This is a genomic window from Streptomyces sp. NPDC002324 (assembly GCF_053593335.1).
Genome location: NZ_JBSFCF010000022.1, coordinates 57,672 through 115,342, shown reverse-complemented (window position 1 = coordinate 115,342; position 57,671 = coordinate 57,672). Strand labels below are relative to the sequence as shown.

The 57,671-nt window shown below is 70.2% G+C and carries 45 protein-coding genes and 3 pseudogenes (2 of these 48 cut by a window edge); 19 read left to right on the top strand and 29 right to left on the bottom strand.

Annotation, left to right across the window (positions count from 1 at the left end; genetic code table 11):
* Window positions 1–5 carry the 3' end of a carbohydrate ABC transporter permease gene (locus tag ACWCRJ_RS26595; RefSeq protein ID WP_450941660.1) on the top strand. Its footprint begins 829 nt before the window's first position, so 5 of the gene's 834 nt are visible here — the last part of the coding sequence; the start codon falls outside the window, past its left edge; the stop codon is at window positions 3–5.
* Between the two features lie 27 nt (window positions 6–32).
* Entirely contained in the window at window positions 33–1,220 is a 1,188-nt protein-coding gene (locus tag ACWCRJ_RS26590) for an ABC transporter ATP-binding protein (protein ID WP_450941659.1), read from the top strand.
* On the opposite strand, the pseudogene ACWCRJ_RS26585 reads toward ACWCRJ_RS26590, so the two are convergent.
* The 3 genes and pseudogenes from ACWCRJ_RS26585 to ACWCRJ_RS26575 form a co-directional block, all read right to left on the bottom strand.
* Window positions 1,195–1,611: pseudogene (locus ACWCRJ_RS26585) on the bottom strand (FAD-dependent monooxygenase); the annotation flags it as partial. The gene ACWCRJ_RS26590 and the pseudogene ACWCRJ_RS26585 sit on opposite strands and share 26 nt — an antisense overlap.
* A 140-nt stretch (window positions 1,612–1,751) precedes the next feature.
* Complete coding sequence (locus tag ACWCRJ_RS26580) at window positions 1,752–3,188, bottom strand: FG-GAP and VCBS repeat-containing protein (protein WP_450941658.1); 1,437 nt, start codon at window positions 3,186–3,188, stop codon at window positions 1,752–1,754.
* A gap of 235 nt (window positions 3,189–3,423) precedes the next feature.
* The gene (locus ACWCRJ_RS26575; RefSeq protein WP_450941657.1) at window positions 3,424–6,318 is read right to left on the bottom strand and encodes a glycosyl hydrolase family 95 catalytic domain-containing protein; all 2,895 of its coding nucleotides are present in this window, start codon (window positions 6,316–6,318) and stop codon (window positions 3,424–3,426) included.
* A gap of 750 nt (window positions 6,319–7,068) precedes the next feature.
* On the opposite strand from ACWCRJ_RS26575, the gene ACWCRJ_RS26570 reads away from it, so the two are divergent.
* Complete coding sequence (locus tag ACWCRJ_RS26570) at window positions 7,069–7,659, top strand: hypothetical protein (RefSeq protein ID WP_450941656.1); 591 nt, start codon at window positions 7,069–7,071, stop codon at window positions 7,657–7,659.
* 108 nt (window positions 7,660–7,767) lie between these two features.
* Here ACWCRJ_RS26570 and ACWCRJ_RS26565 read toward each other — a convergent pair.
* The 3 genes and pseudogenes from ACWCRJ_RS26565 to ACWCRJ_RS26555 form a co-directional block, all read right to left on the bottom strand.
* Window positions 7,768–9,413: pseudogene (locus ACWCRJ_RS26565) on the bottom strand (glycoside hydrolase family 27 protein).
* Window positions 9,414–9,529: 116 nt separating this feature from the next.
* Window positions 9,530–10,948, bottom strand: coding sequence for a non-reducing end alpha-L-arabinofuranosidase family hydrolase (locus ACWCRJ_RS26560; RefSeq protein WP_450941655.1), 1,419 nt, complete (start codon window positions 10,946–10,948; stop codon window positions 9,530–9,532).
* Window positions 10,949–11,195: 247 nt separating this feature from the next.
* Complete coding sequence (locus ACWCRJ_RS26555; protein ID WP_450941654.1) at window positions 11,196–11,363, bottom strand: hypothetical protein; 168 nt, start codon at window positions 11,361–11,363, stop codon at window positions 11,196–11,198.
* Between the two features lie 389 nt (window positions 11,364–11,752).
* Between ACWCRJ_RS26555 and ACWCRJ_RS26550 the strand changes: the two genes are divergently transcribed.
* The 5 genes and pseudogenes from ACWCRJ_RS26550 to ACWCRJ_RS26530 all read left to right on the top strand — a co-directional run.
* Window positions 11,753–12,502 (top strand): AbfB domain-containing protein, encoded by a 750-nt coding sequence (locus ACWCRJ_RS26550; protein ID WP_450941653.1) that lies wholly within the window; start codon window positions 11,753–11,755, stop codon window positions 12,500–12,502.
* A 457-nt stretch (window positions 12,503–12,959) separates the two neighbouring features.
* Entirely contained in the window at window positions 12,960–14,393 is a 1,434-nt protein-coding gene (locus ACWCRJ_RS26545) for a glycoside hydrolase family 43 protein (protein WP_450941652.1), read from the top strand.
* 814 nt (window positions 14,394–15,207) lie between these two features.
* A complete protein-coding gene (locus ACWCRJ_RS26540) occupies window positions 15,208–15,714 on the top strand; it encodes a hypothetical protein (protein WP_450941651.1) in 507 nt (168 codons plus the stop codon).
* Window positions 15,711–16,712, top strand: coding sequence for an endonuclease/exonuclease/phosphatase family protein (locus ACWCRJ_RS26535; RefSeq protein WP_450941650.1), 1,002 nt, complete (start codon window positions 15,711–15,713; stop codon window positions 16,710–16,712). The genes ACWCRJ_RS26540 and ACWCRJ_RS26535 overlap by 4 nt, the downstream gene beginning before the upstream one ends.
* A gap of 83 nt (window positions 16,713–16,795) precedes the next feature.
* Window positions 16,796–16,987: pseudogene (locus ACWCRJ_RS26530) on the top strand (zinc-dependent alcohol dehydrogenase); the annotation flags it as partial.
* 242 nt (window positions 16,988–17,229) lie between these two features.
* Here ACWCRJ_RS26530 and ppk2 read toward each other — a convergent pair.
* From ppk2 to ACWCRJ_RS26470, 12 genes are all read right to left on the bottom strand, one after another.
* The gene (gene ppk2, locus ACWCRJ_RS26525) at window positions 17,230–18,033 is read right to left on the bottom strand and encodes a polyphosphate kinase 2 (protein WP_450941649.1); all 804 of its coding nucleotides are present in this window, start codon (window positions 18,031–18,033) and stop codon (window positions 17,230–17,232) included.
* Window positions 18,034–18,318: 285 nt separating this feature from the next.
* Window positions 18,319–18,942, bottom strand: a complete 624-nt coding sequence (locus ACWCRJ_RS26520; RefSeq protein WP_450941648.1) for an MmyB family transcriptional regulator — start codon at window positions 18,940–18,942, stop codon at window positions 18,319–18,321.
* A 132-nt stretch (window positions 18,943–19,074) separates the two neighbouring features.
* Window positions 19,075–20,094: a zinc-dependent alcohol dehydrogenase gene (locus ACWCRJ_RS26515; protein WP_450941647.1), complete on the bottom strand. Its 1,020-nt coding sequence runs from the start codon at window positions 20,092–20,094 to the stop codon at window positions 19,075–19,077.
* A 110-nt stretch (window positions 20,095–20,204) separates the two neighbouring features.
* Window positions 20,205–20,528, bottom strand: a complete 324-nt coding sequence (locus ACWCRJ_RS26510) for a putative quinol monooxygenase (RefSeq protein WP_450941646.1) — start codon at window positions 20,526–20,528, stop codon at window positions 20,205–20,207.
* A gap of 160 nt (window positions 20,529–20,688) precedes the next feature.
* A complete protein-coding gene (locus ACWCRJ_RS26505; protein ID WP_450941645.1) occupies window positions 20,689–21,369 on the bottom strand; it encodes a hypothetical protein in 681 nt (226 codons plus the stop codon).
* Window positions 21,338–21,724 carry an NAD(P)-binding protein gene (locus tag ACWCRJ_RS26500; protein WP_450941644.1) on the bottom strand — a complete coding sequence of 129 codons (387 nt, stop codon included), beginning with the start codon at window positions 21,722–21,724 and terminating at the stop codon, window positions 21,338–21,340. The genes ACWCRJ_RS26505 and ACWCRJ_RS26500 overlap by 32 nt, the downstream gene beginning before the upstream one ends.
* 300 nt (window positions 21,725–22,024) lie before the next feature.
* Complete coding sequence (locus ACWCRJ_RS26495; RefSeq protein WP_450941643.1) at window positions 22,025–22,501, bottom strand: tautomerase family protein; 477 nt, start codon at window positions 22,499–22,501, stop codon at window positions 22,025–22,027.
* A 200-nt stretch (window positions 22,502–22,701) separates the two neighbouring features.
* Window positions 22,702–23,586 carry a universal stress protein gene (locus ACWCRJ_RS26490; protein WP_450941642.1) on the bottom strand — a complete coding sequence of 295 codons (885 nt, stop codon included), beginning with the start codon at window positions 23,584–23,586 and terminating at the stop codon, window positions 22,702–22,704.
* Between the two features lie 376 nt (window positions 23,587–23,962).
* Window positions 23,963–24,637, bottom strand: a complete 675-nt coding sequence (locus ACWCRJ_RS26485; protein WP_450941641.1) for a DUF4389 domain-containing protein — start codon at window positions 24,635–24,637, stop codon at window positions 23,963–23,965.
* A gap of 160 nt (window positions 24,638–24,797) precedes the next feature.
* The gene (gene fahA / locus ACWCRJ_RS26480) at window positions 24,798–25,994 is read right to left on the bottom strand and encodes a fumarylacetoacetase (RefSeq protein WP_450941640.1); all 1,197 of its coding nucleotides are present in this window, start codon (window positions 25,992–25,994) and stop codon (window positions 24,798–24,800) included.
* Window positions 25,991–26,875 (bottom strand): hypothetical protein, encoded by an 885-nt coding sequence (locus ACWCRJ_RS26475; RefSeq protein ID WP_450941639.1) that lies wholly within the window; start codon window positions 26,873–26,875, stop codon window positions 25,991–25,993. Before ACWCRJ_RS26475 ends, fahA begins: the two co-directional genes overlap by 4 nt.
* Window positions 26,872–28,053, bottom strand: coding sequence for a homogentisate 1,2-dioxygenase (locus ACWCRJ_RS26470; RefSeq protein WP_450941638.1), 1,182 nt, complete (start codon window positions 28,051–28,053; stop codon window positions 26,872–26,874). The genes ACWCRJ_RS26475 and ACWCRJ_RS26470 overlap by 4 nt, the downstream gene beginning before the upstream one ends.
* A gap of 229 nt (window positions 28,054–28,282) precedes the next feature.
* Here ACWCRJ_RS26470 and ACWCRJ_RS26465 point away from each other — a divergent pair, with 229 nt between their 5' ends.
* The 4 genes from ACWCRJ_RS26465 (at window position 28,283) to ACWCRJ_RS26450 (ending at window position 32,087) form a co-directional block, all read left to right on the top strand.
* On the top strand, window positions 28,283–28,954 hold the full coding sequence (locus ACWCRJ_RS26465; protein WP_450941637.1) for an IclR family transcriptional regulator: 672 nt from the start codon (window positions 28,283–28,285) through the stop codon (window positions 28,952–28,954).
* A gap of 231 nt (window positions 28,955–29,185) precedes the next feature.
* Window positions 29,186–30,391: a 4-hydroxyphenylpyruvate dioxygenase gene (hppD, locus tag ACWCRJ_RS26460; RefSeq protein ID WP_450941636.1), complete on the top strand. Its 1,206-nt coding sequence runs from the start codon at window positions 29,186–29,188 to the stop codon at window positions 30,389–30,391.
* Window positions 30,392–30,932: 541 nt separating this feature from the next.
* Window positions 30,933–31,658 carry an AAA family ATPase gene (locus ACWCRJ_RS26455; protein ID WP_450941635.1) on the top strand — a complete coding sequence of 242 codons (726 nt, stop codon included), beginning with the start codon at window positions 30,933–30,935 and terminating at the stop codon, window positions 31,656–31,658.
* 18 nt (window positions 31,659–31,676) lie between these two features.
* Window positions 31,677–32,087 (top strand): hypothetical protein, encoded by a 411-nt coding sequence (locus tag ACWCRJ_RS26450; RefSeq protein ID WP_450941634.1) that lies wholly within the window; start codon window positions 31,677–31,679, stop codon window positions 32,085–32,087.
* A 29-nt stretch (window positions 32,088–32,116) separates the two neighbouring features.
* On the opposite strand, the gene ACWCRJ_RS26445 is transcribed toward ACWCRJ_RS26450, so the two are convergent.
* From ACWCRJ_RS26445 to ACWCRJ_RS26430, 4 genes are all read right to left on the bottom strand, one after another.
* Window positions 32,117–32,659, bottom strand: coding sequence for an MOSC domain-containing protein (locus ACWCRJ_RS26445; protein ID WP_450941633.1), 543 nt, complete (start codon window positions 32,657–32,659; stop codon window positions 32,117–32,119).
* 27 nt (window positions 32,660–32,686) lie between these two features.
* On the bottom strand, window positions 32,687–33,244 hold the full coding sequence (locus tag ACWCRJ_RS26440) for a GH25 family lysozyme (RefSeq protein WP_450941632.1): 558 nt from the start codon (window positions 33,242–33,244) through the stop codon (window positions 32,687–32,689).
* A 313-nt stretch (window positions 33,245–33,557) separates the two neighbouring features.
* Complete coding sequence (locus ACWCRJ_RS26435) at window positions 33,558–34,070, bottom strand: hypothetical protein (RefSeq protein ID WP_450941631.1); 513 nt, start codon at window positions 34,068–34,070, stop codon at window positions 33,558–33,560.
* A complete protein-coding gene (locus ACWCRJ_RS26430) occupies window positions 34,067–34,726 on the bottom strand; it encodes a hypothetical protein (protein WP_450941630.1) in 660 nt (219 codons plus the stop codon). The genes ACWCRJ_RS26435 and ACWCRJ_RS26430 overlap by 4 nt, the downstream gene beginning before the upstream one ends.
* A 473-nt stretch (window positions 34,727–35,199) precedes the next feature.
* Here ACWCRJ_RS26430 and ACWCRJ_RS26425 point away from each other — a divergent pair, with 473 nt between their 5' ends.
* Both ACWCRJ_RS26425 and ACWCRJ_RS26420 read left to right on the top strand, forming a co-directional pair.
* Window positions 35,200–36,540 (top strand): radical SAM protein, encoded by a 1,341-nt coding sequence (locus ACWCRJ_RS26425; RefSeq protein WP_450941629.1) that lies wholly within the window; start codon window positions 35,200–35,202, stop codon window positions 36,538–36,540.
* Entirely contained in the window at window positions 36,537–37,553 is a 1,017-nt protein-coding gene (locus ACWCRJ_RS26420; RefSeq protein WP_450941628.1) for an aminotransferase class I/II-fold pyridoxal phosphate-dependent enzyme, read from the top strand. The genes ACWCRJ_RS26425 and ACWCRJ_RS26420 overlap by 4 nt, the downstream gene beginning before the upstream one ends.
* Window positions 37,554–37,623: 70 nt before the next feature.
* On the opposite strand, the gene ACWCRJ_RS26415 is transcribed toward ACWCRJ_RS26420, so the two are convergent.
* The 7 genes from ACWCRJ_RS26415 to ACWCRJ_RS26385 all read right to left on the bottom strand — a co-directional run bounded on the left by ACWCRJ_RS26415 (window position 37,624) and on the right by ACWCRJ_RS26385 (window position 44,620).
* A complete protein-coding gene (locus ACWCRJ_RS26415; protein WP_450941627.1) occupies window positions 37,624–38,376 on the bottom strand; it encodes an SDR family NAD(P)-dependent oxidoreductase in 753 nt (250 codons plus the stop codon).
* Window positions 38,373–39,338 carry a fumarylacetoacetate hydrolase family protein gene (locus tag ACWCRJ_RS26410; protein WP_450941626.1) on the bottom strand — a complete coding sequence of 322 codons (966 nt, stop codon included), beginning with the start codon at window positions 39,336–39,338 and terminating at the stop codon, window positions 38,373–38,375. Before ACWCRJ_RS26410 ends, ACWCRJ_RS26415 begins: the two co-directional genes overlap by 4 nt.
* Before the next feature lie 84 nt (window positions 39,339–39,422).
* On the bottom strand, window positions 39,423–40,385 hold the full coding sequence (locus tag ACWCRJ_RS26405; protein ID WP_450941625.1) for a VOC family protein: 963 nt from the start codon (window positions 40,383–40,385) through the stop codon (window positions 39,423–39,425).
* Window positions 40,386–40,396: 11 nt separating this feature from the next.
* Window positions 40,397–41,419: an amidohydrolase family protein gene (locus ACWCRJ_RS26400; RefSeq protein WP_450941624.1), complete on the bottom strand. Its 1,023-nt coding sequence runs from the start codon at window positions 41,417–41,419 to the stop codon at window positions 40,397–40,399.
* The gene (locus ACWCRJ_RS26395; protein WP_450941623.1) at window positions 41,416–42,564 is read right to left on the bottom strand and encodes an FAD-dependent oxidoreductase; all 1,149 of its coding nucleotides are present in this window, start codon (window positions 42,562–42,564) and stop codon (window positions 41,416–41,418) included. Before ACWCRJ_RS26395 ends, ACWCRJ_RS26400 begins: the two co-directional genes overlap by 4 nt.
* A 104-nt stretch (window positions 42,565–42,668) precedes the next feature.
* The gene (locus ACWCRJ_RS26390; RefSeq protein WP_450941622.1) at window positions 42,669–43,646 is read right to left on the bottom strand and encodes a cyclase family protein; all 978 of its coding nucleotides are present in this window, start codon (window positions 43,644–43,646) and stop codon (window positions 42,669–42,671) included.
* Window positions 43,643–44,620, bottom strand: coding sequence for a fumarylacetoacetate hydrolase family protein (locus ACWCRJ_RS26385; protein WP_450941621.1), 978 nt, complete (start codon window positions 44,618–44,620; stop codon window positions 43,643–43,645). The genes ACWCRJ_RS26390 and ACWCRJ_RS26385 overlap by 4 nt, the downstream gene beginning before the upstream one ends.
* 133 nt (window positions 44,621–44,753) lie before the next feature.
* On the opposite strand from ACWCRJ_RS26385, the gene ACWCRJ_RS26380 reads away from it, so the two are divergent.
* The 5 genes from ACWCRJ_RS26380 to ACWCRJ_RS26360 all read left to right on the top strand — a co-directional run.
* Window positions 44,754–45,698, top strand: coding sequence for a LysR family transcriptional regulator (locus tag ACWCRJ_RS26380; RefSeq protein WP_450941620.1), 945 nt, complete (start codon window positions 44,754–44,756; stop codon window positions 45,696–45,698).
* 116 nt (window positions 45,699–45,814) lie between these two features.
* Window positions 45,815–47,119, top strand: a complete 1,305-nt coding sequence (locus tag ACWCRJ_RS26375; RefSeq protein WP_450941619.1) for an MFS transporter — start codon at window positions 45,815–45,817, stop codon at window positions 47,117–47,119.
* 399 nt (window positions 47,120–47,518) lie between these two features.
* Complete coding sequence (locus tag ACWCRJ_RS26370; protein ID WP_450941618.1) at window positions 47,519–48,640, top strand: lipid II:glycine glycyltransferase FemX; 1,122 nt, start codon at window positions 47,519–47,521, stop codon at window positions 48,638–48,640.
* Window positions 48,641–48,911: 271 nt separating this feature from the next.
* Window positions 48,912–49,490 carry a hypothetical protein gene (locus ACWCRJ_RS26365; protein WP_450941617.1) on the top strand — a complete coding sequence of 193 codons (579 nt, stop codon included), beginning with the start codon at window positions 48,912–48,914 and terminating at the stop codon, window positions 49,488–49,490.
* A gap of 295 nt (window positions 49,491–49,785) precedes the next feature.
* Window positions 49,786–57,671: the 5' portion of a type I polyketide synthase gene (locus ACWCRJ_RS26360; protein ID WP_450941616.1), read on the top strand. It continues 592 nt past the right edge of the window; 7,886 of the gene's 8,478 nt are visible here — the first part of the coding sequence; the start codon lies at window positions 49,786–49,788; its stop codon lies off the right edge, out of view.

Sequence of the window (57,671 nt, the reverse complement as noted above, 5' to 3'; positions counted from 1 at the left end):
GCTGAACGGGCAAGGCAAGGAGGCACCATCCCATGGCCGAGATCATCCTTGAGGGAGTCACCAAGCGTTTTCCCGACGGGGCCCTCGCCGTCAAGGACGTGAACCTCGAGATCGCCGACGGCGAGTTCGTGATCCTCGTCGGTCCGTCGGGATGCGGCAAGTCCACCACCCTGAACATGATCGCCGGACTGGAGGACATCACCGAGGGCACACTGCGCATCGGAGACCGGGTCGTCAACGACCTCGCCCCCAAGGAACGCGACGTCGCCATGGTGTTCCAGAGCTACGCCCTGTACCCGCACATGAACGTCCGCGAGAACATGGGCTTCCCGTTGCGCCTGGCCAAGGTGGACAAGGGCACGATCGAGGCCAAGGTGACGGAGGCCGCGCGGATCCTCGACCTGACCGACCACCTGGACCGCAAGCCCGCCAACCTCTCGGGCGGGCAGCGCCAGCGGGTGGCCATGGGACGGGCGATCGTCCGTGATCCCAAGGCGTTCCTGATGGACGAGCCACTGTCCAACCTGGACGCCAAGCTCCGGGTCCAGATGCGCACCCAGATCTCCCGACTGCAGCGGCGCCTCGGCACGACCACCGTGTACGTCACCCACGACCAGACCGAGGCGATGACGCTCGGCGACCGTGTCGTGGTCATGAGGCAGGGCCTGGTCCAGCAGATCGGCACCCCCGCCGAGTTGTACGACCTGCCGCGCAACATCTTCGTCGCCGGCTTCATCGGCTCCCCGGCCATGAACTTCGTGAACGCCACGATGGAGGACGGCGTCCTGCACTCGCCCCTGGGCGACTTGGCCCTCGACGACCGTACGAGGCAGGCGCTGGAACGCCAGAACGCGCCCCGCGAGGTCATCGTGGGGCTGCGACCGGAGGCTTTCCAGGATGCCGCCCTGGCTCACGACCGGGCCCGGACGGGCCCGGTCCTCACCGCCACCGTGGAGGTGTTGGAGTCCCTGGGCTCCGATGTGTACGTCTACTTCAGCGCGGAGGGCGGACCCGCGACGACCACCGAACTGGAGGAACTGGCCAAGGACTCCGGCCTGCGCGACACGGGCGCCGACACCGGTCACATGGTGGCCCGCCTGGACGCCGCCACGCGCGCCCGCGAGGGCGAGCCGGTCGAACTGCGGGTCGACATGGCCAAGGCGCACGTGTTCGACCCGGCGACCGGCGCGAACCTCACCCATCCTTTGGTCGCGAACTGACGACGCGCCACACGGGGTGCGCAACTGTGAGCCGCGCGCCTTCCGCGTGACCGCCGTCGCCGCGCGCTCCGTGCACTACCTCGTGGGCATGAAGTCGGGCTGGTGAGGACTGACTGGGCTGGTCGTCCGCGGTGGTGGGGAAGACCGTGCCGCCGCATTTCCGATCTGGTCCTGGTTCATGGACACGAAGGCGCCGGTGTCGTGTTCGAGGCTGCGAAGCCCGCGGCGGCGTCCCGGCCGGCCAGGGATCCTGCGAGCATGTACGCGCCGACGAGCGCGAGGCTGGTGCCCTGTCCGGTGAGGACGAGGGTGCGTATGCGGCGTCGCCGACCAGCACGACCCTGCCGCTGGACCAGCGAGACAGGCGGATCTGGCTGACCGCGTCGATGAACGGCACCGCGCTCGGTGTGCTCGCCGCCGTCGGCTACGCGGACGACCGGGAGCCAGGCTCCCGGCTGCGGCCCCGGAACCGTCGCCGGGACCGCCGGTGGGGGAGTGGCCGTCACCGGCGGCCGAGCCGTTCGAGACCGGCTAAAGCCCCAGCACCTCGCCGTACTTGATGGCCCCGTAGGGCAGAGCGAAGCCGAACGGGGTCAGCGACTTGCCGGGCGGGTACGTCTCCTCGGTGCTGCTCGGTACGAACCAGACGCCACCCGACCTGGGCTCACCGTCGTTCTCCCCGGGCGCGCCGACCGCACTGTCCCACAGGCCGTCGCGGTTGTAGTCGCCGACGGCCACCTGGGCGCCGAAGCGGTCGCCGGCCTCGGCCGCGCCGGGCATGTTCGGGGTGCTCTGGCTGCGGGCCAGACCGCCATGGAGGCCTTGGCCCATGTTGTTCATGACGACGTATCCGCCCGCGTCCTTCAAGGTGCCCACGTCCTCACCGGGCACGCCGACCACGAGTTCGGGGCGGCTGTCGGCGTTCAGGTCACCGGCCGCCAGCGCGGCGCCGAAGTCGTCGCCCTCCTCGGCGTTTCCGCCGACCTCCGGGCTCGACTGGGTGATGCACTCGTTCTCGGTGCCGAACGGTGTGGTCTTCGAGCCCTTGAGCAGGAGCACCGCACCGCCGAGCCGGTCCTCGCAATGCGTCGTCTCCGTCTCGGGATTGGGCTGGACGAGGCCGACCGCGAGGTCGTCGGTGCCGTCCTGGTCGAAGTCGGCGGCGGCCAGCGTGCTGCCGCGGTCGGCGTCGGCCCACCATTGGGCGGGCTTGCCCTGGTCGTCCCAGCGGGTGACGAAGGTGCTGGAGTCCTCCAAGCCCTTCCAGGTGGCGGCGAGGTCGTCCCGGCCGTCGCCGTCGAAGTCGCCGGTGGCCAGAGCGCGGGTGGTCCCGCCCATGCTGTACCTGCGCACCGTGGTGGTGGTCACCGGATCGGCGGTGAGCGGGCCCGGGCGGAACCGGAGCGCGCCGTGCTCCTCGCCGTTCTCGCCGTACGCGAGGTCGGTGTCGCCGTCGCCGTCGTAGTCACCCGTGGCGATGGTGCGGCCGATGCCGCTGTACTCGGATGTACCCCGGGCCACGGTGGTGCCCTTGATGTTCCACTCCGAGCCGTCCAGGACGGTGATGGTGCCCTCGTCCTCGAGCTGGTCGGAGGTGAGCGACTCGCCGCTCGCGCCGACGACGAGTTCGAAGACGCCGTCGCCGTTCACGTCGACGGGCGCCACGGAGGAGCCGAAACGGTCACCCGCCTCGGGCGTGCCGGGTATGCCGGTCTCGGCCTGGCTGATGACGCCGGTGGACTGGTACGGGCTCTGCGCGCCACCGTAGATCACGCTGACATAGCCGGCCTTGGCCTTGCCGTTCACCGTGGCGTCAGGCATGCCGACCGCGATGTCCGCGTATCCGTCACCGTTGAAGTCGAACCGCGCGGTCGTCGCGGCCGCGGCACTCCCGGCGAGCGGCAGGGTCAGGCCGGTAGCGGTGAGGGCCGCAACGGCGGCGGTGGCGGCCAGGGTGCGTGCGCGCACGGTGAACTCCCATGGTCGAAGCAGGAAATGACGGTGATGGCTTACGGGGGTGTGACGCACGAGGTGTACGAACGGTTGTGTGAAAGTGGCCGCCCGGTGGACACGACCTTCCCGTACTCTCCTCTCCCTCACCTGCACACCGAGCAGCCGGCGGTACCTGCACACCGAGCAGCCGGCGGTGTCACCTCGCGGGACGGCGAGGCGCGCCACTGCTCGGTGAGCGGCTCACGTGCCGTCACACGCCTTCGATCTGCCATTCCTGGTTCGTGCCGGTGCCGACGGGCCACTGGACGACTCGGGCGCCGTCGGCGGTCGGCCCACTGTCGGCGTCCACGCACCAGGTGGTGTTGCGGACGTTGACGAGGCGGTAGTGGCCGTCGCCCGCGTCGACGAGCTTCCACCACTGGTTGTCGCTAGCCGTGTCCTGCCACTGGTCGAGTTGGGTGCCCGGGGTGGAGTCGCCGGGGCTGTCCAGGAGCCGTCCGCTGTGGCGGGCGGCGATGCGGAAGGAGCCGTCGGGGTTGGGGAGGAAGCGCCACTGCTGGTTGACGGCGCCGGACCAGCCCCACTGGATGACCTTCGCCCCGTTGGCGGTGCCGGCGCCGCTGATGTCGAGGACCTTGCCGCTGCGCCGGTTGACCAGCTTGAACCAGCCGGTCAGCAGGGAGACGGTGATGTCGGTGCGGCGTCCGGCGACGAGGGTCACCTTGCGGGCGTGGGTGCCGAGCGGGGAGGAGGCCACGGTCGCGGAGGTGGTCACCGATGTCATGCCTCGGCGGCTGATGAGGCTGATGGTCTGGTCGACGGCGGACGTGACGGAGAGGGTGGCGGTGCGGGCGGACAGGTCCCAGCTGAAGGTGTGGACACGGATCCGGCCGCGGGCCCGTACGCCGGTGAGGGAGCCCTTGGCGAGTTGGTCGGGCAGGGCGGGAAGGATTTCCAGAACGCCGGGGCGGGTGTAGAGCAGGGCCTCGGCGAGTACGCCCGGGAAGGCGTTGGCCGCGTCGGCGTTGTAGATGTCGAGGTCGGGATTGTGGGAGGTCATCAGCGACTTGAAGAGCATGTTGTAGCCGATGATCTTCTTGAGGTTGTCGTAGACCTTCGCGCCGTCCTTCAGACGCGCGCCGGCCAGGGCGCGGTGCAGGCTGCCGTGGGCGGAGATGTTCTGGTCGCCGCGCTTCTCCAGGGCCTTGAGCGCCGGGGCAACGAGCTTCGGTTCATCCTCGGGATTGATCTCGTGCAGCGGCCAGGCGCCGTACAGGTGCTGGATGTGCCGGTGGTCGTAGCGGTCGCTCAGCGTGGGCCAGGACCATTCGGCGAGCGCGCCGTCGCTGTTGACGCGGTAGTCGGGGATCTTCCGCAGCAGCGCCGTCCAGCGTGCCACTCCCTGACCGCTGCCCTGCTCCACGCCCAGGGTGTCGGCCGCGTCGACGGCGGCCCGCAGAGCGTGTCTGCCGGCCATGATGTCGCCGGTGGCGTTGACCGACAGACACACACCGGTGTTGCCGGGGGAGTTCTCCATGGAGAAGGACGGCACGAACACGGCCTTGCCGTCGGAGTCCGTACGGGTGAGGAAGTCCTCGTAGAACAGGGCCAGTTCCATCAGGGCGGGGGCCAGCCTGGTGCGGTAGAAGTCGCTGTCCCCGGTGACCTCGTAGTACTCCAGCAACGGGTACAGCAGCCAGTCCGCGCCGCCGGTCCAGCACTGACCCGGGAAGCTGTTGTTGTCGAAGTGGAGCATGTGGCCGTACTCGCCGTCGGTCCGGGAGGGGGCGAGGAAGCCGCGCGCGCCGTAGAGGTTGGTGGCGTTGGTCCGCCAGTCGTCCAGCTGGTCGAGGATCAGGTCGAAGTAGCCCTCCATGACGTCGGTGAGGTCGAGGATGTTGCTGCCGGCGACCTGAAGGTTGACGTTGGCGTCGGTGGTGAAGTCGTCGGCCCAGGCACCGTTCCAGGACCCCGTCCAGATGCCCGTGAGCCGGGGCGGGAGTACGCCGCTCGAGCTGATGAAGAGATAGCGGCCCGAGTCGTAGAGCCGCTCCATTAGAGCGGTGTCGATGACACTCCGGTTGGCGTTCTGGCGGGCTATCAGCTCGCTGACGGAGAGCTTGCGGTCGGCGTCGGAGACGTGCAGGTCGAGGCGGGAGCGGTCGTACAACTCGGTGTGGACGGCGGAGTGCGCGGACCGCAGCGCCGTGTAGTCGGTGCCCAGCCGGGCCAGCTCGGCGTGCAACGGCTCGGAGTTCCACGTGGTGGCAGACTCGTAGCGGTCCAGCTTGGTCAGCAGGATCACCTTGGTCGCCTTGGCCACCACGACGGTGGAACCACTGGCGCTGACGGAGGAGCCCGATCCCGTGGCGACGACGCGGGTGACGCCCTCGTAGCCGAAGGCGCCCTGTCCGGCGGGGTAGGTGCCGCGCAGGTTCAGATAGCCGGAGCCGTTGCTCGTGGTGGCGCGGGTGGTGAAGCTCAGACTGCCGGGCAGCCCGTCGAGCGCGGTGTTGACGCTGAGCGTGGTGTCGACGGTGCGGCCGGGCGCGGGCGTCAGCTCGTGAACGATCACGTTGTCGGCGCGGGAGACGAAGGCCCGACGGGTCCAGGTGCCGTACTGGTCGGTCCAGCTGGAACTGACCTCGCCGGTACGGAAGTCGTTGACCCGGCCGTAGTCGTTGACGGTGGTCATGCCCGGCGTGGCGATACGCAGCTCGTACGCGGGATGGTAGGTCTGCGTCCAGCGCAGCGACCATCCGGAGGCGAAATCTCTGTTGGCACCGGCGTAGTTGCCGGCGAGCGCCTTGTCCCGTACGTCCTCCAGGCGGCCGGAGAGAACGGGAGGCTTCACGGTGCGGGTGCCGTTCGGGAGCACCAGGCGGTGGTAGTTGAACACCACCTTCTCCAGCGCGGCGGCCCCGTGGAGGATGGCGCCGTACTCCCCGTTGCCGGTGAGGAAGCCGTCGGTCCAGGAGGAGGCGGGGGAGGTGTCGTAGATACCGCGGTCGGGGACGGTGATCTGCGGCGGTACGGCCGCCGCGGCCGTGCCGGAGAGGAGCCCGCCGGGGAGCGCGGCTGCTCCGGCGGTCAGCGCGGCGGCGGTGAGGAAGTGTCTGCGGTCCAGGGGGTGGGGGTGTTCCATGACGCGAATTCCTTAGTCTGTCGGGCGGTGCGGGGTGCGGGGTGCGGGTGTTTGGGGTGGGGGCCCGGAACGTACGTACGTGGTTACGGCCCCGTCGCCGCGCGGTTCGGCGCGTGACCGGGGACGGGCGGCAGGGGAGGCGACGGGGAGCCTCGACCTTGCCTCCTCCCGTGACGTGGGAGAGCGCTGGGGGAGTCGGCGACGGCCTCCTCGGACGGTCGCGCCAGCTTCTCGCCGCCGCCGCTCGTTCGGGCGGTGCTGTTCGGGGTCGCGGCAGGGCGAGGAGCAGACATGGGATGGATTTAAGGGTGAGTTCGGTGACCCTGTCCAGAGTCGTATCGAGTAATCTTGCCGTGACGGCTGATCTAAAGGGTAGGTTCCGTGTCATGAGGTGTGAAAAGGGAAGAGGCGGGGCGCCCCAGTCAACTCAGTGGTCATGGGATGTATCGTGAAGGTTCTGCTGCGCAGAAGGTCGGCGGGGACTCCGCGTGCTCGGAATCTGACCTCGGCGGCGGACGGCGATCGACCAGGGAGTGAATGGTGGCGGAACCACCGTTGAAGAGGCGGCGGTTGACTGGCGACCGAGCTCTGAGGGAACCGTGGGTGCAGTAGCTTCAGGCCGTGTCCACACCCCCGCCGCCGCAGCAACCCTTGTCGTCCCAGCCGTACCTCCTGCCTCCGCCTCCGCCTCCGCCTCCGCCGTCGCCGAAGAGTCGGATCGGAGTCGTCCTGGGGGTGGTCGGCGGGGCCATGGCCTTGTTGATCGCCGCCGGAGCCGCTGTCGTGGCCGTCAAGACCGACGCCGAAGGGGACTATCCCGAGGCCCGGTATCGGTTGGCCCTTCCCCAGGCCCTGCTCGACGGTGAGTACGCACTGGAGCAGGACTTCTCCGACGCCCCGCAAGACAGTTACCTGCAGCACGCCGAAAGCGCCCTGGGTGGCCGTGACGTCAGGGCGGCCGTCGCGATCTACATTCCCGCGGACCGTGGCGGCCGGCTGAATCTCAGCGGTATGTACGGCCGGTTCAAGGACGCCGACGACGCACGGGACGCCATGCTGAAGGACGCGGCCGGCCCGGACGGCGTGTCGGTCGCGCGGGCGCCCCAGGACTTCCGTCCCTCCGGCGCGGACGTCACCGTCACCTGTCAGGTGGTCGCCAAGGAGGACCTGAACATGCGGGTCATCACGCCGATGTGCGCCTGGAACGACGGCAACACCGGCGCGCTCATCGGCGAGATCGATCCCGCTGTCTCCTCCAAGGACGCCGGTGAGGTGGACCTGGCGGGCCTCGCCGAGCGAACCGTCCGGATCCGGGCCGAGCTGCGGCAGCCGATCGGCTGAACAACGCCGGCCGTGGCGGGGGAGGAGGGCGGTCCCCGTAGCGTGGCACGCTGTCGTGGGACCGCCCTCCTCCGGTCGGGCGCTTGCCTGCGCGGCAGGAGGGGTGGGCTACCGGAGAGTGGTCCATTTCTGGTTGTTCTGGCCGTTACAGGTCCACAGGACGGCAGGGGTTCCGTTGGCGGTGCCCCCCTGCTGGGCGTCCAGGCACAGTCCGGCGTGGAGGTTGCGGATCGACCCGTCGGCCTGCGTGGTCCACTTCTGGTTGTTCTGGCCGTTGCAGGACCAGATGATGACCCGTGTGCCGTTGGTGGTGCCCTGGTTGTAGGCGTCCAGGCATTTGTCGCCGTAGACGCGTATCTCGCCTCCGGCCCAGGTGGTCCAGAGCTGGTTGGCGGCGGTGTGGCAGTCCCAGATCAGCGCCGTCGACCCGGCCGTGGTGGAGGCGCGGTCCACGTCCAGGCAGCGACCGGAGCCGGTACCGCGCAGGCGTGCGGTGGTGGAGGCCACGGGGCTGCCGCCGGTCATCCTGAACACGGCCACACCATGCGCCGGAACGCTCGCGGAGATCTGGCCCGAGGTGTTCGACGTACCACCGGTCCACAGGTCGGTGAGGGTGAACGCCTCGCCGGTGAGGCCGAGTTGCGCGGCCGTGGAGGTGAGGGTCGCGGTGCTGTTCCCCCGGTTGAACAGGCCCACGGCGACCGAGCCGTCGGACAGGGGCTTGGCGAACACCTCGGTGTCTCCGTCGTCGCGCACCCTGCGTCCGCCCGCGCCCAACGGATCCTGGTTCACCGCGAGCAGACGGGGGTTGCGCAGGATCGCGCTCACGTCACTGGACATGGTGCGGATGTCGTTGCCGGCGATGAGGGGGCCGAGAGAAGCGCCCACAGGGCGAAGTGGGAGCGGGACTCGGTCAGCGGCAGACCGGGACGGCCGACGACCAGCATGTCGGGGTCGTTCCAGTGGTCCGGACCCGACTGCGCGGCCAGCGGCGCGGTGATGTCCAGGACGTTGCCGACGCCCATGGGGTAGCTGTTGGTGTTGCCGTTCTGCCAGATGTCGAGCAGGTCCTCGGTCGTCCGCCACAGGTCGGCCACCTGGCCCCAGTCGTAGGTGGCGCCGGTGGGGGCGTGGAAGCTGTTGGGGTTGATGCTGTAGATGATCGGGCGGCCGGTGGCTCGCAGGGCGTCGCGCATGATGCTGAACTGGGTGATCTGCTCGCTGAGGGTGCCACTGCCGGAGCACCAGTCGTACTTGAGGTAGTCCACGCCCCACGCGGCGAAGACGGCGGCGTCCTGGGCCTCGTGGCCCTTGCTGCCGGTGGAGCCGGGATAGGTGCCCACGCCCTGGGCGCACGTGCGCTCGTTGGGTGCCTGGTAGATGCCGAACTTCAGGCCCTTGCCGTGGATGTAGTCGCCGAGCGCCTTCATGCCGCTGGGGAAGGTGGTCGGGTTGGCCCGGAGGTTGCCCGCGCTGTCACGCTGCGGGTTGAACCAGCAGTCGTCGACGACGACGTACTGGTAGCCCGCGTCCTTCATCCCTGAGGACACCATCGCGTCGGCGGCCTGGCGGACCTGAGCCTCGGTGATCCCGCATCCGAAGCTGTTCCAGCTGTTCCAGCCCAGCGGCGGGGTGAGCGCGGGGCTGCCCGGCGCGGCCTCGGCGGGTGTACCGACGGAGGCGGTGACGCAGGCGGTGAGCGTCAGTGCGGTGGCCGCGAGGAGACGCAGTATTCGTTTGTGCAGGGGAACCATGGAGGGGGGTCCTTCCCGGCTCGCGAGGCGGAAGCCGCTCTGCGAGCCTGAGAGCACGGTCATGAGAGCACGGTCATGAGAGCACGGTCATGAGCTGGTGATCGTGTGCGGGAGGATCAGCGCTGCAGGGTGAGCACGCCGGGCCGGTAGGGCCACTTCTCGTAGGGGGTGTTCGGCGGTGTGGTGCCTCTGCCCTGGTAGAGGAACTGCAGGTTGCAGGGGTCGATGGTCATGGTCTGGTCGGGGTTGTTGCGGACCAGGTCACCGTGGCTGATGTCGTTGGTCCAGGTGGCGCCGCTGTTGGCCTTGCCAGCGAAGGGGTTGCTCTCAGTGGCGGCCTGGGGGGTCCAGGTGCCGTTCAGGCTGGAGGCGGTGAAGGAGCGGAAGTAGCGGCCATTGGCACCCTTCGCCTCGACGATCATGAGGTACTGGTTCTGGCCCTGGACCTTGTACACCTGCGGGGCTTCGAACAGGTTGTCCGCCGTGTCGCTCATGATCGTGGTGTAGGAGGAGCCGAAGTTGCCCGGGAAGTTCCCGATCGGCATGCTCGCGCGGTAGATCTTGCCGTTGTCGCCGGCGAAGAACAGGTACATGTTCTGGTCGTCGGCGATCAGGGTTTGGTCGATCACACCCGTGGGGGAGTTGTCGGTGGCGGGAAGACTTCCGGTGAACAGCGACTGCGGCGCGGACCAGCCGTTGGGGTTGGTGGGGTCGCTGGACGTGCGGTAGATGAAGGGAGACGCACCCCACTGGTACGCCATGACCCAGATGTTCTTGGGCGCGAAGTAGAACAGCGTCGGCGCCACCACGGTCTGGGTCATGTTGTTCTGGCCGGCCGACGCCATGTCCGACCAGTTCGTGAAGGGACTGAACATCATCGAGCCCCACGACGAACCGGTGTAGGTGGTCCCGTAGACGAGGTGCTTGCCGTTGTAGGTCACGGTGGTGAAGTCCTTCAGCGCGGCCCATCCGTTCGCCGGCTGCGCCAACGCACCCGTCGACGTCCACCGGTACGTCGACGGAAGGGAACATGTGCCGCCCGGCGGTGCGGACAGGCCGGTCCACTTCTGGTGGCTGCCGCCGCTGCACGTCGCGATCTCCACCGCCGTGCCGTTGGCCGTACCGGAACCAGTGGCGGACAGGCACAGCCCGGACTCCACGGCGACGACCGTGCCGTCGGCGTTGACCCGCCACTGCTGGTTCGTACCGCCGTTGCAGGACCAGATCACCGGCCGGGTGCCGGACGCGGTGGCGTGGCCCGGGACGTCCAGGCACTTGTTGCCGTACACGGTGAGCTGGTTGTTGTCCGTCAGCGTCCACTGCTGGTTGGACCCGCCCCAGCAGTCCCAGATCTGCAGGTTCGCGCCGTCGGTCTGGCTGGCGCCCGGTACGTCGAGACACCGGCCGGAACCGGTGCCGCGCAAGGCGCCGCTGGTGGCCGCGTGAGCCGGGTCGGCGACGAGTGTCGCCGCCGACGCGACCAGAGCCGCGACCATGGCAGACAGATGTCTGCGGCTGAAACTACGTCTGCGCATGTGAGCCTCGTTCTTCTTGGTTGCGTGATCCGGGTGGGCCCGTCAGGAACGGCTGTCCGGACTGTCGGTGCGCGGTGACGGTTCCTCAGATGTTCGTGATGTCGAACAAGGGTCGAAGTGTCGCGCAAGAGAGAGGACGAGGATGTGCCGAACCCCGCTTTCCTGGACGGTCGAAAAGCCTGGGCCCGGCCCTGATTCCGTAGGCTGCGCCACCGGCTTTCGGCGGTCCCGTCGTCGGAGTCCTGGATCACGAACACACCGACAGCGGCGAGTTGCCCGCGATGGCGAGCAGCTTGCCGTTGTGCGTGTTGCGGATCTTGTAGGTCCCGCCGACCGGGGCGAGCAGTGTCCTTATGCGGTCGGCGGTGCCGCTGTCCGACCACTGCAGTGCGCGGCCACCGTCTGCCGTGGACAAAGCCGTGGGTTGTGCCCACCGCCCTGGCGGCAACTGCTGGGGTTGCCGTGCCGACGGGAAACTCATGCGCGTGAAACTCTTCCGGCACAGTGGTGTCCTGTTCGATCGTCGGAACTCCGCCCGATTCGGCGATCGTGGGCAAGGCGGCAGCACGGCTCGACGAAGAAGCCAGGGACCCTGAGGGGCCTCGGACTCATCCGTTTTCGCCGCTGCTACATGGGATGGATTAACGGATATGAATGTTGTCCGTGTCTAGTCCTGCGACACAAAAGTCTCGATTGCTTGCCAGATGGGCATCTGGCAGCGATCTGCGCGCGGGTCAGACATTGGATGTGTTGCGGAGGAGTGGGGGCGGCGAACAGGGGATTCGACGGTCCACGCCCACCGAGGTGCCCACGCTGTCCGGATTCATCGGCCACGCCACCGTGCTGAAGGAGACGGTCGACGTCACCCTGCCCGTCAACACCACCCAGTCGCTGCGTTCGGTCGACTTCCCCGACCGGTACGCCGTGGTGCGCTCCGGCAAGCTCGGCTACATCGAACCGGTGAGCTCCTCCAGCAGCACCGCCGTCAAGCGGAGCGCCACCCTCACTGTCGTGCCCGGCCTTGCCGACGCCAAGTGCTGTTCCTTCCGCGAATCCTCAGGCCGATACATGCGCCACTGGAACTTCCGGATTCGCTTCGACGCGGGCAACGGCACCGGCACCTTCGACAAGGACGCCACCTTCTGCGCCCGTGCCGGCAGCACCGCCGGTTCCGTCAGCCTGGAGTCGTACAACTACCCCGGCCGCTACATCCGCCACTACGCCTACGCGCTGCGCGTGGACACCTTCCAGGACACAGCCGCCTTCCGTGCCGACAGCTCCTTCACCGCGGTCAGCCCCTGGGCCTGGCCTGTCCGACCCACCCCCATCTGCCGTGCCGTCGCGGATCCTCCCGCGACGGCACGGTCTTTTCGCCCCTCTCACACGCGATCGCCGCGTCCTCGGACGGAGAGCGCGGCGGGACGACGCCTGCGCTGCCGCAGCCCGAGCTCACGACCTGCGGTCGTCGAGCTGTTCCCCCTGTGCGGCAGCCACGAGAGCAGAAGGGAGATCCGCGAGAACCAGATCTGGCGCCCGCGGCAAGGACTGACCTGACCTACGACCGCAACCGCACATGAGGGGGCATCGGTCCGTCGGCACAGTCCGGCGGGCCGATGCCGTTCACGCGGCCAGGCCGTGCAGGAAGCGACCCCCGCCACGTCTTCGGCGGGGGTCGCAGGCTCCGCGGCCGTCGTGGCCGCCCGCTCGTGTGCACAGAAAAATTCGCTGCGCAGATCAGTCGGTCCCATTGACGTGCCCTTGTCCGAAACTTATCTTCTGTCGAAGTTACGTACAGTGATCGAAATTTCGAACGCTTGGCCGTCAAAGGAGACAGCCGGTGCACCCCACCTGCCACTGGTCAACTCTCGTGGCTCCTGAGTCGGCCCTGCCTGCCTCACTCGCCCTCACTCCGGCCCCTTGCGGTCGGCTCCGCCTCCGGCGGCCGCCGACACGCTGAGGCGCTGAGAACCGGCACCCGATCATGGCACCCGTAGCACGACAGGAGACGCGCATGGCCAGGCTCATCAGCCGGCTGGCGGCGATATTGGTCGCCGCCTGCCTACTCTTCACCTCCCAAGCCCTGACCGCACCCGAGCGGGCCGCCGCCGCCGACCCGGGCTACCTGATGGTCCACTTCACGGGGGAGGGGTCGGCCAAGCAGCAGATGTACCTCTCGCACAGCACGGACGGGGTGCACTGGAACGACCTCAACGGCGGAGGCATGGTCCTGCGCTCCCCGGTCGGCACGAAGGGGGTGCGCGACCCCGCGCTGGTGAGATCCCCCGACGGCAGCAAGTACTGGATCATCGCGACCGACCTGTGCATCGACTGCGGGCAGACGTGGAGCCAGTCCATCAACAACGGCAGCCGTAACCTCGTGGTGTGGGAGTCGAGCGACCTGGTCACCTGGTCCCAGCCGTGGCTGCTCAACGTCGCCGGAGCCATCCCCGACGGACGCAACGCGTGGGCGCCCGAGGCGATCTGGAACCCCGAGACCAACGACTACGTGCTGTACTGGGCGACCAACGTGCCCCTCAACGGCGCGACGAAGCACCGCATCTACTACGCCCGCACCACGGACTTCCGTACCATCACCACCCCGCAGACCTACATCGAGCGTCCCGGCACCCAGGAGATCATCGACACCCAGATCATCGAGGTGCCCTCGGGTGTCGGCAACTACCGCTACGTGCGGGCCTCCGGCGACGGCCAGATCACCCTCGAAGGCAGCAACTCGATCCTGGGGACCTGGACCAACCTCGGCAACCTCTCCGGCATCGGCCTCACCGGGTCCATGGTGGAGGGTCCGATGTGGATGAAGTTCAACGGCACCAACAAGTGGGCCCTCTACCTCGACCAGTACGCCACCGGCGGCGGCTACATGCCGGTCCTGACCACCGACCCCTCCAACCCCGCCGCCTACCAGAAGCAGACGTCGAGCAGCTACAACATGGGCGGCACGAAGAAGCGCCACGGCTGGATCCTGAACATGACGGCCGCCGAGGAGAGCCGCGTGCTCGCACGCTGGCCCAACACCGCGATCAACCGTCTCCAGTCGTACAACTTCCAGGACCGGTACGTGCGTCACACCAACTTCGACGTGCGCATCGACCCGAACGTCAGCCCCGTCGACGACTCCCAGTTCCGGATGCGCACCGGCCTGGCGGGCACCGGCACCGTCTCCTTCGAGTCGGTGAACTTCCCCGGTTACTTCCTGCGGCACTCGGGATTCGACTTCCAGCTGGCCTACTACGACGGCACGAGCGGCTTCGCCGCGGACGCCACCTTCCGCCAGGTCGCCGGACTCGCCGACGCGACATGGTCGTCGTTCCAGTCCTACAACTACCCCGACCGGTACATCCGCCACTACGCGTACCAACTCAGGCTCGACCCGATCACCACCGCCACGGGGCGCGGCGACGCCACCTTCCGCGTGACGAGCTGACCCGACCCGACCCGACCCGACCCGACCCGCTCCTGACCTGACCTGACTCGACCGGGATGCCGGCGCCCTCACGGCGACCTCCCGCCCCCTGCCCGCTCTCCGCGCGGGCGGGGGAGGCGTCGGCATCCCCCTGCATTCCGGGCATCAAGTCCCGTAGCCCGGCCCGGCTTTGGCTTCGGGGGCGGGTCTACGGCCTCCGGCTCCGGTCGGCCACGATGGCGCGGCCAACTCCCGGTCCAGGCATGCCAGATGATGCCGGGAACCTCGCCGACCTCCTCGACCGGCTTGCCGCCGGGGGTGCCCCAGATCCTGGACGCGGCCCGGTGCGGCGCCTCCCGCTCACGGACCTGCCGCTCCTCCAACGTGCCGGGCGCGCTTGACCCTTCGCGATTCAACCGTTGTCGGTTTGACGGGTCAGAAGGCTCCTTCGACCCCTCCCTCGGCTGAACGGGTGGGTGGAATCCTTTCGTGCAATATTGGTGTATTGCGGGTAGCGCGAATCCGCGGCGCGCGGCGGGCGCCACCGAACAGCAGGCCGCAGAGCCTCCCACGCCGGCCGCTGTGCGGCGTGGATACCCAGGCGGAACGAGGTGGCAGAGATGAACGCGCCCTATCCGAACGGAAGCCAGAGGCTCCTCAGCAAGCCGAAGATGCCGAAGCTCGACAACGGCCTGCCCAGCATCGTCCACGCCCAGGCCTCACCCCGTTCGATCGGAGGCACCTCACTCTTCGAGACCGGTGCCGTCACCGCCCGAACGGCGCAGGCTGGTCCAGTCCGAGCCCCGCGTGGTGGAGCAGGCAGCGCAGCAGCTGCGTGAGGGCCGGTTTCACGGTGTTCCGCGACGCCGAGCGTGGCCGAGACGGCGCTGCCGAACTCGCGCGGGAGGCGACGCTCAACATCTCCGGTCCTCCCGAACTCTACGAGCGTGCCTTCCGCTGCTCGCTGGAGTCCCAGGAGCGGCCGGTGCTCAAGGTGCACCGCGGCTTCGAGGTCGGGGACGCGGTCGGCATCTCCTTCGCGCTCACCGGACCGCCTTCCCTGTTCGACGCGACCTTCGCCGGCCGGGAGGGTCAGGGCGCCCCTCGACACGAGGCGCTCAGCGTCGACGACCCTACCCCGCGACGTGGCCCGGCACATCAGCGAGATCACCTTCACCGCGCCCCCCCGAATTCGGCCCCGCCCATCCATGAGGATCCCGCGACGCGCCCGACCCCCACCGCTGCCCGGCCGAACGGCAAGCGGGTCCCACTCTCGTCCCCACGCGGCGACGTAGCCGCCATCACGTATCCCGCCCACGGCGAACCCAGGAGGAACCAGTGACACCGATACGGATAGCCACGTTCAATCTGGAGAACTTCGACGAGCCCGCCCCGGACGTCCCGCGGCCGTCGCTGGAGGAACGCATCGCCCTGATGAAGCCGCAGATCACGCGGCTGCGGGCGGACATCGCCTGCTTCCAGGAAGTCCACGGTCAGGAACGCCCCGGACAGCCGCGCGACCTGCTCGCGCTGAAGGAGCTGCTTGCCGGCACCAACCTCGACGGCGCGTCCCTGACCAGCACCAAGCCCGCGAACGACGCGGTCTTCGACCTGCGCAACCTGGTCATCGCCACCCACATGCCGGTCATCAAGCACCAGCAGCTGAAGAACGACCTCGTCAACGAGCCCCGCTACCAGCGGCTCACCGCCGACCCGCCCGACGCCGCGCCGGTCGCGATCGGAATCGAACGGCCCATCCTGCACGCGCAGATCGACATCGACCACGCGGCCCCCGGCCGCCTGCTCCACGTCATCAACCTGCACCTCAAATCCAAGATCCCCAGTGACATCCCCGGTCGGCTGATCGGCCCCCGGCACGACATCTGGAGCAGTGCCGACAGCTGGGCCGAGGGCAGTTTCCTGTCGTCGATGAAGCGTATGAGCCAGGCCCTGGAGGTCAGGCGCCTCATCGACCAGATCCTCGACGACGACCCCGACGCGCGCATCATCGTCGCCGGTGACTTCAACGCCGAGCCCGAGGAGGTGCCGGTCCTGGCCATCTGCGGCAACGTCGAGGACACCAACAACGGCGACCTCGCCACCCGGGTCCTGGTCCCCATCGAGCACACCATCCCCAACGAGGCCCGCTACACCCTCTTCCACCACGGTCGCGGCCAGATGATCGACCACATGCTCGTCACCCGCAACCTCCTCGCCCACTACCGCGGCTCAGAGATCCACAACGAGATCCTCCACGACGACTCCATCGCCTTCGCCACCGACATCAAGTACCCCGAGTCCGACCACGCCCCCGTCGTGGCCAGCTTCGACTTCGACTGACCTCACGGAACCGCCTCTCGCCCCTCACCCCGCGGCGTCGCCGATGTCCGGGTGTTGCGGATGGGAGGCCAGGACCGCGGCCTGGACGCGGCCGTCGCGGCAAGCTCGTCATGGTCGCCCTGCCCGCGCACGGCACCGTCCAGGTCCCGATCTTCGACACCGTCGTGCACGGTCACCAGCGTGATCGGTTCGATCGTGGCACCCTGAAGGATCTTGCCGAGGTGTACCAGCTGCACGCGGCGGGCCGGACCCGGGCGGCAGGCCGCCGAGACCCTGGAGGCCGCGCGCTGCGGGACGCCCCCGCCGATGTACGGGCTCCAGCGCCGGACGGCCGAGAAATACGCCCGGAACGTGCTGGTCGACGCCTCGTACGACGCCTACCTCCTGATCGGGGGGCAGGCGCCGACAGCGGCACTTCGGGCTCCAGCTCGGCCGGGTGGCGCACGGCGTGCTGCACCACTCCCGCCTGCCCGGTCGTGATCGTTCCCGAGAGCGGGTGACCGTGGTGCCCGGCGGCTCAGAGGCTCGCCGCGTGATCGGGGACGTAGGTCTGCAGGTCACGCGGCGGACGCTCGTAGCCGGTCGAGGGCGGTCGCGACGGCAGCTCCAGCACGGGCGGCGGGACCTCGTGGTACGGCACGGAGCCCAGCAGATGGGCGATCATGTTCAGCCGTGCCCGGCGCTTGTCGTCGCTCTCGACGACGAACCAGGGCGCCTCGGAGACGTCGGTGTGCACGAGCATCTCGTCCTTGGCCCGGGAGTACGCCTCCCAGCGTGCGAGCGACTCCAGGTCCATCGGCGACAGCTTCCAGCGCCGCAGCGGATCCTCCAGCCGCTTGCGGAACCGCTCCTGCTGCTCACCGTCGCTCACCGAGAACCAGTACTTGCGCAGCAGGATCCCGTCCTCCACCAGCATCCGCTCGAAGATCGGGCACTGCCGAAGGAAGAGCTGGTACTCCTCCTTCGTACAGAAGCCCATCACATGCTCGACTCCGGCCCGGTTGTACCAGGACCGGTCGAACAGCACGATCTCCCCGGCGGCCGGCAGATGCTCCACGTACCGCTGGAAATACCACTGGGTGCGCTCGCGCTCCGTCGGCTTTGGCAGCGCGGCGATCCGGGCGACGCGCGGATTGAGATGCTCGGCGACCCGCTTGATCGTGCCGCCCTTGCCCGCCGCGTCCCGCCCCTCGAAGATCACCACGAGCCGGGCGCCCTCCGCCCGTACCCACTCCTGGAGCTTCACCAACTCCGTCTGCAGGCGCAGCAGTTCTTCCTCGTACGCCGCGCGCGGCACCTTCGTCGCCTTCTCGCCAGCCATGCCGCCTCCACCACCCGACGACCCGTCGATGAGTTCCGGAGTCACCCATGACCAAGGTCGAACACCAGAACGTCACCGTACTGACCGACGACGAACTGCGCACCCTGGACGCCCACTGGCGGGCCGCCAATAACATGGCCGCCGGGCAGATAGGTAGTGCCGGGCGCTTCGCCACCGGCCCCGGACGGGGTGACCCCACGGTGCCGGGCCGCCGACCGGGTCAGCGCCCGCCCGCCGCTGCGCACCTCCGGCGGCTGGACGAGGCAGTTCCGGCCGCCCCGGTCGTCACGGTGTGGAGAACAGTCCGGGCTCCGAAGGTGAGGAGCGGTCGGGGCGGACGCCGTTCGTGACCCGTAGGAACTCCAGTTTCTCGGCGTCGACGGAACCTGCGGCCACCGTGTAGACGACCAGGCGGACGTCGCAGCCGGGGACGGTGAGCACGTCGCAGTCACAGGTCACCTCGCCGACCTGCGGGTGCACGACGGTCTTGCGGGCGGAGAGGTGCGGACCGACCGCACCCTCCTCCCACAGCCGACCGAACTCCGCACTGGTGGAGCGCAGTTCCGTGACGAGGTCGCTCAGCCCGCGGTCATGGGGATGGTCGACGAGAGCGGTGCGCAGATCGGCGACGAGGGCGGGGTTCAGGGCGTCGCCCTCCGGGAGCACCGGCCAGGCCGCGAGCCCACTGGGCCCGGTGGCGAACACCGCTCGCACAAGGTTCCGTTCGGCCGGTGTCCGTCCGCTGGGATCGCCCAACAACGCGGCCCACGCCGGCGTCCAGGACAGCAAGGTCCAGTCGGCACTGAACACGCCCACGGGGAACTCCCCGAGGCGCGCCAGCATCCGCTGGACCCTCGCCGGCACGTGCGTGGAGACCGTCCCCTCCTGCGGGGGCAGGAGGCCGGCCATCCGTAGGACGTCCTCGGGGGCCAGGCCGGGCTCTCCGTCGATCTGGCCGGGGAGATGTGCGACGGGCCATCGATCAGCTCGGCGCCGCCAAGCGAGCGGTGCACTCCGCGACGTACGGACGGTGCCGTCGCCTCAGCCCTCCAGGACGAAGATCGGCTTGTGGCCGGGGCGGTCGGAGGTCAGTACGTCGGGGATCTCGTTCCAGCCGTGGATCCCGCTGGTGATCAGCTCGGGATGGAGCGTGCCGGCGGCCACCGCCTCCAGCGTCGGTGTCATGTTCGGCCGTGCGTGGCCCTTGCCGTTGTGGAAGTGGACGCCGCGCTGGTACAGCGAGAGCAAGGGGAGCCGGACCTCGTCGAAGTAGATACCGACGCTGTTGACGTGGCCCTCGGGCATGACCGACAGCAGCGCCTTGCGCAGCCGCTCGGGGTTGCAGCTGGCGTCCACGGCGAGGTGGAAGTCCTTCTCGCGCTTGCCGTGGATGTCCTGGACCTCGGCGCCGAGCCGCTCGGCGACCTTCATCCTGACCGGGTCGTCGTCGTAGTAGACGGTACGGGCGCCGGCGCAGTGGACCGCCACGTCGGCCGCGTACAGGCCGATGGAGCCGGTACCGCCGAAGACCGCGACCTTCGGGTCGGGGATTGTGGCGACGGTCGGCATCACCGTCTCCCACCCGAGGGCGAGGTTGTCGCCGATCGAGGCCAGGTGCACGGGGTCGACCCCGGCGGGCAGCTTGGCGAGGTTGAAGTCCGCGTAGGGAACGCGGATGAGTTCGTCGAAGGTGCCGCCCCAGGCTCCGTTGACCGGGAGGCCGTACTGGGCGTCTCCGTGGACGAGACAACGGGCGGTGTGGCCGAGCTCGCACTGCGCACAGGTGCCGCAGGCGATGTGCCAGGCGACGCCGACGACGTCTCCGACCGCGACGTTCGTGCAGGCGGGGCCGACCTCGACCACCGTGCCCACGCATTCGTGGCCGAGCGGGAACGGGCCGAATCCGGAGAACGGGGTCCTGTCGGCGATGACATGGTGGTCGAGATCGCAGGTCGTGGCCGCGAGCGGGCGCACGAGAGCGTCCGTGCCGTCGACGAGGGTGGGGGCGTCGACCTCGTCGAAGCGCAGTCGGCCGTGGGCGACGAACATCAGGCTCTTCATGGGAAAGCTCCTCGGTTGCATGGGATGCCCGGGCCGGTCGGTCTTGCCTGCCGGGGCATGGGATGCCCGGGCCGGTCGGTCTTGCCTGCCGGCCCGGGCCCTGTGGTCGGTCAGACGGCGCCGCGGTCCTGATCTCCAGCGGGGAGCGCGTCCAGGAAGACCATGTCCGGCGCTCCGGCCAGCGCCTGGGCGAGGGCGCCGCCGATCTCCCGCATCACGACGCCCTTCATGTGCGCGCCCAGAGCCTCACGGGAAGCCCACTTCTCGATCATGACGAACTCGCCGGTGGTGCCCGCCTTGCGGTGCAGCGCGTACCGCAGGCATCCGGGTTCGGCATGGACCCTGGGCAGCGCCGCCGTCAACGTCTTCTCGATCAGTTCTTCCTGGCCCGGCTTGGCGACCATCGTCGCGACCAGGACCACCGGCTCGGCCATGGGTTACCTCTTTCTCTCGTTATAACGTTCGTCATAATCATGGCAGACGTCGCACCTGCCGTGTCACAACGGCTGGTCGATCGCAGGTTGTTGTCGGCGGTGCCATCACACCGTGGACCTGGGAGAACGGCCTGGCTGGCGGCACCTCGTCGTGCCGTGGTCAGTCTCCTCGTCGGGGGTCGTCGCCGATCGGCCGCAGCGAGGCGTGTGGCGTGCCACGCAGCTCGCGGCGGAGGGTAGCGCGCGCGATGTCCGCCGCGTCGAGCAGACAGGTCTGACGCATCCGCCACGGGGCGCGGTGGCCCTGTCGGGGAAAGCTCCGGATGCCCCTCCGCACGTAGCCGGACGCCGGCTCGATCATGGGCCGTTCCCGGATGCCGGGCTCCGCGGCCGGAGTGATCGCCGCGAGGTCCGCGCGGCGCATGTGGTCGAGGACGCGGCACACCAGTCGCGCGGTGAGGTCTGCCCGCATGCTCCAGGAGAGGTTGACGTAGCCGAAGCAGAGCGCGAAGTTCGGCACGCCGCTGAGCATGGTGCCCCGCCACAGCAGGTGACGCGCGGGGCCGACCGGCTCGCCGTCGACGCTCACCTCGATGTGGCCGAACGCCGGAATGCGCAGGCCGGTCGCTGTCACCACGATGTCGGCCGGCAGCACCCTGCCCGACCGCAGCCGGATCCCCTCGGCGACGAAACTGTCGACGTGATCGGTGACGACGTCGACCTCTTCGCGCCTGATCGCGTTGGACAGGTCCGCGTCGGCGGTGATGCACCCCCTCTGGTCCCACGGCGCGTGCGACGGAGTGAAGTGCTCACGGACCGCGTCCTCGCCGATCCGACGCACGGCGGCCTTCGTGAGCAGGGTCCGCGCCCGCAGTGCAGGTGTCGGTCGATGCCGAACCGGTCCACCGTGCTCCGCAGGTAGCCGAGGATCTCGTCCCCGTCGGCCAGGGAGTTCTCGCCGGTCCAGGGCTGGAACGGGAAACCGAGTGTGCGGATGTCGGAGCCGGCGCGGACGCCGGATGCCGGAACAGATCCCATGTCCCACCCAGGGACGCGCGGGACTCCAGCACGGCGTTCGACCGGTCGGGACATCGCGACTGCGCTCGGTACGCGGCGTCGATGCCGGAGATCCCCGCGCCCACGATCAGGACGTCGACGTGGCCGGGCAGCGGGATCGGGGGTGGGGAGTGAGCCATGGCCCCGAGTATGGAAGCGGTCCGAGGGTGCCGCTTGACCCTGGGCGACAAAGAATCGAACTCGGCCGGCAACGCCGCCCCGCCGCCACCGAGGTCGTCGATCAGCCGATCGATGCCGCGGATGGCGGCGGCCCGGATTGCCCTCTGCATGTGTCTCCGCGACCCCTCTTCGTAAGCCGAGCGGGCCGGCGTGGCTGGTGGCGTACGCCGGCCAGGTGACGGTGTGCGAGCCGCACGGTGGAATCCTGTCGGTGACCCGTGCATCCGCCGGCTCGCTGCGCGTGGACGTACGGGAGGGGGTCACCCGCTGAGCGCGGCGCGGATGATCTTGGCCTTCTCCTCGGTGAACACCCCGCTGTCGAGGAGGGAGAGAACGGACAGCACGCCACCGCTGGAGCCCCAACTGCCCTCGTCGATGACGCGGAAGTTGACCCACCAGGTGGGAGACGGCTCCGACAGGCCGCAGGCGTCGGCCAGCGCAGCCAGGACACGCTCGATGACTGCGGTCCTGACCTCCTGCCGCCAGTCTCCGTCCATCACCGCCACGTCGATCGCCATGACGTCCGCGTCCGGGCCGATATCGGCGAGAAGCCGACCACCGATCGCCATCATGTCGGGCTCACGTTCGATGAAATGCACCTGGAACCCGACCCGCGCGGGCGGAGCGAACTGCCCCACCTCGGGCACGAGGACCGCGTCCGTCAGCGTCTCGGCCAGCTTGCGGCGCTGCTCCCGGCTCAGGCGGCCCGTCGGGGCGTTCACGGTGATGATGGTCATGACTACCTCTTATGACAGTCGTTATAGGAGGCTTCAGGGTACACGGCCTGGCCAGGACTGCCCTCGCGACAGGGGAAGGTCATGACCGAGCCGCGAGCGCGGGGGAGTGGGACGCGTCGCGGCGGTCGAAAGGGGCCGGGGGAGAGGCGCTGGTAGAGACCGGGACAGGTTCGGCGCGACGGGCGGGTAGCCGGCCGGCCTCAGCTGTGGGGGACGACGGCCACCGGGCACCGCACATGATGGAGGGCTGCCTGCACCACGTGGCCCAGATGGGATCCCAGCCCATGGCGATGCGCACTGCGGCCCACCACCAGGAGCGAGGCGTCCTCGGCGGCGTGCATGACGGCCTTGGCGTGGCCGGCCAGACGCACACTGTCCTCCACTTCCACCTGCGGGTACTTCTCGCGCCAGGGCTGTAGCGCCTTGTCCAGCAGCTTTCGCGCGTCCCCGGTCAGTTCCTCGGTGACCTCGTGGTCCACACCCCAGGGCATGCGTGCGTGGAGCGGCACGCTCCGCCCGTGGACGGCCAGCAGCGGGACGCCCCTCGCGGCGGCGGAGTGGAAGGCGAAGTCCAGCAGTTCGTCGGAGGAGTGGTGCAGTTTCAGGGCCACGACCACGCGGCTCGCGGCTGCCTGAGCGGGCTCCTGGTCCCCGGCCCGCCCCTGCCGGGCGTCGGCGCGGACGAGGATGACCGGCCGCTGGGCCCGTGCGACGACCGGCAGACTGATGTCTCCGAGGAAGTAGCTCTCCACCGACTCGAGCCTCCGCGAGCCGAGCACGGTCATCTCGGACTCCGCAGCCGCCTGGAGCAGGGCGCTCTGGGCGTCGTCGGAGACCAGGCTCCCCACGACCAGCAGCCCCGGATGGCGGGTCTGGAGCTCCGCCCGCGCGGTGTGGACGAGACGCTTCGCCCAGTAGTTCTGGTCGACCTCCGAGGGAACGCGGGCCGGTTCCGGCGCCAGCAGCGGCCACGCATGCAGCAGTCGCAGGGTCAGCTTGCGCTTCTCGGCCTCGTCGGCGGCCCAGCGGGCGGCGGCAAGGCTCTCGGGTGAGCCGTCCAGGCCCACGGTGACAACGGGTTGCATGGCGGCGGCCTCCGTCTCGTACGAAGCTGGAAACGACAGTGCATGTGGGTGACGGTGAGCGAGTCCGATACGTGGAGGTCCGGATGTCGCCGGCGTGCCTAGTGAGACGCGTTGTCTCCTTCGAGGATTACCCCATTCCCCTCCCCGGCGCATGTGCACCCGGCGGACCAGCGAAAACGGACACGCGAGGAGGGCTCCGGCAGCGGTGGACCGGGCCGCCGGTCAACCGCCACGCGCGGGTACGCCGGGATGCGTCGGGCCTTGTCGATCACGCGACGTCTGAACGAACTCGTCCCGGTCCGCGTCTCGGATGCCCGCCCCGACACCGGACCGGATCGGACAGCGCTTCGAGGCGCTGATCGCCGATACCGGGCGATCAGGTCCGCGTTTCCCGAGTGGTCTCCTCCGCGCCGCCCAGGTCCAGGCGGAAGGGTGGGTACGCGTCCGTCATCAGAGCGGCGTAGGCCGAGACCCGCAGGACCCACCGGTTGAGCCCGATGATCAGGTCGAACAGGTCCTTCGGATACTTCTCGGTGAAGGCCAGGATCACGGCCGCGATGACCGTCAGCAGGCCGATCAGGCCGCCTGACCACCAACCGAAGTGGGCGCCGCCGAGGAAGAACCCGACGACCAGGTAGTGCGGGATCGCCAGCAGCCACCACTTCACCAGCACCAGGCCGCGCGAGAGTCGCTCCGGGTAGGCGATGTCCAGCCGGGCCGGGTAGTCCGGTTCCTCGCCCAGGCTGAAAGGCGGATACCGATCGGTGCCGAGGGCGTCGTACGCGTAGTAGGAGACCCGCCAACTCCAGCGCATCACCCCCACGTTGAAGTCGAACAACGCGCGGGGGTAACGCTCGGTGAACAGGATGGCGAAGAACGCGATCACGGTCACCACGCCGAAGGCGATCCACAGGAAGAACAGCACGACGTAGTGCGGGATGGCGAGGATCCATTTGACGAGCCACAACCATCGGGACAGTGGCGCGTCGACACGCGCGTTCACCTGGACCGGTCGGACCGGAGGGTCCGAGAATGCCACCTGGTTCGTCATGGAGATCAGCTCCTTGGCCCGACGGAGATCCGCCGGTGTGGGCTCATGACCAGCGTGGCCGCTTCCGCCGGACGCCGCGAGGGCAGGACACATCCTGCCCTCGCGCCTGCCCGCGCCGGTCGCTGCCGGCCACCGCTCCCGTGGCCGAGCCCTCTCCGACTCAGTACGCCTCCCGCTTGCCGCTGGTGATCCGGCCGCGGGCCTCGCCGAAGCCGAGGCGGGTTCCGTCGGCGCCCGGCGCCGTGGCGGCCAGGACGATCTCGTCCCCGTCCTCCAGGAACGTGCGCTGCCGACCGTTGACGGTGAGGGGTTCCTGCCCGCCCCAGGTCAGCTCGATGAAGGCACCGCGCTGATCCTTCCGCGGACCGGAGACGGTGCCGGACGCGAACAGGTCGCCGGTGCGGGAGGGTGCCCCGTTGACGGTCTGGTGGGCCAGCATCTGGGCGGGGGACCAGTACATCGCGGCGTACGGCGGCCGGGAGACGATCTGACCGTTCCAGGAGACCGTGAGGTCGATGTCGAGGCCCCACGGCCGCTCCATCCGCAGATACGGCAGCACGGCCGGCTCCTGGGCCGGAACCGGGACCCGGGCGGCGTCCAGGGCGAGCAGCGGCACCACCCATGGGGAGATCGTGGAGGCGAACGACTTGCCCAGGTTGGGGCCGAGCGGGACGTACTCCCAGGCCTGGATGTCGCGCGCGGACCAGTCGTTGAAGAGCACCACCCCGAAGATGTGGCGCTCCGCGTCCTCGGCGGCGATACGGTCGCCCATGGCGCTGCCGGTGCCGAGGACGAAGCCGAGCTCGGCCTCGATGTCGAGGCGGGTCGAGGGTCCGAAGACCGGCGCCGGGTCCTGAGGGCCCTTGCGCTGCCCGGAGGGCCGGACGATGTCGGTGCCCGAGACGACGACCGAGGCCGCGCGGCCGTGGTAGCCGACCGGAAGGTGCTTCCAGTTCGGCATCAGCGGGTCGGGGTTGTCGGGCCGGAAGAGCCTGCCCAGGTTCGAGGCGTGGTGCTCGGAGGCGTAGAAGTCGACGTAGTCGGCGACCTCGAACGGCAGGTGCAGCGTCACCGCGCCCAGGTCGTGGACCGCCTCGGCGGGAACCTCGCCCCGAAGCCGCTCGGTGATCGCGGCCCGGACCTCGACCCAGCGTGTGTGGCCCTGCGCCATGAAGGCGTTCAGGCTCGGGCGGGCGAAGACGTCGTCGCCCAGCAGGACGGCCAGGTCCACGACGTGGTCGCCGTAGCGGGTCGCCACGCGCGGTTCCCGTCCGGGCGCCGAGTAGACGCCGTAGGGCAGGTTGGTGAGGCCGAACAGTGACTCGGCCGGGACGGTCAACGGGGTGGTGCTGGTCATGCGGACACCTCGGTCAGGTCGGCGATCGTCGTGGCGGGCAGGAGTCCCAACCCGGCCGACTCGGCGGCGGGTTCGGCCACGGAGCAGGTGCCGAAGGAGCGGAACAGGTCACGGACCCGGGGCGACAGGGCGCGCACCCGCGCGGCGATCCGGTCGCCGTCACGGTCGGCCAGCAGGCGGACCAACTCCTCCTCCACGGCACCCCGCAGGGCCGCGTCGGTGGCCACGAGCAGGTTGAGGAACCCATGCTGTTCGAATCCGGTCTCCGGGTCCGTGTTGCGCAGGGCGTGGTGCAGTCCTGCGGTCGCCTTGAACGACACCCCGGCCCGCACCGCGGCCAGGACGGCCGCGGCGAGTTCGCGCTCGTCCGGGTAGAGGTCGGCGCGTACGCCTCCGGTCCGGAACTTGGCCAGGTAAGGGGTCCCGGCGAGTGCGGCGAGCAGCGGCTCGCGCCGGGCGTCGCGCGGCACCTCGACATAGACGCTGAGGTCGGTGTCGTCGTCGATCGCCTCGGCCAGCGCGGGCACGACCGTGTCGGCGCCGACGCCGTCCGGTACGGCCACCTCCAGACCGACCAGCCGCACGGCCGGGATCCGGTGCGCCGCGGTGAGGGCGTCGGAGACATCCGGGAGCGCGACGGTCACCGAGAGGTCGAAGGAGTGCTCGGGGAGGGCGATGGTCGGCTCGGCGAGCCGGGTGATGTCCTGGGCGGCCAGGACGAACGCGCCGACCAGCTTCGCGTGGGCGCTGCGGGTGTGCCGCACATGGGCCGGGACGGCCTGCTCGAGGGGCAGGCTGCCGGGCGGGAAGACCGCCGCGTCGTCGAACAGGCCGGCGAGCACCGGGGGGACCGGGACCCCGGGTGTCGGTGGGGCGTTCATCGGTTCCGCTCCCAGGAGTAGGCGTACGTCCCGTCGTCCGTCGCGCGAGCGGCCTCGCCGAGTTGGAGGGGACGGAAGGTGTCGACCATGACCGCGAGTTCGTCGAAGAACTCCGCCCCGATGGACCGCTCCATCGCGCCCGGCTGGGGACCGTGGGGATGTCCGCCCGGGTGCAGGGAGATGGAGCCCGGACCGATGCCGGAGCCCTTGCGCGCCTCGTAGTCCCCGCCGCAGTAGAACATGACCTCGTCGGAGTCGACGTTGGAGTGGTAGTACGGCACCGGAACGGACAGGGGGTGGTAGTCCACCTTGCGCGGCACGAAGTTGCAGATCACGAAGTTGTGGCCCTCGAAGACCTGGTGTGCCGGCGGAGGCTGGTGGACCCGGCCCGTGATCGGCTCGAAGTCACGGATGTTGAACACGTACGGGTAGAGGCAGCCGTCCCAGCCGACGACGTCGAAGGGGTGGTGCGGCAGGGTGTGGACGGTCCCTACGACGCTGCCCGGCCCGCGGTGCTTGATGTACACCTCGACGTTCTCGCCGTCGACGAGCCTCGGCCCGTCAGGGAGTCGGAAGTCGCGCTCGCAGAACGGCGCGTGCTCCAGGAGCTGACCGCGCTGGGACAGGTAGCGGCGCGCGGGCCCGATGTGCGAGTTCGCCTCGGTCACGTAGATCCGTACGACCCCGTCGGGCACGATCTGGTGCGTGGTCGCCCTCGGGACGATCACATAGTCTCCGTCGCCGACCTCCAGATCCCCGAAGACCGTCTCCACGCGCGCCCGCCCGTCCTCGACGTACAGACACTCGTCGCCGATCGCGTTGCGGTAGTACGGGCTGACCGCGTCGGCCACGACATACGCCAGGCGTACGTCCTCGTTGCCCAGCAGCAGCCTGCGGCCGGTCACCGCGTCGATGCCGCACCGGCCCTCGGTGAACAGCTTGTGCGTGGCGAGGTGACGGGGCAGCAGGGGATGGTTCGGCACCAGGGTCTGGTCCCCGACGTCCCATACCCGGTACTCCCGCACCGCCGAGGGAATGTGCCGGTGATAGAGCAGCGAGGAGTCCGAGGAGAAGCCCTCCTCGCCCATCAGCTCCTCGTAGTAGAGGTTCCCGTCCGGGTCTCGGTGCTGGGTGTGACGCTTCGACGGAACCGCGCCCGCCCGGTGGTAGTACGGCATGTCTCTCTCCTCGGGTTCGGAGTGGCGGTGCCGCGCATTGTGTGCGCTCAGCGCACATTTTTGTGCATTGGGGGAAACAATCTGAAAGTAGGGTCTTGGCGGCGGCTCAGTCAAGGTCGGTCTTACGGCACGGGGCCGCCCATCGGTGTGACGTGGCCTAGCGTGGCGCCCGAAGAAGATCTGTCGACTTCCGCGCGTGCGTGTGCCGCCGCGGGATCAGGAGGTGCTGATGGCCACCCTGCAAGGTCTGGATCGCGGGCTTCGGGCTCTGGATCTGATCTCCCTGGCGGCCGACGGCCTGACGGTGGCGGACCTGGCGGCGCGACTGGAGATCGATCGGGCCGTCGCCTACCGGATCGTGCAGACACTGGAGGAGCACGCGCTGGTCTCCCGGCAGGGCAAGCGGGTGCGGCTCGGCGCGGGCGCCGCCACCCTGGCGGGGCGTTTCCAGCATCAGCTGGTACCGGCGGCCCAGCCGGTTCTGCAGGAACTCGCCGACGTCACCGGCGCCTCGGCCTTTCTGACGCTGGCGCACGGTGCGGGGGAGTGCGTTCCGGTGGCGGGAGCACAGCCGACCGTCCACCAGGGGCCGGTCCAGGTGGGCTACCGCATCGGTGTACGGCATCCACTGGAAAGGGGCGCGAACGGCGTCGCCATCCTCGCGCTGCAGCAGCCCCTGCCGGACGAGCCCGAGGAGATCGCGCGGGCCCGGGAGCTGGGCTACAGCGTCACCTCGGGACAACTCCAGCAGGGCGCCACCGGGATCGCGGTGGGATTCGAGGTCCCGGGCGCGGTGGGCGCCTCGGTCGGCGTGGTGGCCATGCACGAGTTCGACATCGAGTCCGTCGCCGTCCGGGTGCGGGCGGCGGCCTCGCGGCTGGCGTCGCTGAGCACGGCTTGACCGTGTCGGGGGGCAGAGGAGCGCGACACGGGGAGACCGCCCGCCCGGCGGCATCTCCGCGAGCATGACGATCACCCGCCCGCGACTAGGCAGATTGTATAGAGGGATCCCTAGGAAGGGAGGCAAACTGAGCAGCTTGAACAGCTCGGAGAGCCACTCTTGTGCAGAGGATGAAGTCGGGTGTCTGCTACCGCCACGCGCTGGAAACACGCACACCGAAAGGGATGACCCATGAGCATCGAGCAGACCCTCACGAGCCAGGAGCGGCTGGCGGAGCTCGACCTTGAGCAGCTCAAGCAGCTGGTCGGTCTCGTGGAGTACGACGCCGAGGGCGACCCCTTCCCGGTGACGGGGTGGGACGCGGTGGTCTGGTCGGTGGGCAACGCGACGCAGGCGGCGCTGTATTTCCAGACGGTCTTCGGGATGGAGCTGGTCGCCTACTCCGGCCCGGAGACAGGCAACCGCGACCACCACGCGTTCGTGCTCCGCTCCGGAGCGATCCGGTTCGTGCTCAAGGGCGGCGTCAGCCCGGACAGCCCGCTGCTCGACCACCACCGCCGGCACGGCGACGGCGTGATCGACATCGCCCTCGAAGTACCCGACGTCGACAGGTGCGTCGCGCACGCCCGCAAGCAGGGCGCGACCGTGCTGGAGGAACCGCACGACGCCACCGACGAACACGGCACCGTCCGCACCGCGGCCATCGCGACCTACGGCGAGACCCGCCACACCCTGGTGGACCGCTCCCGTTACGGCGGCCCCTATCTGCCCGGGTACGTGGCCCGTAGCTCCGGATACGTGAAGCCCGAGGGCGAGCCCAAGCGCATCTTCCAGGCACTCGACCACGTCGTGGGCAACGTGGAACTCGGCAACATGGACGAGTGGGTCGACTTCTACAACCGTGTCATGGGCTTCACCAACATGGCCGAGTTCATCGGGGACGACATCGCCACCGAGTACTCGGCGCTCATGAGCAAGGTCGTCGCCAGCGGCAACCACCGGGTGAAGTTCCCCCTCAACGAGCCGGCGATCGCGAAGAAGCGTTCACAGATCGACGAGTACCTCGACTTCTACCGTGGCCCCGGCGCCCAGCACCTCGCCCTCGCCACCAACGACATCATCAGGACCGTCGACGTGCTGCGGTCCAAGGGCGTCGAGTTCCTCGCCACGCCGGCCAGCTACTACACCGACCCGGAACTGCGCGCCCGGATCGGCAACGTGCGTGTGCCCATCGAGGAACTGGCCTCGCGCGGCATCCTCGTCGACCGCGACGAGGACGGCTACCTGCTGCAGATCTTCACCAAGCCGATCGGTGACCGGCCCACGGTGTTCTTCGAGTTCATCGAGCGCCATGGCTCTCTCGGCTTCGGCAAGGGCAACTTCCAGGCCCTGTTCGAGGCGATCGAGCGCGAGCAGGAGAGGCGCGGCAACTTCTAGGGCACAGAAGGGGCGTCACCATGCGGAGGGGCGAGGACTGCGCAGCGTGGAGGGGCGAGGACTGCGCAGCCGGACAGCGCGCCACGCGCCAGCCGCACGGTGGCAGTGACCTGCCCCTTCGGTGCCTGCCCCTTCGGTGCCTGCCCCTTCGGTGCCTGCCGCTCCGGCGCCTGTCCCTTCGGTGCCTGCCGCTTCGGTGCAGGGCGTGTCCGGCATTCTGCTGGGCGAGCCGCAGTTGCTCGGCCCGTCCCGTGCCCAGGTTGAGCACCCACGGCAGTTGGGGCACCGATGTGGGCACAGTCGGCCTTCGCGCGACCAGCCCCCGGGACACGGGAGTCATCTCCTCACGGTCGGGCACCAAGCACGGATTCGACGTACCGGACTCCCAAACCGACTTCGTCCTGCTGCCCCGCGGGGCCGCCACGGGCACTTCGCCGTGACGAGGTCCTGCTCCGCCTTCGGCCTGCCGCGCTTCGACTCTGCGGCCGTCGGCTGACGTCGGCGTGGGAGCGACTCCGCGCGGAGCCATGCGGACGACGGAGTGCAGGAAGCCGCTCGGGCTGTGCCGTGCCGCAGGCCGCAAAGCCAAATCTGCCGCTTTCCGTCGGACTGGGAAGATTCGGTGAGGGTGGCGGCAGATCGGGCTGAGAAAGAGGAATGGGCGTTGGTGCCAGAGTGGGACGAGACGGCAACACGGCTGATCGGCAGGGGCGAGGAACTCGCGCGCCTTGATGCGGTGATCGGCGGCCTCGGTCGCGATGGTGTGCCGTCCGTGATCGACATCGCCGCGGACGCCGGCATGGGCAAGAGCCGCCTGCTGAGCGAACTCTGCGCCCGGGCACGGCGTCGAGGGCTGACCGTGCTGTGCGGAAGGGCCACAGAGTATGAGCGGCACACACCGTTCCAGCCGTTCACGGATGCCTTCGCCGATGCCGATCCAGCCTTTCTCCTCTCCGACGCCGTGCCGGACGCGGCGGCACCGGCGCTGTACGGGGTACGCGATTCGGCAGCGCGTATGCACGGGCGTGACCGCTTCGGCCTCTACCGTGCCGTCGACGTGAGGCTGGTGACCCCAGAATTCCGCAGGGCTGCCGTCGGCCGGGGGGCGAGCGGCCGGTTCCGGGACATCCTCTGGCCGGCGTGGTTCCCGGACGCGCCTCGGGCCCGTGTGCACGCGCACGCGCTGGCCACACTGGTGGTCATCACCTCGGTGTGCGCGGCGTTCAAGGGGTTCTACTGGGCCGACGACCCCCAGGTCAGCCAGTAGCGAGCGGGCCTGGGGGACGTGACGCAGACGATGGCGGTGCCGCTCCTGCTGATGTGCGTGGCGCTGGCGGGCGCCCTTCGGTCCTGGCCCAGGGTGCCGTACCGGGTGCTGACCGCCGTGGCCTGGACGGCGTCGGCACTCGGGATCTTCCTGGTGGTTCTGGGCACCGCGCTGACGAACGACAGCGACTACTGCACGGCGAACGCGCCCGTGGATCCGGTCTCGGGGAACGTGGTGGCACTGTGCCTTCTGGTCGCGCCTGCCGCCGGATCGGCGGCCGCGTGGATCGCGTGGGTGATCTCGCGTCGCCGGGCGAGGCCCGCGGCGCTGTACGCGGTGTGGCTCGCCACGGTCGCCGTCACCGTTGTGCTCACCTTGGCTGTGCCACTCCACGCGGCCCAGCCCTGCGGTCCGTCCGGAATCAGCTGAGGACCGCCGCCCACCCCGGGGACTGCCGGTCAGACGATGTCCAGCTCCTGGTGCAGGCCTGCAGGCAGGCCGATGTCCACCGGGTCCCCGGGGTGCACCACGCCGCCCGTCACCACGATGCCCATGATCCCGGACCGGAACCGGGGCCGGCCGTGCTCGTCCCGTCCCACGACCTGTTTCATCAGGCCCTTCTGGAACCCGTCGATCTGCGCGCACGGGTTGCGCAGCCCGGTGACCTCGACGACGGCTGTCTCCCCGAGCCGCAGCCGCGTCCCCCGGGGCAGCGCGAGCAGGTCGATGCCCCGGGTGGTGACGTTCTCCCCGAGTTCCCCCGCCGCCACATCGAACCCGGCCCGCCGCACCTCCTCGAACAGTTCCTCGTGCAGGAGATGAACCTGACGGAGATTGGGCTGCGAAGGGTCCTTCCTCATCCGGCCACGGTGCTTCACCGTCGCCCCGCCGTGAACGTCCCCCTCCACGCCGAATTCGGCGAGCAAGGTGATGCTCTCCCGGTTCGGCTTGCTGAACGAATACGTCCCGTTGCTGCTGACCGCAGCGATCGTCCCACCCATGGGGTAAGCCTACGAGTGGGGTGCCGGTCAGGCGTTCGCAGCCCACGTGCGCAGCGCCGCCTTGCTCGCGAAGTCGGCCACGTTCTTGTCCAGCGGGTTGTCCGTGTACTGGTGGAAGCGCCACTTGGCCTTGATGCGGGGCTTGCCCGCCGTGACGTAGTCGGCGATCCAGAGGCCGTCACCGGCGTACGACGTCGTGTCGATCGTCAGCCAGTAGTGCCGGTTCGCGTACAGCACGACCCGGTTGTTCGGGCGCAGCCGCTTGACCTTGCGGATGAACTGGTCCTTCTCGGCGTTCGACGCGTGCGTGCCCTCGCCGGTGGTCTCCCAGTCCACGGCGAGGATGTCGCCCTCCTGCTCGGGGGCGTGTCCGGCGAAGTACTCGGCCTGGGCGGTGAGGTTGCCGGGCCACAGGAAGTGGTAGAAGCCGACGACCAGGCCGGCGTCACGGGCGTGCTTGGTCTGGGCCGCGAGTTTCGGGTTGATGTAGGAGCGGCCCTCCGTCGCCTTGATGAAGACGAAGGAGTATCCGTCCGTGTCGTAGGACGAGGACTGGTAGGCGCTGACATCGATGCCACGGAGCATGTGGGGGCTCCCTGAAGTGCGAGTGGGGGATCGGAGTTGATGATGCCCTACATGCCCGGACGGGAACCTCCGCTCCTCATGGTCACCACGTCCGGCCCTGTCGCCAGCCGCCAGCCGCCAGCCGCCAGCCGCCTGCCGCCTGCCGCCTGCCGCCCCGCGGTGAATGCCCGCATGCACAGCCGGGCGTCGACGCAGCGGACTGGGCGGCGACGAAGACGTCCGCGTGGACCGCCCGTGCGGCCGGGACCTGGTCGCACGGGCGGTCGATCATCGACGTGGAGCAAGACCGGCGGTGACAGCTGCTTCGAGGTGATCAGCGGTGGCGCGTGCGCCCACTGGGGCTTCCTGCCACGGGAGATGGGCCGGCGTCATCCACCGCCCAGCGCGCGAGCCCCCAGCCGAGGAGGGCCAGGAATCCGGCAAGGGGGCCCAATGCCGGCGCGAACGTCGTGTTGACGATCCCGGCGGCGCTCATGCCGCCCATCTGCCACGCCGCTCCGAGCACGGCGAGAGCCGCCAACCAGTGCCACCGGTTGGTGCGCGCCACGACGAAGGGCAGCAGCACGAAGGCGGCGGTCTGGAAGAGGTATCCGATCTGGAAGTAGGCGTCACCCAAAGCCTTCCACCCCTGCGGATGACTGGCGTTGGCGCGGAACGACAGGTACTCAGCACGGTAGTCGAGGAACATGCGGCCTTCCCCGAAGCGCTCAGGGAACCAGTCCAGGAGGTAGAGCCCATAAAGGGTGAGGACTGAAGCCGCCCCCGTCAGCACGTATGCGGTGGTCAGTTTCCAGCCGCTGGGGGCAGGCCTGTTGGAGATCGTCACGCGGTGGTTCCCTTCAACGCCCGAAGAGGGCATGGCTCGTTGCCGGTCGGTCGCAAGCTCTCCGTACCGTGCCGTTCGACCGGACGCGTCAGAGCCGGGCGGGGCTTGCTCTCGGCGGTGGTGCCGCCGGCTGGGGCGGGGGTGATTTCGATGGGGTCGGACCGGAGCGTCTGGCGCATGAGGAGCAGCGTGGCCGTGATGGTGGTGGCGGCAGGGATGAGCGGCCAGTACCGGGGCTGGTCGGTGCCGAGCAGACCGGGGATGAGGGCCCGCACAAGGATGGCGACCGCTCCGGCGATGAAGCCGAGCACCATGTCGAAGGTGAAGTTGATCGGGTCGGCCACGCTGATGCCTCTCCGACGCGCCCTCCGGACGCGCGCCGTCACCGCGAGGACGTTCAGATAGCCCATGAACAGGGGGGAGAGGGCCAGGAGGGTGTTGCCTCCGAGGCCGCTGTGCCACCCTCGCCACACCTCGGTTCGCTTCTCGACGGTGGCGTCCGCTTGTACCAGTGCCCCCGAGGCACGGGCGCGGGCGACGGCGATCTCCTCGTAGGGTCGCCGGGCGTAGAGCGTGATCACCACCGCCATGGTCAGGCGGAACACCACCACGACGACGCCGACCCGTTTCTGTCGGCCCCCACGCGCATCCGACATGACCGCCTCCCCCCGTGCACCCAGTAGCTCCTCCGCCACGGAGATCATGACCCCGCCGGCGGCTCAGGGCACGGTGTCGACCAGAAGTTCCGTAGGGATCTACGTGTTTTCACCGAGCCACCCCGGGCCGACGCCGAGGGCGGCGGGGTGCGTCCGACCAGCGCGGACCTGGCGCCCGCGCACTCGCTGTCGTGCCGCACCATCCGCAAAGGGGCGTCCAAGGCTTGTCGGGAAGCAGCACCTTGTTTCCCGACAAGCCCTGGCCAGGCCGTGCCGGTCCCGTTCCGTCGCCCAGGCGTTGACCCGGGACGGCCGCATGCAGTGGCCGAAGTCGTCGACCTGTGGATCACCGTCGAATGCACCAACGGGTACCAGCGGTGCCATCGACAGTCGACGCGGAGCGGACACGATGTCCCCGTCCCGCCTGCGGCTCGGCCCCTGTCGTCCGGGAGCCGTTCATGCATGATGACGGAATGAACCAGAGTGACCAGCGCTTCCACGTCATCGTGCTGTCGAACTTCGCGAAGGGCTTCGACAAGTACGCCTATGCGTACAGCAAGGCCGGGATTCCGGAAAGTACCTATCCCGACCGGTTCCACCTGCTGACCCGCGCGGAGCTGGGCATCGGCATCGGCAAGGCGACACGTCTGCTGGACCGTCTGGCCATTCCGGGCGACCGGCTGTTGGTGCTGGAAACCACGGTGGACCCCGACACGCTGGCGCCCAACGTGTCGACCGGCCTCGGCATGGAACTGCGCGAGGCACGCATCCGGCTGTCAGCAATCCATGAACTCGACCAGGCAGGCAACGAGTTCACTCTGAGGCCTACGACCGTCGAGGACGCGATGGCGGCCTCCCTGCACCTGCACGGATCGGCACTGCGTCACTACGCCGACACACGGCCGCGCTCGGTCTCGGTCCTGCCGGTCGCCTCCGCCTGCCAAGCCCGGTGTTCGTTCTGCTTCTCCGCGGCTTCGATCTCCAGCGACCAGGCGCCGGCACGGGTGCCGTGGGACGCGGTCACCCAGTGGCTGGAGCGTGCCCGCGCGGCGGGTGCCGAGCGTGCGGTGATCACCGGCGGCGGGGAACCCACGCTCATACCCTTCGAACAGCAGCTACGACTGGTGTCCGCCTGCTCGGCGGCCTTCCCGAAGGTCGTCCTGATCACCAACGCGCACACCCTGGCGAAAGGCGAGCACGCTGACCGGGCCGGACGCCTCGCGGCCCTGAGCGGCGCGGGCCTGAGCGTGCTGGCGGTCTCGCGGCATCACCACGACGACGCCGTCAGCGAGCGGCTGATGATGCTGCGCACCCCGGTGAGCGCGGTGATCGACACCTGGCGCGCCGAACGTGACCGATGGCCCGGGCTGCGAACGAGGCTGATCTGCGTGCTCCAGCACGGCGGCGTCGCCGACGCGGCCGGGGTCGCCGACTACCTGTCGTGGGCCGTGGGTCTCGGCGTCGAGGAAGTCTGCTTCAAAGAGCTCTACGTATCCACCAGCACCGAGTCGCTCTACTACGACCGTGCCGCCAATGTATGGAGCCGAGATCACCAGGTGTCGCTGTCCGTCGTCACCCGGTTCGCGGAGCAGCACGGCTTCGAGCCGGCGGACCGCCTGCCCTGGGGCGCGCCGGTCTACCACGGCAGCTGGGACGGACGGCCGATGCGGATCGCCGCCTACACCGAGCCCAGCCTGCTCTGGGAACGCACCACCGGGATCGCACGCAGCTGGAACGTCATGGCCGACGGACGCTGCTACGCATCCCTGGAGGACCGGGCCAGCGAGATCGTGCCGGAAGGTGCGGCGGCATGAGGTTCGACGAGTTCCAGGACTTCCGGCAGCGGCAACTCGGCGCTTCCTCGTCACTTCTGGACGCCGCCGAGACCAACGTGTACCGGGTGCTTGCTCCGCTGCGACCGGAGCCGCCGGCCGACGAGCGCACGGTGCACCGTTGCGATCTCGCCCGTGCCTGGCTGCGGCGCTTCGAGCTGCCGGAAGAGTGGTCCGGCCGGGCCATGGTCTGCCGAGGGGTTCGCCACGGGCTCGGTACGGTCTTCCACGGACTGCGCGCCGAGCGAGCGCGGTTGTGGCTGCCCGGCGACGTGTACCCGGTCTACTTCGGGCTGGCCCACGCCGCGGGCCTGGTGCCCGAGTCCTACCCGACACTGCCGGCGCCGGCCCTGCCGCAGTCGCCGGCGGACCACCGGCCCGAATACCTGCTGCTCGCCAACCCCAGCAAGCCGCTCGGCCGATACCTGTCCGATGCCGAATGCGCCGCGGTGATCTCGTGGTTGCGGGAGTCACCTCGCCGCCGCGTGCTGATCGACAGCGTCTACGACCTTGGGGTCCCGTTCGCCTCCGGCACACGGCGACTGCTGGACACCGGTCGCGCGGTCCTCCTCCATTCGGTCACCAAGGGATGGCTGTGGCCACGCACGTTCGGCGTGGTCCTGCTGGGTCCGGAGCAGGCCGAATGGGCCGAAGCGTTCCGGGCGGATCCGCCGACAGCGGCACAGCTGAGACTCGCCGACCGCTTGCTGACCGAGCACAGCGACGTACCCCGGCAGGTCGTCGACGAACTGGCCGCACGAGCCGAGCGGCTGTTCGAACAGCTGCCGGACGAAGTACTCGGGGCGATCCCCACCGCGAGCCGTACCTCCCCCGGCAACTACTTCTTCCCGGTCGACATCCCGGCGGAGACGCTTCAGCGCGAGTGGGGCGTACTCGCCGCGCCGGCCAGCGTGTTCGGAGCGAACAACTGGCCCGGCTCCATCCTGACCAGCCTCGCCGACGCCTTCGGCCCGACGCCGACGTCGGCACGCTGAAACCACCGCACGCCGAGACCACTGGAGGACCTGACTGACCCCGTGCACGTACGGGTCCTTTGCGCGGAGGTCAGTCGGAGGCCGACCGCAGGGCGTCGGAGATGGACTTGGCGCCGCCGTGTGCGGTGAAGCCGCCGTCGACGGGGATCTCGGCCCCGGTGATGAAGGAGGCGTCGTCGGAGAGGAGGAAGACGACCAGCGGGGTGATCTCGTCGACGGTGCCGGTGCGGGCCAGCGGTGTCTCGAGGAGGTTCGCCTCGCGGAAGGCGGGCGCGGCGGAGGCGGTCATCTCGGTCTCGATGAAGCCGGGGTGGACGGTGTTCACGCGGATGCCCCGCGGGCCCAGCTCGACACAGGCCGCCTTCGACAGGCCGCGCAGCGCCCACTTGCTGGCCGTGTACGCGACCGGATAGTGCCCGGTCAGCCCGGCGGAGGAGCCGACGTTGACGATCGACGAGCCAGGTGGCATCAACGGCGCCAGGTGCTGGATGCCAAGCAGCGGGCCGGTGACGTTGACCGCCTGGACGCGAGCGAAATCCTCGGGCGTGACCTCCTGCAACCGCGCGCGCCAGGTGATGCCCGCGTTGTTGACCAGGCCGTGGACCTCGCCGTACCGGCGACGCAGCACTTCGGCGAGCGCCGCCCATTCCTTCGGCTCGGTGACGTCCAGGCGCAGACAACCCGGAGCTCGCGTCACATCGGTGGCGACCACCACCGCCCCCGCCCGGGTCAGCGCCTCGGCCTCGGCCGCGCCCTGCCCGCGCGCGGCCCCGGTGACCACCACGACCTTGCCGTCCAAGCTGTTCGCGGCCCCGCGGTTCACGGGCGCAGCCGCGTGCGCTTGCGGGCCCGGTGGACCGGTACCGGTCCGGCGCCGGGCACGACGGTGTTGGACACGGTGCCGATGCCCTCGACGGTGAGGGTGACGGTGTCGCCGGGCTTCAGCGGTGGCGGGTCCTGGCGTCCGCGTACGCCCCACAGCTCGGCCAGGCAACCGCCGTTGCCGCAGGTGCCGGAGCCGAGCACATCGCCGGGACGGACGTACGTGCCGCGCGAGGCGTAGGCCACCATCTCCTCGAAGGTCCAGCTCATGTTGGACAGCAGGTCCTCGCCCACAACCTCGCCGTTCACCGAGGCGGTCAGCGCCAGCCGCAGGAAGCCGTCGGAGTCCCGCCACGGCTCCAGCTCGTCGGCGGTGACGAGGTGGGGGCCGAGGGTGGTGGCGGTGTCCTTGCCCTTGCAGGGGCCCAACCCCACCCTCATCTCGGCGGACTGGAGGTCACGGGCGGACCAGTCGTTGAAGACCGTGTAGCCGATGATGTGGTCCCGGGCCTGCTCGGGTGTGAGGTCGCGGCCCTCGCGGCCGATGACGGCGGCGACTTCGAGTTCGAAGTCCAGGACCGAGGAACCGGGCGGCACGGGTACGTCGTCGTGGGCGCCGATGACGGCGTACGGATTGGTGAAGTAGAAGGTGGGCGCGTCGTACCAGGCGTCGGGGACTCCGGTCGTGCGGTCGATGCTGCGCCGTACGCCTTCGACGTGCTCCTCGAAGGTGACGAAGTCCCGTACGGACGGCGGCTGGAGAGGCGGCAGCAGTCGCACCTGCGAGGCGTGCGGGCCGCCCGGCACGGCCTGCGTGGCCTCGCCCGCCTCGCGCAGCGCCGTGGGGCCCGCCCGGAGCAGGTCCAGCAGCGAGGCGTGGCCGGGGAGGGGGTGGAGGGTGCCGTCGTCATCCACGGTGGCGACGCTGCGGCGGCCGTGGTGTTCGTACGTGGCGAAGCGCATGGCGATCCTGGGGTGTGGTGTAAGGGTGACCAGCGGGCTGGGGGCCGGGGCACGGACCGTTCCGACTGCTTCGAAGCCGAGGGATCAGAGCGGCGGGGCGACGAAGAGGCCGGGATCGACGTCGTTGAAGGACTCCTTGGCGACCAGCTCGTTCATCGGGTTCGCCGTGCCCCACTGGTCGGTGACCTCGGGCCGGGAGAAGTCGTAGACGTGCGGATGCCAGGTGTCCTCGTCGAGCTCCTCCAACTCCGTTGTGTACTCCACGGTGTTGCCGTGCGGGTCGAGGAAGTACGTGAAGGTGTTGTCGCCCGCCATGTGCCGGCCCGGCCCCCATACCTTGCGGGCGCCGGAGCGCATCACGCGCCCCGAGCCGCGCATGTACTCGTCCAGGCCGCGCATCTCGAACGAGACGTGGTGCAGGGAGGTGTGCGGGCCCTTGGCGAGGGCCATCGAGTGGTGCTGGTTGCTGATCCGCATGAAGTGCATGACCTCGCCCATGTGCGGGGAGCTGAGCGTGTCGGACAGCCGGAATCCGAGGTGGCGCTCGTACCAGGCGCGCGTGGCGTCGAGGTCGGGGGAGTTGAGGACGACGTGGGACAGACGGACCGGGATGGCCTCCTTCTCCTCGATACGCCGGTGCCGACGGGCCTCGACTTCCGCCGAGACCTCGACGGTCCGGCCGTCGCCGTCGAAGAAGCGGAAGCCGTAACCTCCGCCGGGGGTGTCGACCTTGCCCGGCCGCGAGATCAACCGCACGCCATGCGCGAGGAGTCGCTCGGCGAGCGTGTCCACGTCGGCGGCCGACGCGGCGCCGTAGGACACGAGGTCGAGCCGCTTCTCTTCCGCCTTGCGGAGTCGTACGACGTACTGCTCCGGTGAACCCTCTGCCGCCAGGAAGGAGATGCCGGAGTCTTCGGCGATCGTCGTCAGTCCCCAGACTCCGGCGTAGAAGTCGAGCTGCTTGTCGTAGTCGGGCACGGCGAGATCGACGTGCCGCAGGTGGGTGAGCAGGCGGTTGGGCAGACGGTCGGGGAGGGCGTCGGTCATGTCGGGGCTCCTCAGGAGAGGTGCAGCAGCGCTGCCGCGTTGCCGCCGCGTACGGCGTGGAAGTGGGAGTCGGGCAGGTCCATGGCGGCGCGCAGCGCGCCGACGGGGTCCTCGGTGCCCATGTCGAAGGGGAAGTCCGAGCCGAGCAGGACCCGGCCGGGGCCGGCCACGCGGATCAGTTCGCGCAGGACGTGCGGGTCGTGGACGAGCGAGTCGAAGTACAGCCGTTTGAGGTAGCTGCTCGGCTCGGACGCGCAGCCCCGCGTGTCCGCTCTGGCCCGCCAGGCGTGGTCGGAGCGGCCGATGTGGGTGGGCAGGTAGCCGCCGCCGTGCGCGGCGATCACCTTCAGGCCGGGGTGGCGGTCCAGCACGCCGGAGAAGATCAGGTGGGAGAGCGCGACGGCGTTCTCGGTGGGCTGGCCGACCGTGTTGGACAGATACCAGCGGTCCAGGCGCTCGTCGAGCGTGCAGCCGAAGGGGTGCAGGAAGAGCACCGCTCCGGACGTCTCGGCGTGCGCCCAGAACGTGTCGTACGCCGGGTCCGAAAGCTCGCGCCCCGGCGCGTGGCTGGAGATCTCCACTCCGCGCAGGCCCAGGCCGAGGGCGTGGTCGAGGGCCTCGACCGCGAGGTCGGGGTGCTGGAGCGGGACGAGGCCCAGTCCGTGAAGCCGGTCGGGGGCCTGGGCGACGTGCGCGGCGGTCCCGGCGTTGGCCAGCTCCCACACCGTGCGGGCGAGGTTCTCGTCGGCCCAGTAGTGGTAGTGCGACGGGGAGGGCGAGACCAGTTGGACGTCGATGCCGGAGGCGTCCATGGCGGTGAGCCGGGCCTCGACGTCGGTCAGTCGAGGGATGCGGTCGCGGACCATGCGGCCGTTGACGGCGAGCGCCTCGGGGCCGTTGCGGCGGGCGTCGAGTCTGCGGGCGGCGGCCAGCCCGGGGTTACCGGCGACGGCCTCCTCGACCTGCGGAAGCAGGAGGTGCGCGTGGACGTCGATGGTGGGGGTTGCTGTGGTGTCCGGGGAGTCCGGGGTCACGGGGCCTCCTTCAGGGCGGACATCGTGCGGCCGATCAGGCCGGGGACGTCGGCGTCACGGACGCCGTCCAGCTGCCACTGGCCCAGCTGCACCGAGGCCTCGACGACCATGCGGACACGGTCGATGCGGCGCTGGTGGTAGCGGGTCAGCAGCTCGTCGAGGGAGTCGAGGGAATCCCACGACTCCTGCGCGCTCAGCAGCTCGGCCAGCACCGAGGCGTCCTCCAGTGACATGGCCGCGCCCTGCGCGAGGGTGGGCGGGCAGGCGTGGGCGGCGTCGCCGACCAGCACGACCCGGCCGCGGTGCCAGGAACCCTCGACGAGCAGCCGGTCGAACCAGGTGTAGTTGACCTCGGCAGCATCGGTGATGCTGCCGGCGATCTCGGACCAGACGCCGCCGTACGGGGCTGCCAGGCGCCGCATCTCGTCCGCGTACGAGGCCGGGTCGAGGCAGGCGCGGTCGCGGTTGGCCTCGACGAGGTAGGCGTAGATGGTGTTCTCGCTGGTGGGGCAGTAGCCGGCGATGTAGCAGGGCCCGCCGAAGGCCAGGTCCGTGCGCTCCACGCTCGTTGGGCGGGGCGCCGCGACGCGCCAGATGGCCATGCCGGTCGGCTCGGGCTTCTCGCCGATGCCGATCATCGCGCGGGTCAGGGAGTTGAGACCGTCGGCCGCGACGACGAGGTCGTAGCGGCCCTCGCTGCCGTCGCTGAAGCGCGCGGTGACGCCCCTGTCGTCCTGGACCAGCTCGTCGGCGGTGGTACCGAGGCGGACCGTCGCACCACTGGCCCGGACCGCCTCGCACAGGATCTCCTGGAGCCGGGGCCGCTGCATGCCGATGGTCGCGGGCAGGTCCTCCCCGCCGGTACGGAGGTCCCGCTGGACGTGGAACACGTGGCCGTCGGGCGCGGCCAGGCCCACCGAGTCGAAGGCGTAGCCGCTCTCCCGGACCTTGTCCCACACGCTCAGCTCGCGCAGCACGCGCAGCGCGTTGCCCTGGAGGGTGATGCCGGAGCCGAGGACGTTCCAGTCGGGCTCGGCCTCGATCAGGTCCACGGCGATGCCCGCTCGCCGCAACAGCACGGTCACGGCGTTGCCGGAGGCGCCGCCGCCGATGACGAGGACGGTGCGGGGGCGGGGGTCGGTCATGAGATCTCCCTGCGGTGGTGCCGCGCGGCTTCGAGCGGCAGGGGCGGTGGTACGGGCCGGACGGGTGTGGCTGTCGGGGCGGCCCACTCGGCCGGTACGGGGTGTCACTTGACGGCGATCGGGTTCACGGGGGAGCCGACGGCTCCGGTGATGGGCAGCGGCGCGGCGGTGAGCCAGAACTCGTACCGTCCGTCGGCCGCGCAGTGGTCGGCGAGGGCGTCGAGGTCCCACATCTCACCGATGAGCAGGCCCATGTTGGGGATGGCGACCTGGTGCAGCGGCTGGAAGGCGTGGTCGAACTCGTTGGGCCGGACCTCGAAGCCCCAGGTGTCGGTGGCGATCCCGGCGATCTCGCCGCGGTGCAGCCAGCCCGCGGTGGTGAAGCTCAGCCCGGGCGAGGCGCCGCCCGCGTACTCGCCCCAGCCCTCGCGCCTGGCGCGGGCCAGCCGTCCGGTGCGGACGAGGACGAGATCGCCGCGGCCGACGGTGACACCGTGCGCCCCGGCGGTGGCGACCAGGTGCTCCTCGGTGATGGCGAAGCCGTCGGGCAGTTCGCCGTCCTCGCCGATGACCAGGCCCACATCGAGGAGGACGCCCCGCCCGGCCACGTACGGCGCCATGTGCTCGATGCCGGTGACGAGATCGCCGTCGGAGGTGACGACCTTCTCGGCGGCCCGACCGTTCCACGCCTTGCCATGGTCGAAGATGTGGCCGAGGCCGTCCCACTGCGTGGAGCACTGCAGGGGCATCGCGATCACGTCGTCGGCACCGCCGATGCCGTGCGGGAAGCCCTGGTTGCCCAGGGCGGCGTCGGTGCCCGTGTCGAGCATGGTGTGCACCGGATTCGTACGCCGTCGCCAGCCCCTTTGCGGGCCGTCCATGTCGAACCGCTGGGAGAGAGAGAAGCTGACACCGTCGCGGACGAGCGCAGCGCCCTCGCGGCGTTTCTCGGCGTCCAGGAAGTTGAGCGTGCCGAGGACGTCGTCCTCACCCCAACGGCCCCAGTTGGAGTACGCCTTGGCGGCCTCGGCGATCGCGCTCTCGGCGTCCTTCGCGTCAGGCACAGTCGTGTGGTCGATCACGATGCCTCCCGCGCGACACAGCGGGTGCGCTGGGCGCCGAGCCCCGTGACAGAGCCGTCCATTACATCGCCGTCGCGCAGCAGGCGGCCCCAATGCATGCCGTTTCCGGCGGGGCTGCCGGTCAACACCAGGTCACCGGGCAGGAGTTGGGCGGTCTCGGAGATGTAGGAGACCATCCGCGCCACGCCGAAGATCATGTCCTTGGTGGATTCGTCCTGCATGGTCTCGCCGTTGAGTTTCAGGGTGACGCGCAGGTCGGACGGGTCGGCGACGGACCCGGCCGGGACGATCCAGGGGCCGAGCGGGGTGAAGCCGGGCGCGTTCTTGCAGCGCAGCCAGTCGGTGCCGATGGCGGGCATGTCCCGGCGGAAGACGGTGGACCGGTCGGTGAGGTCGTTGGCGATGGTGTAACCCGCGACGTGTTCCAGCGCCTCCTCCACCGTGACCCGGTGTGTGGGGCGGGAGATCACCGCGGCCAGCTCCAACTCCCAGTCGGGCCTCCCGGCCCAGGAGGGCAGTACGACGTCGTCGTACGGGCCGGTGATCGTCGTCGGCAGTCCGATGAAGACGTACGGGAGGTCCTCGGCGGCCCGTCGGTCCATGATCGCCGCGATCTCCGCGCGGGCCTCCTCGACGGTGCGCGGGTCGTCGGGTGCGCGGTGCGCGACCTCCAGGTCGATGACGTGTTGGCGGTAGTTGGCGCCGGACTGGAAGATCTGCCGGGGCGCGACGGGCGCGTGCACGTTCAGGTCGTCCAAAGACAGCCAGTCACCGGCCGGATCGCCCGCGAGGCCGTGCAGGCGCGGCAGTTCCTCGTCCCAGCGCTCCAGGAGCGCGAGGACGGTCATGCGCAGGTCCAGCACCCTGCCGTCCGGGAGCACCAGCCCCGCGGACGGGCTCCGGCCCGGGGCGGAGAAGGTGCCGAGGGCGAAGGGGCCGGTGAAGAGGGGCGCCGACGTGGCTGGGGGTTTCACGGAGATGTCCTCCCGATTGCGGTGCCACCAATCTGGCGCGTAAGTTGCGATCGGGGAAATCGATTCCTCGGATGATCCACATCCAGGTGGCGAATACCTCGTCTCAGTTCTCCACTCCGCACGGGGGCATCTCGTGAACCTGGCCAGCCTTGACCTGAACCTCGTCGTCGCCCTGCGCGCTCTCCTGGAGGAGCGCAACGTCACCAGAGCCGGCAAACGCATCGGCCTCAGTCAGCCCGCGATGAGCGCCGCCCTGGCACGGCTGCGCCGTCACTTCGACGACGACCTGCTCTCCCGGGTCGGCGGACGCTACGAACTGACCGCTCTCGGCCTGGCCCTCCTCGACCGCACCGCCACCGCCTGCGACCTGCTCGAACGTGTCTTCACCAGCCAGGCCGAGTTCGACCCCGCCCACGAGGAGCACGAGTTCACGCTGATCGCTTCCGACTATGCGGTGGCCGTCTTCGGCGCCGAACTCGCCCGTACGGTGCACGCCGAGGCGCCAGGCATTCGGCTCCGGTTCAAGCAGGCCCCGCCGGACATCACGGAGAACATCACCACGCTGCTCAGCACCGCCGACGGTCTGCTGTTGCCGCACGGCATCATCAGCGACTTCCCCACCGTGGAGCTCTACCGCGATCGCTGGGTCTACCTCGTCGCCGACGACAATCCCGAGGTCGGCGAGCACCTCACCCTCGACGACCTGGCCCGGCTGCCGTGGGTGACGTACCAGCGCACGTACGACGCACCCGCCGCCCGCCAGATCGGCATGCTCGGCATCGAGCCGTGCGTCGAAGTCTCCGTCGACAGCTTCCAGCTGATGCCGCTTCTGGTCGCCGGGACGCGCCGGGTGGCACTCATCCAGGGGCGTCTCGCCGACCGGCTCGACGGACTCGTCCCGGTACGGGTCGTGGAACCGCCCTACGACGCCGTCCCCCTCCGGGAAGCCCTGTGGTGGCACCCGGTCCACACGCACGACGCGGCGCACATGTGGCTGCGGGAGACGGCGGCACGGGTCGCGGAGACCATCCACGGCAAGGATGACCGTGATCCGGTAGATCGATCGGACAGAGGCTAGGCAGGGCGGGGTCCCTCACTCATAGTCGACCGCAGTTCCTCCGCACGCTCCGCTTCCCGGGATGTCTGTTCCCCGGCGGCGTGCCCACCCCTCCCCTCGCCACACGGAGTTCCCGCATGCCCCCTTCCGCGCCATCGCCATCGCCATCGCCCTCGGCATCGTCCACGCCCGCGTACGCGGAACCAGTGCCGCCGCCGCCCGGTGCGGCCCTTCCGACGTCCGGTGCCGCGCACCGACTGCGCGTATCCCTCCTCATGGCCGGCAGCTGTCTACCGATCCTCGGGGCCGTCCTGATCGCCCCCGTGCTGCCCAAGATGCAGGACCACTTCGCCGGCGTGGCCGGCGCGGGCGCCCTGGTCCCGATGGCCCTCACCGTCCCGGCCCTGGCGCTGGGCCTGTTGGCACCCTTCGCGGGCGTCATCGTCGACCGGCTCGGCCGCAAGCGTCTGCTGATCGCCGCGACCGTGCTGTACGCGATCTTCGGCACCGCCCCGCTGTGGCTGGAGTCGCTGGGCGCCATCGTGGCCAGCCGCGCCCTGGTCGGTATCGCCGAGGCCGCCATCATGACCTGCTGCACCACGCTGATCGGTGACTACTACAGCGGTCGGGCACGGGACCGCTACCTCGCCCTCCAGACCATGTGCGCCTCCGCCTCCGCGACCGCCTTCTTCGTCATCGGCGGTGCCGCCGGGTCGGCCGGCTGGCGGACCCCGTTCTGGATCTACGCCGTCAGTCTGCTCATCGCCCCGCTCATGGCCATCGGGCTGCCGAAGCCGACCGCGGCCACCGGCGCCGTGGCCGTGGCCGAGGAGAGCACTGGCACCGGGGTCGCCCCGAAGCGTCCGTTCCCCTTCCGGCAGTTGGCCGGGATCTGCGGGCTCACCGTGTTCGGGGCCCTCGTCTTCTACACCGTCCCGGTGGAGATGTCCTACCTGCTGGACGACCTCGACGTGACGGCGACCAGCGTGATCGGGCTGGCCACAGCCATCGCCAGCGCCGCCACCGTGGCCGGCGCGATCACCTTCGCGAAGCTGCGCGGAGCCCCGGGGCCCCGGCTGCCACTCGTCCTCGCCCTGTGCGCGGCCGGGTTCGCGGTGATGTGGCTCGCGGACAGCGCGCCGATGCTGATCGTCGGCGCCGTACTCAACTGCCTCGGCACCGGTCTCCTGCTGCCCTCCCTGCTCACCATCGCCATGTCCAAGCTGGACTTCGCCGACCGCGGCCGGGGCACCGGCCTGTGGACCGCGTCCTTTTTCATCGGCCAGTTCATCTGCCCCCTGGTGCTGATCGCGGCCGAGTCCGCCCTCGGCACCCTGGCCGCCGCCGTGGGCCTGCTCGGCCTCGCCTCGGCCGTCGTGGCGGCAGGCCTCTTCCTGACGGCCCGGCGCAGGGCCGCGGCCGTCGCACCGTCGCCCCAGTAGGACGGGCCGCCCGCGTCGGGCGAGTCGAGGTGGCGCTGTCCGGTAGCCGAGGCGTTCCGCACACCGGATTCCACCTTCCTGGGGCGACCGTCCTCGTCGTCGGTGAGCTCGATCGAGTGACCGGACGAGAGGATCATGTGGCTCAGCGACATGCCAACGCCCTATGTACTCGATTCACTTCCGACTCACTCCCGAATCGCTTCCGAATCACGCCCGAGAAATGGGCGATCGTCGGCGACATGAAGGGGAAGCGCATCCGCACGCACCGCCGCCGCCCAGGATCGATGTTCTTCCAGAGCAGTCCGCTTCTGCCGCGTATGCGACGACACCATGCGTATGAAGGGCCGGGACATGACGATGCCTCAGTAGGCTGGTGCGCCGAACAAAGGAGCACTGCGCATGAGCCATCGCCTGAAGGCGATCACCCGCGAGGAGCATCTGGCCTTCGTCATGGCCCGGCCTTCGGTGAGTCACATGCAGGTTCCCTCGTGGGGTGATGTGAAGCCGGACTGGCGGGCGGAGAGCCTGGGCTGGTTCGACGAGGACGGCCGTCTCGTCGGGGCAGGGCTGGTGCTGCTGCGGCCGTTGCCGAAACTGAGGCGGTACCTCGCCTATCTGCCCGAGGGGCCGGTCATCGACTGGGCTGCGGCAGATCTGGAGCGGTGGCTCGCTCCGATGCTCGCGTACTTGAAGAAGCAGGGCGCGTTCTCGGTGAAGATGGGGCCGCCCGTCGTCGCCCGCCGCTGGAGCGCCGACGCGGTCAAGGCCGCGATCGCCGACCCGCAGGCCCGGCAGCTGCGGGACGTCGAGGCCACCGTCCAGGAGGAGGGTGCCTTCGGCATCGCCGAGCGGCTGCGCCGTATGGGCTGGCAGCAGACCGAGCCCGGTGGCGAGGACGGCTTCGCCGCGGGTCAGCCGCGCTATGTGTTCCAGGTCCCCTTCGCCGGGCGGTCACTGGAGGAGATCCAGCGAGGCTTCAATCAGCAGTGGCGGCGCAACATCAAGAAGGCGGAGAAGGCCGGTGTCAAGGTCGTCCAAGGTGGCTACGAGGACCTGCCTGCCTTCTACGACATCTACGTCGAGACCGCTGAGCGGGACCGGTTCATCCCGCGCCCCCTGGCCTACTTCCAGCGGATGTGGACCGCGCTGCGGGCCGAGGACGACAACCGGATGCGCCTCTACCTCGCCCATCACGACGGCGAGGTGCTCGCGGCCGCCACGATGCTGACCGTCGGCGAGCACGTCTGGTACTCCTACGGTGCCTCCACCAACCGTAAGCGGGAGGTCCAGCCGAACAACGCCATCCAGTGGCGGATGATGACCGACGCTCACGCACTGGGAGCCAGTGTCTACGACTTCCGCGGCATCACCGACACCCTGGAAGAGGACAACCATCTCCTGGGGCTGCTCCGCTTCAAAGCCGGCGCCGGCGGCCAGGCCGTCGAATACCTCGGCGAGTGGGACTACCCCCTCAGCAAGGTCCTGCACAAGGCCCTGGAGCTCTACATGTCCCGCCGCTGAGACGACACCGGCCTCGCGGCAGACTCGCCGCACTCGCCAGTGAGGTACGAGGTGACCGGCTCCGACGGAACGAAGCGCACCTGGAAGGTCGCGGCGCGAGTCCTGAGGAGCCCGGCCCTTCCGGGGCTGCTGGTGGCCACCGGGCGCAGGACGCGGGCCATCGTCTGAGCGGGCGGCGTGGCGGGGCGTGCCGCGGCCCGCGTGAGGAAGATGCGCCGGGTCGGGGCCGGGACATCGGAGGCGAACGGCCGGAGGGCGCGACGATCGGACGGTGGCGCTGACGCAATGGGGGGCCGCCTCGGTCTGGGTGATGACGGCCGTGGTGGCATGCGGTCACCCGGACACGGCAGCGGGCAAAGCCTCACCGAGCGACTCCCACGATTCCGGCACCTACACCTCCGCGCTGCGCAAGAGCGACCTCCCGTGGAGCGGCGGCGGTCGCAGTCCGTACAACGCCGAGGTCGAACTCGACGACGGTCGCCGGGTGGCCATGTACTACCGCCGGGGCGAGGGGCTCGTCGAGCAGCACTACAGCCCCCGGGCGAAGGCCTGGACCGAGCCGGTAATCATCCACCGCACCGAGACCGACGCGTGCCAGGGCATCGAGCTGAGGGCGAACGGTGGAACCGTAGCGGCGATCGCGGACTTCGGGCCGTACTGCAATGACGGCGAGCCCCCGAACGAGTCCGTCGCAGCGGTCGGTACCGACAGCCTGACCAAGTGGGACATCGACGTCACGAAGGACTTCGACGGCTGGGAACGGGCCTCCGTCTCCAAGGACGGACGTGCGGTCGACTTCAGCCGGGACGACACCCTCCACTGGACCCGTGCCGACGGCTTCGAGCGTTGACCGAGAGATGAAGTTCCGGGACGCGGGAAACCGTAGGTAGGAGCCCTACCCGGTCCGACCACGCCCCGCATCCGGACACGGGGCGTCTGCGCCAGGGCACCACAGATCGATACGCGCCATCGCGATGTCCCGGTGACAACGACCTGATCCGTTACAGCCTGATCGCCCGCACCGCCGGGGCCGAACGCGAAGAGGGGTCGGTGAGGCCGAGGGACTCAGGGCGGAGGCTCACACTGCTGTCGACCCACGTAGGCTCAACCTTGTTGAGACACGAGGGATTTGGGGAGGCGGGGGCGTGGGGCGTGACGGGCTGATCCGGGCGTTGCCGGAGTTGCTGAGGGAGCACGCGGAGTCGGCGGGGGAGCGGGTCGCGTACTCCGACCCGTCGCGCAGCGTCACCTATGCCGAGCTGGAGCGGCGTATCCGTTCGCTGGCCGGGCACCTCAACCGGGCGGGTCTGCGCCTCGGCGACCGCGTCGCCATCTGTCTCGGCAACCGGGTGGAGACGGTGGAGAGTTGCCTCGCCGTCCTGCGCGCCGGGATGGTCGGTGTCCTGCTCAACCCGCGCTCCTCCGACGCCGAGCTGGCCCACTTCCTCCAGGACAGTGGCGCCGCCTTCGTCATCACGGACGTCGCGCACCTCGCACAACTGGCGCGCCTGGGGCCGCCGTACGACCGGCTGGGCGTCCTGATCACGGAGTCGGGCCCGGGCCCGACTCCGGGCGGCGTACCGCTTTTCCGCGACGCCGCCGAGAGCGGCGAGAGCGGCGAGGACGCGGAGATCGACCTGCTCGGCCTCGACGATCCGGCCTGGATGCTCTACACCTCCGGCACCACGCACCGGCCCAAGGGCGTGCTGTCGACGCAGCGGGCGGCGTTGTGGTCCGTGGCTGCCTGCTATGCCCCGATCTTCGGTCTCTCCCCTGACGACCGGCTGCTCTGGCCGTTGCCGCTGTTCCACAGCTTCGGTCACTCGCTGGCGATCCTGGGTGTGACGGCCGTGGGTGCGACCGCCCGGATCGCCGGTGAGCTGTCGGCGCCGGGCGGTCTGCGGCAGGAACTGCTCACGGCGCGCGAGGAGCTCGGCGGGCCCATCACCATGCTGGCCGGCGTACCGGCGACGTATCACCGGCTCGTCGACTCCGTCGGTGAGGTCCCGCACGCGCTACGGATGTGTGTCGTGGCCGGCGCGCCGAGCGGTCCCGCACTGCGCGCGGCCGTGGAGGAGACGCTGGGCGCGCCGCTGCTCGACGCCTACGGCAGTACCGAGACCTGCGGCATGATCGCGGTGAACCGTCCGGAAGGGCCCAGGGTCGAGGGTTCCTGCGGGCCGCCCGTACCGGGCATGGACGTGCGTGTCGTCGACCCGGGCAGCGGTGCGGATGTTCCGGACGGGGCCGAGGGAGAGGTCTGGGTACGGGGGCCGAGTCTGATGGCCGGGTACCACGGGCAGCCCGAGGCGACTGCCGCCGCGCTGAGGGACGGCTGGTACCGCAGCGGCGACCTCGGCCGCCGTGTCGAGCACGGCCACCTCAGGCTCACCGGCAGGGTCAGCGAGCTGATCATCCGTGGCGGAGAGAACATCCACCCGACGGAGATCGAGCAGGCGCTCCTGCGGTGTCCCGGCGTCTTGGACGCCGTGGCCGTGGGTGTGCCGCACGAGGTGCTCGGCGAGGTGCCGGTCGCCTTCGTCGTACCGGGCCCGGACGGGGTCGACACACGGCGGGTGCTCGCCGAATGCCGGACCCTGCTCGCCGACTACAAAGTGCCGACCAGCATCCGCGAGATCCCCGCCGTCCCGCGCACCGCCTCCGGGAAGATCGCCCGGCACCGGCTGCGCGACCTGCACGACCTGCGCGAACTGGCCGCCACCGCCCCGCCGTCGGCGACTCCGGCAACCTCGATCGCGGACTTCGCGGTCGAGGCCGAGGGCACGCATGCCGCCCACGGTGCCCAAGCCGCTCGTGCCGCCCGCCGCACGCGCGCCGCCCTGCGCGAGCGACTGAGTCCTCTCCCACGCGAGGCCCAGGAGCGCGCGCTCCGTGCGGCGGTGCTCACCGAGACCGCCGAGATCTGCCGGCACACGCCGGACGATCCGTCCGCTGCGGACCGCCCGTTCGCCGATCTGGGTATGACGTCCGCCGGCGCGGTCGAACTGCTGGACCGGCTGGACGCCCTCACCGGGCTCAGCCTGCCGACGACGCTGGTCTTCGACCGCCCGACGCCGACCGACGTGGCACGGTATCTGCGCGACGCGCTGTTCGGGGACGAGCCCGGGAGCCACCCCCTGCCGGACGCCGCACAGGACCGGTCGTCCGAGGACGATCCCGTCGTGATCGTCGCCATGGGCTGTCGCTATCCCGGCGACGTCACCTCCCCTGACGACCTCTGGGACTTGGTGGCGCGGGGCGACGACGCCATCTCGGGGTTCCCCGCCGACCGGGGCTGGGACCTCGACGCCCTGTACGACCCCGATCCCGACCGGATCGGAACGACGTACACGCGACACGGCGGATTCCTGCACCACGCCGCCGAGTTCGATGCCGGGCTGTTCGGGATCGCGCCCCGCGAGGCGCTCGCGATGGACCCGCAGCAGCGGCTGCTCCTGGAGACCTCCTGGGAGGTGTGGGAGCGGGCCGGTATCGATCCTGCGTCGCTGCGGGAGAGCGAGACGGGGGTGTTCGTCGGTGTGATGCACGGCGACTACGCCGGCCGCTTCACCCGCCACCACGAGCTGGAGGCGCACCTGGGCCTGGGCTCGACGGGCAGCGTGGCCTCCGGCCGGATCTCGTACACCTACGGTCTGCGCGGGCCCGCGATCACCATCGACACCGCCTGCTCGTCCTCACTGGTGGCACTGCACTGGGCGGCGAGGGCGCTGCGCTCGGGCGAGTGCTCGCTGGCGCTGGCCGGCGGGGTCACGGTGATGTCGACGCCCAAGCCGTTCCTCGCCTTCAGCCGGCAGCGCGGGCTGTCCCCGGAGGGGCGTTGCAAGTCGTTCGCGGCGCAGGCCGACGGGACGGCCTGGGGCGAGGGCGTGGGCCTCGTCCTCCTGGAGCGGTTGTCCGACGCACGCCGCCACGGCCATCCGGTCCTGGCCGTGCTCCGGGGCTCCGCCGTCAACTCCGACGGCCCCTCCAACGGGCTCACCGCGCCCCACGGCCCCGCACAGCGACGTCTGATCACGCGCGCGCTGACGGACGCGGGGCTGCGCGCCGCCGACGTGGACGCGGTGGAGGCCCACGGCACCGGCACCAGGCTGGGCGACCCCATCGAGGCGCAGGCACTCCTGGCCACGTACGGACAGGACCGCGAGCAGCCCCTGTGGCTGGGCTCGCTCAAGTCCAACCTCGGGCACACCCAGGCGGCAGCCGGAGTCGCCGGCGTCATCAAGATGGTGCAGGCCATGCGGCACGGGGACCTGCCGAGAACCCTGCACGCCGACTCGCCCACACCGCACGTCGACTGGTCCTCGGGCCGAGTGCGGTTGCTGACCGCCGCCCGGCCCTGGCCGGCCTCGGACCGGCCGAGGCGCGCGGGGGTCTCGGCCTTCGGGATCGGCGGGACCAACGCGCACGTGATCTTGGAGGAGGCGCCGGAGAGCGACACGGCGACGCACCGGGAGACGGCTGTCGCGCCGCCGGTTCCGTGGCTGCTCTCCGCCGCCGACGGCACCGCCCTGCGTGCCCAGGCCCGACGGCTCGCGGCCCACGTGGCGGCCCGGCGGGGCCTGTCGCACGGCGACATCGGCTATTCGCTGGCGGTCGGTCGGGGGGCCCTCGCGCACCGGGCGGCCGTGCCGACCGGTGATCCGGCCCGGATCGCGGACGCGCTGCACGCCCTCGCGGAGGGCCGGGGTGCGCCGGGGGTCGTGCGAGGGGTGGCGGACTCGCAGACGCGTACGGCCTTCCTGTTCACCGGACAGGGCGCCCAGCGCCCGGGCATGGGCATGGAACTGCGTGCCGCCTTCCCCGTCTTCGCCGAGGCTTTCGACGAGGTCTGCCGGCATCTGGACGACCGTCTCCCGCAGCCGCTCAGCACGGTGCTGTCCGCCGAGCCCGGCTCAGCGTCGGCGGCTCTGATGGACCGCACGGACTTCGCACAAGCCGGACTGTTCGCCTTCGAAGTGGCACTGTTCCGGCTGCTGGAGTCGTGGGGCGTTCGAGCCGACCGCCTCGTGGGCCACTCCGTCGGCGAGCTGGCGGCCGCGCACGTCGCCGGCGTCCTCGATCTGGCCGACGCGGCGACCCTCGTCGCCGCTCGCGGCCGGCTGATGCAGGCGTTGCCCGAGGGCGGCGCGATGGTGGCTCTGGACGCGACCGAGGAGGAGGCCCTCGCGGCCCTGTCCACTTCCGGGGCACGCGCGGCGATCGCCTCCGCCCATGAGCCGCCCTCGGCGGCGATCGCGGCCGTCAACGGGCCACGTTCGGTGGTGATCTCGGGCGCGGAGGATGCCGTGCTCGCCGTCGTGGCCGGCTTCGAGGCGCGCGGACGCAGAGCCGTACGGCTACGTGTGAGTCACGCCTTCCACTCACCCCTGGTGGAACCCATGCTCGACGAATTCCTGCACGTGGCACGGCAGTTGACTTTCCACCAGCCGCGCATCCCGATCGTCTCCACGGTGACGGGACGGCTCGCCGAGGGCGCTGACCTGTGCTCGCCCGAGTACTGGGCACGGCACGCCCGGCAGCCCGTGCGCTTCGCCGACGCCGTGCGCCGACTCGCGGACGACGGAATCTCCGCCTACCTGGAACTCGGTCCGGGGCCGATCCTCATCGCGGCGACAGCCGATGCTCTGGCCGACTCGTCCGCCACCGCCACCGCCACCGCCACCGCCACCGCCACCGCCACCGCCACCGCCACCGCCACCGCCACCGCTGACCCCACCTCCATCTCCACCTCCGGCACCGTCCTCGCCGTGGCGACCCGTGACGGGGAACACGAACCGGAGACCCTCCTCTCCGCCATTGCCCGACTGCATGTCACCGGCGCCCCGGTCGACTGGGCGGTGGTGTACGCCGGCTCCGGCGCACGACGCGTCGACCTGCCGACGTACGCCTTCCAACGGCAGCGGTACTGGCTGGACGCGCCGCATCCGACGGAGGCCGACCCCCAGACACTCCTGGGGCCGGCTTTCCCCGTACCGGACACCGAACGGACCGTGCTGAGCGGGCTGTTGTCCCTCGCGACCCACCCGTGGCTCGCGGACCATGTGATCGCCGGCAGGGTGCTCGTGCCGGCGACGGTCTTCGTGGAGATGGCCGTACGGGCGGGTGACGAGACGGGCTGCGGTGCGGTCGAGGACCTCGTGATGCTGTCACCGCTCGCCCTGCCCGAGTCTGCGGGGGCGCGCGTCCAGGTCGTGGTCGGTGCGCCGGACGACGCGGGCCGACGGCCGGTCGACATCTACTCCCGACCGGAGCGGTCCGCCGAGGACGCCCCTTGGGTGAGGCACGTCTCCGGGCGGCTGGGGCGGGTCGGGGCCGTGCGGGACGAGCTCACCCCATGGCCGCCGCAAGATGCCGAGGCGCTGGATCTCACCGGAGCGTATGCCGCCCTCGCCGACGCCGGGCTCGCCTACGGTCCCGCCTTCCGTGGGGTCGGTGCCCTCTGGCGGCGCGACGACGACGTCTTCGCGGAGGTCCGGCTACCGGTGTCGCATGCCTCGGAAGCGGGCCTCTTCGGGCTCCACCCGGCACTGCTCGACGCGGCGTCGCACGCACCGCTGCTCGCCGCGCCCACCGACACGAGCACGGTCCGGGTGCCGTTCGCCTGGAGCGGAGTGAGCCTCCACGCCATCGGGGCGACGGACGTGCGGGTCCGGGTGCGGAAGACAGGAACACACACGGTCTCGCTCACCCTCACTGACCCGGCCGGCCGACTCGTGGCACATGTGGACTCCCTCGCCACCAGGGAACTCCCGGCCCATCAGGCGGACATGACGGACGACCTCACCCGAAGGGCTCTGCTGCGCCCGGACTGGGTCGCTCTCGAACGCCCCGGCGACACAGACACGGACACGGACACAGACACTGACACGGACACCGATGGGCAAACGTGGAGGGTGACAGGGCCGGACCCCCTGAACCTCACCGCATTCCTGCCTGCCGCCCCGAGTCGGGAGACCGCCGCCCCGCAGGGCAGAGCGCGTACACCTGCCACAGCCTTTACGGCGATCACGGCGATCACAGCGCTCGACCGTACGGCCGACCCCGATCCCTCGGCCACCGTGCACGAGCTGACCAGCAGGGTGCTCCACACGCTTCAGTCCTGGCAGGACGATCCGGACTCGGCGGGCTCACGACTGGTCGTGGTGACCAGGGATGCCACCGCGCCGATGCCGGATCTGGCGGGCGCGGCGGTCTGGGGACTGGTGCGTGCGGCGCAGTCGGAGCTGCCCGGCCGTGTGGTCGTGGTGGATGTCGACGAACGCCCCGAGTCGCTGCGGGTTCTGGCCGCGGCGGTCGCGAGCGGCGAGCCGCAACTGCGTGTGCGGGACGGCCGGGTGTCGGTTCCGCGACTGGTTCCGGCCCATGATGTCGCGGCCGCTCCGAAGGCCGAGATACCTGACTTCGGCGCCGACGGCACGGTGCTGATCACCGGCGGCACCGGTGCGCTGGGCGCGGAACTCGCCCGTCATCTGCTCACCGAACACGGCGTACGACACCTCCTGCTGACCGGCCGCCGAGGGCCCCGGGCGCCGGGAGCCGATGAACTACGACGCGAACTGGAGGAGCTGGGGGCACGCGTGACCGTGGTCGCCTGCGACGCGGCCGACCGGGACGCGCTGGCCGAGGTGATCAAGCACTGTGATCCGCCGCTGACCGCCGTCGTGCACGCCGCCGGGATCCTCGACGACGGTGTGCTGGACTCGCTGACCCCCGAGCGGATGGCGGCCGTGCTGCGGCCCAAGGCCGACGCGGCCTGGCATCTGCACGAACTGACCCGGGACATGCCCCTCTCGGCGTTCGTCCTGTTCTCCTCCGTCTCCGGCCTGCTGGGCCGGGCGGGCCAGGGCAACTACGCGGCCGCGAACGCGTTCCTCGACGCCCTCGCCCGCCGTCGCACGGCCGACGGGCTGCCGGCGCTCTCGCTGGGGTGGGGCCCGTGGGAGCACGCCGACGGCATGGCGGCGGGCGGACCCCCACGGGGCGCACGCCCCGCGATGCCGGCCGACGTGTTCGTGCCGCTGACCACACAGCAGGGCCTGGCCCTGTTCGACGCCGCGCTGCGCTCGACGGAGCCGGTACTGGCGCCGATGCTGCTCGACCGGGACGCGCTCCGTTCCGGCGCGCGACACCTGCCTCCGCCGCTCAGCGGACTCGTGCGCCACGGTCGGCCGACCGCCGCGACGCCGTCCGGCTCGCTTGCCGGCTCGGAGGAGACGCCGGAACCGGGGGCCTGGAGGAAGCCGCTGGATCGACTGCCGACGGGGGAGCGCGAGGCGGCGCTCGTACGACTGCTGCGCGCTGCCGTGGCCGCCGTACTCGGATACCCCCACGCCGACGCGCTCCCGGCCGGCCGGACCCTCACAGAGCTGGGTTTCGACTCCCTCACCGCCGTGCAGATCCGCAACCGGCTGAGCCTGGCGCTCGAACTCCAGCTGTCGGCGGCCGTGGTCTTCGAGTACCGCACGACCGAGGACCTGGCACGCCATCTCCTCGATCTGCTGTACAGCGAATCCGCCACCTCGGACACGAGCGCCGACGGCACGAGCACCGAAGCGGCCACCCCGGGCACGAGCGGCGACGGCACGAGCACCGAACGGGCCACCCCGGCCACGAGCGCCGAACCGGCCACTCTGCGCCCGACCGGCGAACCGGCAGCCCTTGAGACTCCTGGGACGCCGGGGACGGACCCCGACCGGGCCGCCCCGGGGCGCACAGGGACCGAACGGCCCGCGTACACCCTCTCCTCGCTGTTCCGGACGGTCAGCGCCGCGGGACAACCGGTGGCGGCGATGCACCTGCTCGTCACCGCGTCCTGGGCGCTGCCCACCTTCACAGCCGCCCGAGGCAGCGAGCACGCACTGCCCCCGATCCGCCGTTCCCACGGCCGCCCCGGCTCCGGCAGGCCGACCCTCGTCTACATCCCGGCCTACCACCCCTCGGTCGCGTCGGACGGCGGAGACTTCCCTCGCTTCCACCGGGCCTTCCAGGAGGGCCCGGATGCCCTGGACGT

Excerpts from the sequence above, each read along its gene's own strand:
- ACWCRJ_RS26560 (WP_450941655.1), bottom strand. The coding sequence starts at position 10,948 with ATGCGCAGACGTAGTTTCAGCCGCAGACATCTGTCTGCCATGGTCGCG.
- ACWCRJ_RS26485 (WP_450941641.1), bottom strand. The coding sequence starts at position 24,637 with ATGACGAACCAGGTGGCATTCTCGGACCCTCCGGTCCGACCGGTCCAG.
- ACWCRJ_RS26430 (WP_450941630.1), bottom strand. The coding sequence starts at position 34,726 with ATGTCGGATGCGCGTGGGGGCCGACAGAAACGGGTCGGCGTCGTCGTG.
- ACWCRJ_RS26375 (WP_450941619.1), top strand. The coding sequence starts at position 45,815 with ATGCCCCCTTCCGCGCCATCGCCATCGCCATCGCCCTCGGCATCGTCC.
- ACWCRJ_RS26590 (WP_450941659.1), top strand. The coding sequence starts at position 33 with ATGGCCGAGATCATCCTTGAGGGAGTCACCAAGCGTTTTCCCGACGGG.
- ACWCRJ_RS26420 (WP_450941628.1), top strand. The coding sequence starts at position 36,537 with ATGAGGTTCGACGAGTTCCAGGACTTCCGGCAGCGGCAACTCGGCGCT.
- ACWCRJ_RS26510 (WP_450941646.1), bottom strand. The coding sequence starts at position 20,528 with ATGGCCGAGCCGGTGGTCCTGGTCGCGACGATGGTCGCCAAGCCGGGC.
- ppk2 (WP_450941649.1), bottom strand. The coding sequence starts at position 18,033 with ATGGCTGGCGAGAAGGCGACGAAGGTGCCGCGCGCGGCGTACGAGGAA.
- ACWCRJ_RS26395 (WP_450941623.1), bottom strand. The coding sequence starts at position 42,564 with ATGACCGACCCCCGCCCCCGCACCGTCCTCGTCATCGGCGGCGGCGCC.
- ACWCRJ_RS26575 (WP_450941657.1), bottom strand. The coding sequence starts at position 6,318 with ATGGAACACCCCCACCCCCTGGACCGCAGACACTTCCTCACCGCCGCC.
- ACWCRJ_RS26425 (WP_450941629.1), top strand. The coding sequence starts at position 35,200 with ATGAACCAGAGTGACCAGCGCTTCCACGTCATCGTGCTGTCGAACTTC.
- ACWCRJ_RS26515 (WP_450941647.1), bottom strand. The coding sequence starts at position 20,094 with ATGAAGAGCCTGATGTTCGTCGCCCACGGCCGACTGCGCTTCGACGAG.
- ACWCRJ_RS26405 (WP_450941625.1), bottom strand. The coding sequence starts at position 40,385 with ATGACCGACGCCCTCCCCGACCGTCTGCCCAACCGCCTGCTCACCCAC.
- ACWCRJ_RS26495 (WP_450941643.1), bottom strand. The coding sequence starts at position 22,501 with ATGACCATCATCACCGTGAACGCCCCGACGGGCCGCCTGAGCCGGGAG.
- ACWCRJ_RS26470 (WP_450941638.1), bottom strand. The coding sequence starts at position 28,053 with ATGCCGTACTACCACCGGGCGGGCGCGGTTCCGTCGAAGCGTCACACC.
- ACWCRJ_RS26445 (WP_450941633.1), bottom strand. The coding sequence starts at position 32,659 with ATGGGTGGGACGATCGCTGCGGTCAGCAGCAACGGGACGTATTCGTTC.
- ACWCRJ_RS26465 (WP_450941637.1), top strand. The coding sequence starts at position 28,283 with ATGGCCACCCTGCAAGGTCTGGATCGCGGGCTTCGGGCTCTGGATCTG.
- hppD (WP_450941636.1), top strand. The coding sequence starts at position 29,186 with ATGAGCATCGAGCAGACCCTCACGAGCCAGGAGCGGCTGGCGGAGCTC.
- ACWCRJ_RS26490 (WP_450941642.1), bottom strand. The coding sequence starts at position 23,586 with ATGCAACCCGTTGTCACCGTGGGCCTGGACGGCTCACCCGAGAGCCTT.
- ACWCRJ_RS26570 (WP_450941656.1), top strand. The coding sequence starts at position 7,069 with ATGGCCTTGTTGATCGCCGCCGGAGCCGCTGTCGTGGCCGTCAAGACC.
- ACWCRJ_RS26545 (WP_450941652.1), top strand. The coding sequence starts at position 12,960 with ATGGCCAGGCTCATCAGCCGGCTGGCGGCGATATTGGTCGCCGCCTGC.
- ACWCRJ_RS26370 (WP_450941618.1), top strand. The coding sequence starts at position 47,519 with ATGAGCCATCGCCTGAAGGCGATCACCCGCGAGGAGCATCTGGCCTTC.
- ACWCRJ_RS26440 (WP_450941632.1), bottom strand. The coding sequence starts at position 33,244 with ATGCTCCGTGGCATCGATGTCAGCGCCTACCAGTCCTCGTCCTACGAC.
- ACWCRJ_RS26520 (WP_450941648.1), bottom strand. The coding sequence starts at position 18,942 with ATGGCCGGCCTCCTGCCCCCGCAGGAGGGGACGGTCTCCACGCACGTG.
- fahA (WP_450941640.1), bottom strand. The coding sequence starts at position 25,994 with ATGACCAGCACCACCCCGTTGACCGTCCCGGCCGAGTCACTGTTCGGC.
- ACWCRJ_RS26410 (WP_450941626.1), bottom strand. The coding sequence starts at position 39,338 with ATGCGCTTCGCCACGTACGAACACCACGGCCGCCGCAGCGTCGCCACC.
- ACWCRJ_RS26475 (WP_450941639.1), bottom strand. The coding sequence starts at position 26,875 with ATGAACGCCCCACCGACACCCGGGGTCCCGGTCCCCCCGGTGCTCGCC.
- ACWCRJ_RS26500 (WP_450941644.1), bottom strand. The coding sequence starts at position 21,724 with ATGGCTCACTCCCCACCCCCGATCCCGCTGCCCGGCCACGTCGACGTC.